Genomic DNA, 57671 nt, shown 5'->3' on the forward strand with positions numbered 1-57671 from the left:
CTGGTCCACCGACAGGATCTGCAGCCCGGGCTGGGCCAGCTCGGCGCGCATGAGCAGCGCCATCAGCCCGCCGATCAGGAAGAACGCGAACGACGTGACCATGTAGAGGATCGCGATGTCCTTGGGGTCCGTCGTCCGGAGCATCCGTCCGATCAGCGACCCGCGCTTCGACTCCCGCGCCGGGTACGGCGTGGTCGAGATCGGCTTGGGGGCGACGGCGGTCACGAGGGCCTCCTGCTCACGGTGTGTCTCCTCCACCCCGGCGGCCGTGGGCCGCACGTGCGCGGACAGCAGGGATCGTAACCGCCGTCCGGCCCCCCGGCTCGCCGGGTGACGTCATCAACGACGAGCAGTCGTAGGAGGGCTCCCGGCCCCCGTGCACCCCCCGTGCCGACCCGCCCGTCAGACGGGGCGCTCGGCTCGCGTGCGGTCCTGCCGGTGGACCGGCGCCACGTCGTCGGTGCGGTCGCGGTCGGGGGCCGTGCCGCGCGAGGTCTCGGGTCGCTCCCCGGTGCGGATGATCGGTAACCGCTCCACCGCGCCGGCCGCGCCGGCCAGGGCGCCGTCCACGGTGCGCAGCACTCCGGCACCCCGGCCACCGAGGGCCTCGCCGAGCTGCTGGAGCCGATCGCGGGCGCGGTCGAGGACCGTCAGCGGCAGCGCGGAGAGGACCTGGCCCGGCGGGCGCCGCGACACCACGGGGTGCGGCCGCGTCGGCGAGGTCAGGCGCAGCAGGCCCCACTGCAGGCCGAGGAGCTGCAGGCGACGCACCGAGAGCTCCTGCTGCAGGCGCGGCAGGAGCTCGTCCTCCTCGGAGCGCACGTCCTCGTCGAGGGCGGCGAAGGCCCGCTCCATGAGGTCGGCGTGCTCGGGGTCGGACGGGCTCGACCGGTCGAGCCGGGCGACGAGCTCGTCGACCTCCTGGTGCTCGGACTCGATGTGCAGGCTCAGCGGGTCGCCCTCCGCCAGCACCCTGCGCGCGGCGGGGAAGAGCACGGCCTCCTCCGCGAAGGCGTGGGTGAAGACGAGGCGAGCGAGGGCGCGCAGCGTCACCTCGTGCTCCACGCCCCCGGTGGCGAGGGTCTGCCGGGCGCGGTCCATCAGCCGGTCCAGGCGTTCGTGGTCGCGCCGCTGGAGGGTCAGGATGCTCAGCGGCCCGCCCATCCGGGCGTCGTCCTGGTGCGCGATCGAGGTCGTCACGAGGCCTCCTCGGGACTCGGCGGGGCCGGCGCGCAGGCGCCCTCGACAGGGCACGCCGCGGCGCGGCGGGCGCGGGCGGCTCGGTGGCTCGGCTCGGCCTGCGCGGACGTCGGATCGGGCATTACCCGATGCCGCCCGGTCACGAACGGACGGGGACCGGGGACGACGAAGGCCCGTCGCCAGCGGCGACGGGCCCGTCGGTGTGTGCGTCGTGGGTGGAGCTGAGGGGACTCGAACCCCTGACCCTCACACTGCCAGTGTGATGCGCTACCAGCTGCGCCACAGCCCCAACACGACGCAACGTTACACGCCGGTGGCCCGCGGCCGACGAGGGGGGTGCGGCGATCATCCCTCCAGGTAGGCGTCGAGGGCCGCTGCGCCGCGGAGCATGGCGCGTCCGCGGGCCGTGAGGCGCGCGTGCCAGTCGGTCAGCGTCGCGGCGAGGGGCTCGACGCCGCCGGCGGAGCGGACCCGGTCGAGCACCGGGGCGATCCGTTCGAGCAGGTGGCCGCCGCGCCGGAGCTGCGCGACGAGCCGCGCGTCGCGCACGTCGGCCGCACCGAAGACCCGGTAGCCCGTGCGCGGGTCGCGGCGCGGGCGGACGAGCCCGGCGCGCTCCCACTTGCGCAGCGTGGCCGGGCGCACCCCGAGCCGGTGCGCCAGGGGGCCGACGAACACGTCGCCGCGCTCCGGCGGGACCGGGTCGAGGTCGCGGAGCGCGGCCTCGACGGACGTCAGGGTCCGCCGGTCGTCGAGGAGCCGGGCGTGGCCCTCGTCGACGAGCCGCAGCGCGTCCGCGGTGGCCCCGCGGTGGACCGCCTGCAGGATCGCGGCGGCTGCGGCGTGCCCGTGGCCGGGCACGAGCGCGAGGAAGGCGTCCAGCGCGCGGGCGTGGCGCGCCGTGTAGCTGCGGTAGCCCTGCGGCCCGCGCTCGGCCGCCGGGAGGATCCCCGCCGCCTCGTAGTTGCGGACCGCCTGGGTGGACAGACCGTGCGCGCGCGCCAGATCCACCGGCCGGAGCCGACCGCCTTGTTGAAGGTTTGGTCCCACGATCCTGCCGATTTCCGCTCTGAAGTCTCACCCGGAGGTTCAACGATAGCGTCGAGGGGCGTGACCACCACCCTCGACGACCTCCTCCACCCCGTCGACGCCGCCGCGCTCGTCGACCTCCTCCCGGCCCGCCCGCGGCTGCTCGCCCTGGGTGAGCCCACCCACGGCGAGGACACGCTCCTCCACGTGCGCAACCACCTCTTCCGGCAGCTCGTGGAACAGCAGGGCTACCGCACGATCGCGATCGAGAGCGACTGCCTGCGCGGCCTCCTCGTCGACGACCACGTCACCACCGGCAGGGGCACGCTCGACGATGTCATGGCGCACGGCTTCAGCCACGGGTTCGGCGCCTCCCCGGCGAACCGGCAGCTCGTGGCGTGGATGCGGGCGCACAACGAGGGCCGGCCCGCCGACGAGCAGGTGCGCTTCGCGGGCGTCGACGGCCCCCTGGAGATCACCGGTGCGGCGAGCCCGCGGGAGGCTCTCACGGCCCTGGACGAGCACCTCGCGGCCGTGGTCGACGCCGACCTGCTCCCCGTCACCGCGGAGACGCTCGACCACCTGCTCGGGGCCGACGAGCGGTGGACCGACCCCGCCGCGATGCGGGACCCGTCGCGGTCGGTGGGCCGCACGCCCGAGGCCGACCGGCTGCGCCTCGTCGCCGACGACCTCGTGGCGCTGCTGGACGAGCAGACGCCGGCGTCGATCGCGGCCACGTCGCGGGACGCGTGGCACCGCGCGCGCCTGCACGGACGCACCGCCGCCGGCCTCCTGCTCTACCACCACGCGATGGCCGGCACCTCACCCGGCCGCATGGCGCGGATGCTCGGCCTGCGGGACCGGATGATGGCCGCGAACCTGCTCGCGCTCGCCGAGCGGGGCCCGGTGCTGACGTTCGCCCACAACGCCCACCTGCAGCGGGAGCAGAGCTCGATGCGCCTGGGCGAGCACCCGGTCGCGTGGTGGAGCGCCGGCGCGCTCGTGGCCGCCCACCTCGGCGGGGACTACGCCTTTCTCGCCACCGCTCTCGGCACGATCCGTCACCGGGGCGTCGACGACCCGCCGCCGGACACCGTCGAGGGGCTCCTCGCCGCCCTGCCGCCGGACCACGGCCAGGACCACCGCTTCCTCGAGGCCCGCCTCCTCGAGGCCCGCCTCGTCGACGCCCGCCGGCTGGCCCCACGTGTCGGGGACGTGACGCCGCGGGTGTCCCCGTGGTTCGGCTACGCCCCGCTGGACCCGGCCCACCTGGAGAGCATCGACGGGCTCGTGTTCGTCCGGGACGCGGTGGCGGGCTCGACCTAGAAGCGCTCCCGGTGCTGCTCCTGCTCCAGCACCGCCTCCAGGTCCGAGAGCCGGTCCATGGTCGCCACCGCCCGCGCCGTGCGCTGGTTGGCGCGCAGCAGGTCCTGGTGGCGGTGCACGAACTGCCAATAGCCGGCGGTGAACGGGCAGGCCTTCTCCCCCACGCGCACCTTCGGGTCGAAGGCGCAGCCGCCGCAGTGGTCGGACATCCGGTTGATGTACGCCCCGCCCGACGCGTAGGGCTTGGTGGCGAGCTTGCCGCCGTCGGCGTGCTGGCTCATCCCGACGACGTTGGGCGGCATCACCCAGGCGAAGCCGTCGACGAACGACGTCGTGAACCACTCCGACAGCGCTCCGGGCCGGTACTCGCGCTGCAGGGCGTGGTTGCCGAGCACCATGAGCCGCGGGATGTGGTGCACCCAGCCGCGGTCGCGGACGCCGTCGAGCGCGTCGGACAGGCAGGCCGCGGTGACGGCGTCGCCGTCGAGCTCGGTCCACCAGTCCGGCAGCCCCTGCCGGTGGCCCATCTCGTTGCGGCGTGTGTAGCCCACCCCGAAGTGCCAGTACAGGTGCCAGATGTACTCGCGCCAGCCGAGGATCTGGCGCACGAAGCCCTCGACCGAGTTCAGGCGGGCCTCGCCGTCGCGGTGGGCCTGCTCGGCGGCGTGCACGGCCTCGAGCGGGTGCAGCACGCCCAGGTTCTGGGGCACCGAGAGCAGCGAGTGCGCCATCCACGGGTCGCCGGCGAGGATCGCGTCCTCGTGGGGTCCGAACTCCTCGAGGCGGTGGTCGACGAAGTGCCGCAGCGCGGTGCGCGCCTCGTCGGCGGTGACGGCGAACAGCCGGGGTCCGTCGCGCCCGACGGTCGGCAGGTCCATCCCGTCGAGGTCGCGCCGCACGCCGTCGTCGACGTCGTCCTCGGTCGGCCACCACGGCTCGGTCACCCCGAGGGTCCGCGCGTTCTTCGGCGGGGGCTCCCGGTTGTCGTGGTCGAGGTTCCACTTCCCGCCGACCGGGCTCTCGCCCTCCATCAGCACGTCGAAGCGCCGGCGCTGGTTGCGGTAGAAGTTCTCCATCGTGAACGAGGTGTCGTCCCCGGCCCACGCCTCGAACTCCGCGCGCGGGCGCGCGAACGTCGTCGTCGGCAGGACCGCGGCCACCAGGCCCTCGGTCTGCAGCTGCTCGACGAACGCCACCGCCGTGTGCGAGGTCGGCTGGTGCACGACCACCGGGCGCCCGACCTTCTCCAGCGCCTCGCGGTAGGTCGCCGTGCGGTGGTAGATGGACCGGTCACCGAGCTCCGCGTCGAGGTGGCGCATCCCCGAGAGCAGCAGGTGCAGCTTCTGGCGGTGGTAACGGCGGCGCCGCAGCACCGCCGACGACTCCACGAGCACGACCTCGCGCTCCGCGTGCTGCGGGAGGCCGTGCACGGCGGGGCCGAGCTGGTCGCCGAACAACCACAGCGGCGCGTCGGCGGGGGCGCCGGACTCCTCGAGGGCGGCGTCCACGCCCGGCCCGTGGGTCTCCAGCACGCCCTCGGGCACGGCCCCGACAGCGGCGCGGCGCGTCATGCGCGGCGGGTGCCCGCGTCCCCGGGAGGTGAACCCCCTGTCGGCGTGCTCCCCCTATCGGCGTGCTCCCCCTAACGGCGTGCTCCTCCGGACGTCTCGGGCATGCGCACCCAGACGAGCAGCGCCGCGACGGCGATCGCGGCCGAGAGCCCGAACGCGGCGCCGAACGAGGCCCCCTGCGCCAGGGCCCCCGCGGCGATCGGGCCGACGATGGCCCCGACGTCGGCGGCCATCTGGAACCCCGAGAGCGCCGGCCCGCCGGAGCGCCGCGAGCCGACGAGGTCGGCGACGGCCGCGCCCTGGGCGGGCTGCAGCAGCCCGGCGCCCGCGCCGGCGATCGCCGAGGCCCCGAGCAGGACGGCGAGGCCCGCCGCGCCGGGGAGCGTCGCGAGGCCCAGCGAGCCCGTGCCCAGTGCGACGAGCCCGAGTCCCGCGACGATCACGGGGCGGCGCCCCCGGCGGTCGGACAGGCCGCTGGTCGCGAGAAGGACGAGGCCGTCGCCGACCGCGAAGACGGTGAGCGCGATGCCCGCCCACAGCGGCTCGCGGCCCAGGGCGACGGCCACGAACAGCGGGACGAGCGCGATGCGCACGCCCTGCACGGCCCAACCGGTGGCGAGCGAGGAGACCAGCGAGGCCCGGTAGACGGGCAGGCGCAGCGCGGCGCCGAGGGTCAGCGGGGTCTCCTCCTGACCGTCGCGGCGCACCCCGACGTTGCGGGAGCGGGCGAGCAGCGCGCCGACCACGATCGTCGCGAGCACGAGGGCGATCGCGTAGACCACGAACGGGGCGCGCAGGTCGACCGCCACGAGCGCGCCGCCGAAGGCGGGGCCGGTGACCCCGCCGAGCAGGAACGCGCCGGTGAACAGCCCGCTCGCCTGCCCGCGGCGGCCCTCGGGGGCCAGGCGGAACATCAGCGAGAACGCCGAGACCGTGAACATCGTCGACCCGATGCCGCCGAGGCCGCGGAAGACCAGCAGCTGGGTGTAGCTCGTGGCCAGCGCGCACGCCCCGGTGGACGCGGCGACGACCAGCAGGCCCGCGAGGTACATCGTGCGCTCGCCGGTGCGGGCGACCAGCCGCCCCGAGACCGGCGCGAACAGCAACCGCATCACCGGCAGGGCGCTCACCACGGCCGACGCCGCGGTCACCCCCACCCCGAAGCTGCTGGCGAACACCGGGAGGGCGGGCGCGACGATGCCGTAGCCGGCGGCGACGAGGAAGCTCCCCGCCAGCAGCGCCCAGACCTCCCACGGCAGGGCCGCCTGCGGGGGGTCGTCCGGACGATCGCCGGGCACGCGGTCCCGCTGCGGTGCGGCACCCATCAGGGGTCGGGGCTCCTCATGGTGGGGGGCGACGGCGCCCCCAGTCTCCCCCTCCCCCTCGCCGGCCGCGCGCGGCCCACGTCACCTCGGGGCCCGTCAGGGCGCGGCGAGGGTGGCCGCGCCGGGGGCCGCGCTGGTCGTGGTGGTCGGAGCCGTGGTGGGGCCTGTGGGGCTCGTCGGCCCGGTGGTGGGTCCGGTCGTCGGACCCGTGGTCGGGGCCGTCGTCCCGGTCGTCGGCGGGACGGTCGGCGGCACGGGGACCGTGGACGAGACGGTCGGGGCCACGGACGGCGGGAGCGGCACGTCGGGGGACGAGGGGACCGTGGTGACGTCGGTGATGGCGCTGCGGGTCGTCGTCTCCCGGACCGCGCGGTCGGTCCCCTCGTCGTCCTCGGGGTAGCCGGTCGACGCACTCCCCGTGGGACCGGGCCCGGGCCCGGACGCCGCGGGCGGGACCGCGGGCCGGTCCGGCGTGGTGAGGCCGGAGACGCCCACGTCGTGCCGGCCCGGCCCCTCGGCGGCCAGGAGCACGATCCCCGACGCCGTGGCCAGCGCCAGCGCCGCACCGCCCAGCACCGCCATCTGCACGCCGCGCCGGGCCCGTCGACGCGGGCGCGCCGGGTCCGGGGCGACCGCGGTGGCACCCGCTGCGGCCGCCGGCGCCACGGTCGCCGGCACGGGGACCGCGTCGGGGACGGGAGCGGGGACGGCGCGGCGCACGATCCCGGTCTCGTCCTCGTCGACGCGGCGCAGGATCTCGGTGGTGCGGGCCAGCGTCTCGGCCGCCTCGCGGGCGGTGGTGCGCCCGCCGCTCATGTCCGCGAGCGCCCGCTCCAGAGCCGGCGCCGCGGGGGCGGTCGGGTCGAGGACCAGTGCGAGGGCGTCGCCGAGGTCGGCGACGTCGGCGTCGGGGTGGGCCGGGGGCACCGCCGGCGTGTCCGTCCCGACCGGGTCGGCCGGTGGGGTCGGGCGCAGCGCCGCGGTGAAGCCGGTGAGCCACGCGAACGGCGCGCCCGGCGTCCCGCCGACCACGATGCTGGCCGGTCCGATGCGCCCGTGCACCACGCCCCGTCCGTGGGCGTGCGCCAGGGCCGAGGCGCACTGCGCCCCGATGTCGGCCACGACCAGCGGGGACCAGGCGCCACGGTCGCCCTCCGGGTCCAGACCGCGACCGGCGACGCTCTGGAGCACCAGCGTGCTCTCGGTGTCCTCGGCGAGCCCGTCGACGTCGAACACCTCGACGAGGTGGGCGTGGTGCAGCCCCGCCAGGCGTCGGACCTGCTCGGTGCGCACGACGAGGTCCTCACCGCGCACGGGCGGCAGCGTGACCATCGCGACCTCGCGGCCGAGCACGGCGTCCAGGCCGCGGGTGGCGTCGTCCACGGCGCCCGCGCCGGGCACCTGCTGGGGGCCGGCGTCGTCCACCCCGGCGGGACGCTCCTCGTGCGGGCCCGAGCAGGACGCGTCCCCGTCCCCCGAAGCCGTGGTCATGCCCGCACCTCCCCACCTCGGGCGCTCAGCCGGACGGGTGAGCGCGATGACCACGGTAGCGCGCGGCGTCACGCTGAGTCGACCGGCCCATCGGCCAGAGCCGTCCGGCCGAAAGGACGAGGGGTTCGGAACGAAGGAAGGGCCGGAGAGCGTCGCTCTCCGGCCCTTCGGTGTGGTGACCTCGGTGGAGGTGCCGGGAATCGAACCCGGGTCCTCCGATCAGCAATCAGGACTTCTCCGTGCGCAGTCCGCCTCGTCTCTGCTCGGATCCACCGGTCCTGCGGACGGGCCGGTGTGACGATCCCAGTCGCTGTGCGATGTCCCGACGGGCCCCGCGACCGGGCCCGGCGGTGAGTCACCTAGTCGATGCCGGCGACCGGGTCGGTGACGAACCCGGGCCGACAGACCTCACCTCTGGCTGTCAGGCAGCCAGAGCGAAGTCGCGCTGACTAGAGTCGGCGCTTATTGCGTTGCGACGCATGGTTAACGAGATCATCGTCGCCTTCCTCGGCACGCTTCTCCTGATGAACCACTCGGAGTCGAAACCAGTCACCCCCTCGGGCCCGCACCGTGCGGGCGGCCACCGATCATAACGCGCCGCCGCGCCCGGTTCATCCCCGCCGCACGGCTCCGTCCGGGCTCGGACCGTCCCGGCCCACGAGCCGCGCCGGCGCGTCGTGCAGCACCGAGCGCAGGAACCCGGCACCCAGGCGGTCGTCCGCCGCGGCCCACGAGGCGATGGCGGCCAGCTGCTCGTGGTAGCCGTACGGGATGTTCGGGAAGTCGGTGCCGAGCAGCACGCGGTCGGCAACGGCGACGAGCCGCGCCGGCCAGTCGGGCGGCACGGGGGCGAACGCCTCGGTGAAGGGCGTGCCGACCATCGTCGTGTCGAGGTGCACGTTCTCGAAACGCTCGAGCAGGCCCAGCGCGGCGTCGTACTCGGGCAGTCCGGCGTGCGCGAGGACGGCGGTCAGGCGCGGGTGGCGGGCGAGCACCTCGGCGAAGACGTCCATGCCCGTGTACGCGCCCGGGATCGGTCCGTCGCCGCAGTGCACGATCACGGGCACGCCCGCCTCGGCGACCAGCCCCCAGGCGCGGTCCAGCAGCGGGTCGCGCGGGTCGTACGCGCCCACCTGCACGTGCGCCTTCACCACTCGGGCACCGGCGTCCAGGGCGTCACCGAGGTAGGTCGTCACCGACTCCTCGGGATAGAGCGTGGCGGTCGGGACGGCCTCGGGCACCTCCGCGGCCCACTCCAGGGCCCACGACGTCAGCCACGCCGCCATGTCCGGCTTGTGCGGGTAGACCAGCGGCGCGAACATGCGCACCCCGAACCCGCGCAGCAGGTCGAGCCGCGTCTGCTCGGGCTCGCGGTAGTGGATCGGCCATGCCCGCCCGTAGTGCTCCTCGGCGTCGTCGAAGTACGCCCACACCTTCTGCAGCATCCGGTCGGGCAGGAAGTGCACGTGGAGGTCGACCAGCCCGTCGACACCCGTCGCGGCCACCCACGTCGGGACGTCGGCGTCGTCGACAGGAGGGCTCACCAGCGGGTCGCGAGCAGGGCTCACCACCCCTTGATCCGCCGCCCCACGATCCGCTCCGCCTCGCGCTTGGCGTCACGCTCGGCCATGGCCTCGCGCTTGTCGTGCTTCGCCCTGCCGCGCACCAGCGCGAGCTCGACCTTGCAGAGCCCGCCGGAGAAGTAGAGCGACAGCGGCACCAGGGTCAGGCCGCTCTCGCGCGTCTTGCCCACGAGGCGGGCGATCTCGCTGCGGTGCAGCAGGAGCTTGCGGGCGCGGCGGGGCTCGTGGTTGGTCCAGGAGCCGAAGTCGTACTCCTGGATGTGCAGGCCGCGCAGCCAGATCTCGCCGTCGGTGACGGTCGCGTACGCGTCGTTCAGCGAGACGTGCCCGGCGCGCAGGCTCTTGACCTCCGTGCCCTGCAGCGCGATGCCGGCCTCGTAGACGTCGAGGACGGTGTAGTCGTGCCGCGCCTTGCGGTTGGTCGCGACGACCTTGCGCCGCTCCTCGGGACGGTTGCTGCTGGCCTTGGCGGGTGCCGTCCTGGTCTTCGCCACAGTTCCCCTCCCCGGATGCTCAGGTGCGCACGTACCACCGCAGCGTCACGTACCCCGTCAGCGTGGCGATCACCGCACCGACGATCACCAACACCGGTCCAACGTATCCGAGCACGTCGCTCATCCCGATCGGCGGGATCGTGTTCGCCAGCAGCCGCCCGGACAGCAGCCGGTCGACGAAGAAGACCTTCCCGAGGACGAGCCCGCCGGTCGCCAGCAGGGCTCCGACCACGCCGGTGACCACCGCCTCGATGAGGAACGGCACCTGCGTGTACCAGCGGCTGGCGCCGACGAGACGCATGATCCCGACCTCGGTCCGCCGGGTGAACGCCGAGAGCTGGATGGTGTTCGAGATCAGCAGCAGCGCCGCGAGCGCCTGCACGATCGCCAGCCCGAACGTCGCGTTGCGCACGTTGCCGAGGAACGCGAACAGGTCCGCGACGGTGTTGCGCTGGTCGACGACGTTGCGCACGCCGGGCCGCCCGGTGAACTGCTCGACGATCTCGGTGCCGCGCAACGGGTCGGCCATCGTCACGCGCAGGGTCGCGGGCAGGCTCTGCGGGCGCACGAGCTGCAGGATCGACTGGCCCGCGTAGATGCGCTGGAAGCGCTCGAACGCCGCGGCGCGGCTCTCGTACTCGACGCCGGCGACCAACGGATTCGCCTCGAGCTCCGCGCGCAGGCCCGTGCACACCGGGCTCGAGCAGTCGGGGTCGGCGGCGCTGGTCGGCTCGTCGAGGGCGACCTGCACCGCGACGAGCGAGTAGTAGAGGTCCTCGGTCCGGTCGATCGTGCGCACGGCGAGCAGGCCCGCACCGAGCAGGCCGAGCGAGATCGCGGTGGTGATGACCATGGCGATCGACATCGTGAGGTTGCGCCGCAGACCGACGAGCGCCTCGCGCCACACGAAGAGCACTGAAGATCCTCCAAGCCGACCGCCGTCTCGGTCCCTATCGGCGTGCTCCATTGTTCTGTCACGCCCGACCCCGCCTTCGGCGGAGGCTTACCGCCCGACCCCGTAGACGCCGCGGCTGTCGTCACGCGCGAGCCTGCCCGACGACAGCTCGACCACCCGCCGCCGCATGGTGTCGACGATCTGGCGGTCGTGGGTGGCCATGACCACCGTGGTGCCGGTGCGGTTGATCCGCTCGAGCAGCGTCATGATCCCGGTGGAGGTCTCGGGGTCGAGGTTGCCGGTGGGCTCGTCGGCCAGCAGCACCAGCGGGCGGTTGACGAACGCGCGGGCGATGGCGACGCGCTGGGCCTCGCCGCCGGAGAGCTCCGAGGGCATGCGGTCGGCCTTGCCCGCGAGGCTGACGAGGTCGAGGACCTCGGGCACCACCGTGCGGATCGTGTGCCGCGGCCTGCCGATCACCTCGAGGGCGAACGCCACGTTCTCGGCCACCGTCTTGTTGGGCAGCAGCCGGAAGTCCTGGAACACCACGCCCATGCGCTGGCGCAGCCGGGGCACCCGGCGGCTCGCGAGGCGGCCGACGTTCCAGTTGGCCACCCACACGCTGCCCCGGCTGGGCACGTCCTCGCGCAGCAGCAGGCGCAGCAGCGTCGACTTGCCCGAGCCCGACGGGCCGATGAGGAAGACGAACTCGCCCCGGTCGATCTCCACGCTGACGTCGTCGAGGGCCGGCCTCGTGGAGGTCGGGTAGACCTTCGAGACGTTCTCCAGCCGGATCACGGCCCGGGATGCTACTGGGCCGTACCCCGGGTGCCCGTCAGGCCGTCAGGCGGCGGTCCCGGACTGCTTGCGCCAGCGGATCCCCGCGTCGAGGAAGTCGTCGATGAAGCCGTCGAGCACCTGCGAGGTCTGCGAGGTCTCCTGGTTGGTCCGCAGGTCCTTGACCATCTGGTAGGGGTGCAGGACGTAGGACCGCATCTGGTTGCCCCAGCTCGAGCCGGAGTCCTTGAGCGAGTCCAGCAGCGCCTGCTCCTCCTGCCGGCGGCGCTCCAGCAGCTTGGCCTGCAGCACGCTCAGGGCCGTGGCCTTGTTCTGCAGCTGGCTGCGCTCGTTCTGGCAGGAGACGACGATGCCGGTCGGGAGGTGGGTCAGCCGCACCGCCGAGTCGGTGGTGTTGACGCCCTGCCCACCGGGGCCGCTCGAGCGGTAGACGTCGACGCGCAGGTCCTTCTCGTCGATCTCGACGTGGTCGCTCGACTCGACCACCGGGGCCACCTCGACGCCGGCGAAGCTCGTCTGGCGCCGGCCCTGGTTGTCGAACGGCGAGATGCGCACGAGCCGGTGGGTGCCCTGCTCGACCGAGAGCGTCCCGTACGCGTACGGCGCGGAGACCTTGAACGTGGCCGACTTGATGCCGGCCTCCTCGGCGTAGGAGGTGTCGTAGACCTCGGTGGGGTAGCCGTGCCGCTCGGCCCAGCGCAGGTACATGCGCATGAGCATCTCGGCGAAGTCGGCCGCGTCGACGCCGCCGGCCTCGGCCCGCACGGTGACCAGCGCGTCGCGCTCGTCGTACTCGCCGGAGAGCAGCGTGCGCACCTCGAACGCGTCGACGTCGGCCTTGAGCGAGGCCCGCTCGCCGTCGGCCTCGCCACGCAGCTCCGCGGCCTCGGCGCCCTCGGACTCGTCGGCCATCTCGTAGAGCGTGCCCAGGTCGTCGAGGCGAGAGCGCAGCGACTCCGCGCGGCGCAGGTCGGCCTGCTTGTGCGTGAAGGCGCTGGTCAGCTTCTGCGCGGTCTCGACGTCGTCCCACAGGTCGGGGGCGGCGACCTGCTGCTCGAGCTCGGCCACCTCGCGCCGCAGACCCTCGAGGTCCATCGCCGCCTCGACGCTGTCCAGGGAGGCGGCGAGGTCCTTCAACTCGGTCGCGGTCGCGTCGTCCACTCCCCCAGCGTAATCGCTCGGCACGCCGCGACCTCCAACGCGGCGGTGCGGCCGGCGGTGCGACGTGACCGGCCGGCGGCTCGCGAGAGGCACCTTCGGGCAGGCCCGCGAGCCTCCTGATCATGCGGAACGTACCCCTCGCCCGGCGCGCCTCGGCGAGAGACGCGACCTGGTCGCGCCAGCACGCGGCGGCGTTCGCCCGCCCGCCCTCGAGCGGGAGGACGTCACCGTGCTGTGACTGCCGGGGAGCCGTTCCGGCTCGTTGCGGGACCGGTCGACGACCCGCCGCCGTTCTAGTCGCCGGCCCGGGCCCCCACCACGAACTCTTCGCGCTCGGCGGCCGACCCCTCGCGCAGCGCGAGGACGGCGGCCAGCGTGATGAGGCAGACCAGGACCATGTAGACCGAGACCGACAGCGAGGTCCCGGTCGCGCCGATGAGCGCCTGGGCGATCAGCGGCGCGAAGCCGCCGCCGAGCACCGCGCCCAGGGCGTACGCGAACGAGGCGCCGCTGTAGCGCACCGGCGCGGGGAAGAGCTCGGCGTAGGCCGCGGCCTGCGGACCGTAGGTCAGGCCGAGACCGACGCCCAGCACGGCCACCGCGAGCAGCATGAGCGGCAGCGACGCCGTGTCCAGCAGCAGGAAGAACGGGAACGACCACACGAGCAGCCCGACCGTGCCCACGAGGTACACCCGGCGCCGGCCCACCCGGTCCGACCAGGCGCCGCTCGTCATGATCGCGACGCCCCACACCACCGCACCGACGATGCCCACGGCGAGCATCGTCGCGCTGGAGACACCGAGGCTGCGGGTGCCGTACGAGGTGACGAAGGCGATCAGCAGGTAGCCGATCATGTTGTTGGCGACGAAGAGCCCGATCGCCACGAGGACCGCGCGGGGATGGTCGCGCAGCACGACGACCAGCGGCGCGGTGCGGCGTGCCCGCTGCTCGCGCAGCCGCGCGAAGACCGGGCTCTCGGACACCCGCGCCCGCACGAAGAACCCGACGGCGATGAGCACGATCGACAGCAGGAACGGCACCCGCCAGCCCCAGGCCAGGAACTGCTCCTGCGTGGTCGACGTGGAGACCACGAGGAACACCAGGTTGGCCAGGACGAGGCCGATCGGCACCCCGACCTGGGGATACGTGCCGAAGAAGCCGCGTCGCCCCTCCGGGGCGTGTTCCACGGCCATCAGCGCGGCCCCGCCCCACTCCCCGCCCGCGGAGAGCCCCTGCAGCAGCCGCAGGGCCACCAGCAGGATCGGTGCGGCTACACCGATGCTCTCGTAGGTGGGCAGCAGGCCGACGCCGACGGTCGAGACGCCCATGAGCAGCAGCGTGGCGACCAGCATCCCCTTGCGCCCGAAGCGGTCGCCGAGGTGTCCCGCCACGATCCCGCCCAGCGGGCGCGCCACGAAGCTCACCCCGATCGTCGCGAACGACACGAGCAGGGCGGAGCTGGCGTCGAGCGCGGTGAAGAACAGCTGGCTGAACACCAGCCCCGCCGCGCCGGCGTAGATGAAGAAGTCGTACCACTCGATGGTCGTGCCCACGAGGCTGGCGAGCGCGACCCGGCGGACGTCGCCCGGCGACGGTTCGGTTTCCTCGTCGCGGGACCTGCTGGCCGGGCTCTGCGTCATCGCGGGCTCCCTCGTCGGTGGCGCGGGGACGGTAGCCAGCCGGACCGACACCGCGGAAGACCCCACCGACGTGCCCCGGGGCTCAGCCCCCCGCCACCGGCTCGTAGCGGCTGAAGCGCCGGGTGAAGCTCGCGGTCCCCGAGGTGAGCGACCGCAGGTCCACCGCGTAGCGCAGCAGCGCCTGCTCGGGGACCTCGGCGCGCACGAGGGTGCTGCCGGGGCCCGCGGGCTCGGTGCCCACGACCCGGCCGTGCCGGGACGCGAGGTCGCCGAGCACCGTCCCGAGCTGGCTGTCGTCGACGGTCACCTCGACCTCGTAGAGCCGCTCCATGACGATCGTGCCCGCCGCCGCGACCGCCTCCTTCACCGCCAGCGACCCGGCGGTCTGGAAGGCCTGGTCGGAGGAGTCGACGCTGTGGGCCTTGCCGTCGACCAGCGTCACGCGCACGTCCACCACCGGCCGCCCGGGCGTGACGCCCGCCTCGAGCTGCGCGCGTACGCCCTTCTCGACGCCGGGGATGTAGGCCCGCGGGATCACCCCGCCCACGATCCTGTCCACGAACTCGACGCCCGACCCCCGCGGCAGCGGCTCGATCTCGATGCGGCACACCGCGAACTGCCCGTGCCCGCCGGACTGCTTGACGTGCCGGCCCAGGCCGGACGCCGGCCCGGCGACGGTCTCGCGTTCGGGCACGGCCACATCGGTCACCTCGACGGTGGCCCCGGCCGCCCGCAGGCGCGCCAGCACGACGTCGGCGTGCGCCTCGCCCGTGCACCACAGCACGATCTGGTGGGTGTCCTCGTTGCGCTCGACGCGCAGCGTGGTCTCGGTGGCGGCGAGGCGCGCGAGCCCGCGGGCCATCGCGTCCTGGGCCGACCGGTCCGCCGCCGTCACCGCGACGGGCAGCAGCGCCTCGGGCAGCTCCCAGCCGTCGAGACCGACGAGGTCCTCGGCGCCGCACAGCGTGTCACCCGTGGCGACGGCGCCGAGCCGGGTGAGCGCGCAGACGTCGCCCGCGACGCACCACGGCACCTCCCGCAGCGTCGCGCCGAGCGGGGCGTAGACCCGGTTCACGCGCACGGTCTCCCGGGCGCCGTGGCCCGCGTCGGCGGCGCCCGTGGGGTCCTCGCCGTCGCGCGGCGCCGGGACGCGCAGCGGGTCGGCGCAGACGTTCAGCGTCGTGTCCGGCGTCAGGCGGCCCGAGAACACGCGCACGAGCGAGACCCGGCTGCCCTGGGCGTCGGTGCCGGTGTGCACGACCTCGGCGACCAGCGGGCCGTCCGGGTCCGGGGCGACCGGGTCGTGCCCGGCGCCGTCGGGGGCGTGCGCGGGCAGCGGCGGGTGGGCGGTCGGCGGCGGGACGGCGTCCACGACGAGGTCGAGCAGGGTCTCGAGGCCCGCGCCCGCGGGTGCGCAGACGCCGGCCACGGGCACGAGGGAGCGCCGCGCCACCGCGGTGGCCAGGTCGGTGCGCAGGGCGGCGAGCGACACGGGCTCCCCGGAGATCCAGCTCTCGAGCAGCGCTTCGTCCTCGCTCTGCTCGATGAGGGTCTCGACGAGCTCGCGGCGCAGGTCGTCCTCGTCCTCCGCCGTGTCCTCCGCCGTCGGGTCGGGGCCCTCGGGGTCGAGCAGGGGACGGACGGCGGTCACCGTGCCGTCCGCGGCCCGCTCGGTGCGCGTCACCGGGACGAGGACCTCCCCCGATCCGGCCGCCACCTCCCGGCACGTCGCGAGCGCCGCGGCCTCGTCGGCCCGCTGGTGGTCGAGGCGCGAGAGCACGAGCACCGCGGGCAGCCCGGCGCGGCGGCACTCGGCGAGCAGCGCCGAGGTCGGGGCGGCGGCGCCGTCGGCGGCGTCGGCCGTGCCGACGACGAAGAGCACGGCGTCGGCGGCACGCAGGCCCGCGCGCACCTCTCCCAGGAAGTCGGGGCAGCCCGGGGTGTCGACGAGGTTGATCTTCATGTTGCGGTGGGTGAGCGAGGCCACCGCCGGCGCGACCGAGCGCTGCTGACGCCGGGCGTCCGGGTCGTGGTCGGTGACGGTCGTCCCGGCGGTCACCGAGCCGGCCCGCGGGATCGCGCCGGCGCACGCCAGCAGCTCCTCGACCAGCGTCGTCTTGCCCGCCGCCATCGGGCCGACGATCGCGACCGAGCGCAGGGCGGCCGGGTCGTCGGGCGCCAGCCCGTCCCCGGTCCGCCCGCCCCGTGCTCTCCGTGTGCTGTCGCCTGCCTTCGTGCCACCCATGACGACCACCTCGCCGCGCGTCGAATCCGCCGTCGGCGGCCGGGCCACGGGAGATCCAGCGGCCCGTCATCGCGCCGACACCCTCAGTCCACATGAGTGACCGAGATCACGACAAGGGGGTGGTCCGGGTCCGATCTACTCGATCGTGAGGGCGGCGAGGCGCTCGCGGTGCTCGTCGGCGGTGCCGAACAGCGGCGCCCGGCGCCGGGCGCGCTTGTAGAAGAAGTGGGCCTCGTGCTCCCAGGTGAAGCCGATGCCGCCGAAGAACTGGATCATCGCCCCGGTGGCGGCCCACGCGGCGTCGGCGGCCTTGGCCTTGGCCACCGAGACCGCGATGTCCGTGGCCGGGTCGCCCGCGTCGGCCGAGTCCACCGCGTGCGCGGCGAAGAGCACGGCGTGCTCGGCCATGGTCACGCCGACGTGCAGGTCGGCCATCGTGTGCTTGATCGCCTGGAACGACCCGACCGGCACGCCGAACTGCTTGCGGTCCCGGTCGTAGTCGACGGTGCGCGTGAGGGCCTCGCGCGCGAGGCCGACGAGGTCGGCCGCGGTGAGCACCGCGCCGCGGGCGAGCACCGCCGACACCGCGTCGGCCCCGGCGAGGCCGCCACCGGCGAGGGCCTCGGCCGGGGTGTCGGTGAGCTCGACCGCCGCGACGCGGGCCGTGCCGTCGTACGTGCGCTGGTCGCGCACCGCGAGGCCCTGCGCACCGGCCTCCACCAGGTAGAGCCCGGGCGCGCCCGACGGGTCGGTGGCCGCGACGACCATCAGCCCGGCGACGTTCGCATAGTCGACCGGCGACGCCGTGCCGGAGAGACGGACCGCGTCGGAGGCGCCCGCGGCGTCCACCGTGATGCCCCTGCCGTCCCACGACCCGGCCTCGCCGCGCAGCGCCACCGTGCCGACGGTCTCGCCCGCGGCCAGCGCGGGCAGCCGGCGGGCCTGCTGCTCGTCCGAGCCGGCGAGGCGCACCGCTTCGGCGGCGAGGACGGTCGCGGTCCAGGGCCCGGGCGCCACGCCGGCGCCGAGCTCGCGGGCCACGACCTGCGCGTCGAGCAGCCCGAGGCCCAGGCCGTCGTGCTCCTCGGGGACGAGGACGGCCAGGGCGCCCTGCTCGGCGAGGCCCTTCCACAGCGTCAGCGGGTGCCCGTCACCGTCGGGATCCTCGACCACGCCGCGCACGGCGTCGAGGTCGAAGCGGTCGGCGAGGAACTCCCGGACCGTGGTGGCGAACGCCTGCTGGTCGTCGGTGAGCGCGAAGAACACGCCGACGCTCCTATCGGGGCAGGCCGAGCACGCGCTCGGCGACGATGTTGCGCTGGACCTGGGACGAGCCGCCCCAGATGGTGACCGACCGCGACCACATGGCCTGGTGCTGGAACGGCGCGAGGTCGACGTCGGGACGCGGGGCGGCGAGCGAGGACTCCGGGCCGAGCACGTCGTCGAAGGCCTCCCAGAGGTCCTGGAACGTCTCCGACCACTGCAGCTTGGTCATCGACGACTCGGCGCCGAGGTCACGGCCCTGCTCGACCTGCGTGAGGATGTGCATCGCGTGGTAGCGCAGGCACTCCAGCTCGACGAGGCAGTGCGCGAGCTTCTGGCGGGCCACCGGGTCGTCCGACCGGCCGAAGCGCCGGGCGTGGGAGACGATCTCGTCGTACTGGCGGCGGAACTCGGTGTACTGCCCGACGCCCGAGGCACCCCGCTCGAAGGAGAGCAGCAGCATCGCGGTGCGCCAGCCCTCGCCGATCTCGCCGAGGCAGTCGCTCGCCTCGACCCGCGCGTCGGTGAAGAACACCTCGCCGAACTCGCTCGCGCCGCTCATCTGCTTGAGCGGGCGGGCCTCCACGCCGGGCTGGTCCATGTCGATGAGCAGCATCGACAGGCCCTTGTGGCGCTCCGAGCCCGGCTCCGTGCGCACGATGGTGAAGATCTTGTCGCCGTGCATGGCGTTCGTGGTCCAGATCTTCTGGCCGTTGACCACGAACTCGTCGCCGTCGCGCACCCCGCGGGTCGACACCGCCGCCAGGTCGGACCCGGCGCCGGGCTCGGAGAAGCCCTGGCACCAGATGACCTCGTTGCGCAGCATCGGGCCGATGATCTCGGCCTTCTGCTCCGGCGTGCCGATCGCCATGATCGTCGGCGCGAGGAAGGTGAGGCCGAGGACGTTGACGGTCTGTGGCGCGCGGGCGCGCACCGTCTCCTCGTCGTAGATCGCCTTCATGCCCGGCGTGCCGCCGCGCCCGCCGTACTCGGTCGGCCACTGGATGCCGGAGAAGCCGGCAGCGGTCTTGCGGGCCTCCCACTCGCGCCGGAGGCGGAACGACTCGTCCGGGTCGAGGGACTCCCAGAAGCCCGGCACGGTCCACTCGGCCGGGATGTTCTCGGCGAGCCAGGTGCGCAGCTCCGTGCGGAACTGCTCCTCCTCGGCGGTGTAGCTCAGGTCCACGGCGCCACCCTGGCAGAAGCCCCGGGTCGTCGCAGGACCGGGCCTACCGACCGGTAGGGGGAGCCTCGCAGCCGATCACCCCGCGGTCGGCCTTGAGGGCGAGGACCCGGCGCGCGCTCTCCTCCAGGCGCCCGGCGAAGTCCGGGTCGTCGGCGGCCTCGGCAGCCAGCGCCGCGACCATCGGCGACACGTCGCCCGGCCGGACGGTGAGGACCTGGTCGCCTCCGGCCTGGACGAAGCGCACGGCCCGCTCGCCGACCGGGACGTCGGCCAGGGCGGCGGCGGCGCCGACGTCGTCGGTGGTCACCACGCCGGTGAAGCCCAGGCGTCCGCGCAGCAGGTCGGTGACGACGGCCCGGGAGAACAGGGCCCGGCGGTCGGGGTCGATCTTCTCGTAGACCGCCGAGGACATCATCACCACGGGGGCGCCGGCCTCGATGCCCGCGCGGAACGACGCGAGCCCCGGATCGTCGACCCCGGTGACGTCGTCGGCGGCGTCGGCGAAGTCGGTGTTCTCCCGCACGCGCCCGAGCCCCGGGAAGTGCTTGAGCGTGGTGGCCACCCCGCCGGCCTCCATGCCCTCCACGAAGGCGGCCACGGCACGCCCGACACGCTGCGGGTCGGTGCCGAAGCCCCGGTCCAGGGCCCCGACCGGCTCGTTGTCCTCCCCGAGCGCGGGGTCGACGACGTCGGCGACGGGGGCGAGGTCGAGCGTCACGCCCGCGCCCGCCATCTCCCGCGCCCAGTCCTGCGCGTCGGCGCGCAGCCCCGCGACGTCGCGGCCCTGGGTCGCCGCCGCCGGGATGCGGGAGAACCCGTCGCCGGCGAGGTCCTGCACGCGCCCGCCCTCCTGGTCCACCGCCACGATGACGGGGATCTCGGCGGCCTCCTGCACCTCGCGCACGGTGGCGGCGACCTGGGTGGCCGACGCCTCCCCGCCCGCGGCGTCGGTGAGGATCACCCCACCCGCACCCTGGGCCAGGGCCGCGCGCCCGCCCTCGGTCAGGCCGTCGGCGGGCACCCCGGCCATGACGAGCTGGGCGGCCCGACCGCGGGTGTCCAGGCGGCCCAGCACCGCGTCGACGCACGCCACGGCCGGGTCGACGGGGGCCGCCGCGGTCGGCGACGTCGGCGCCGAGCGGGCGCCGGGCGCCCCGGACGGGCCCGGGGCGGGGGGCGGCGCGGCGGGCTCCGCGCCGCAGGCGGCGGGCGCCAGGGCCAGCACGGCCGCGGCCAGGGCGACCAGGACGCGGGAGGGGGCGCCGGACGTGGCGGCGCGGGCACCGGGCATGGTGCCGGGATTGTGCCGTACGGGCACGGGGCACCTGGTGGCGACCGGCCCCCGGTGGCCAGCAGACGGGGAGGGACGGGCGCCGCATGACCACCACACGCCGGACCCGGACGCTGCACGGGGCCCGGATGTCGTACGTGGAGGCGTGCCCGGACGCCGTGCGCGGCACGGACGATCCGGAGGTCGTCGTTCTCGTGCACGGCGTCGCGGGCAGCGCCGAGACGTGGACCCCGGTCCTGCAGGCGTTCGAGCGCTCCGGCTGCGATCGGCTGTTGCTCGCGCCCGAGCTGCTCGGACACGGGGAGTCCGCCGGCGTCGGCGGCGACCACTCCCTCGGCGCCTACGCCAACGGGCTGCGCGACCTGCTCGCGGTGCTCGGTCACCGCCGGGTCACGCTCGTCGGGCACTCGCTCGGCGGCGGCGTGGCCATGCAGTTCGCCTACCAGTTCCCGGAGATGTGCTCGCGGCTGGTGCTGGTCTCCTCCGGCGGCCTGGGTCGCGGCGTGAGCCCGCTGTTGCGCCTGGCCTCGCTGCCCGGCGCGGAGTGGGTGCTGCCGGTGCTCGCGTCCTCGGGCCTGCTCGGGCTCGGGGTGCGGGCGCTGCGCACGGCCGCGGCGCTGCCGGGCCTGGCCGCCGAGGCGGTGTCGCTGCGCGAGACCGCCCGCCACGCCGCCTCGCTCACGGAGCGGGCGCACCTCGACGCCTTCGTCGACACGGTCCGGGCCGTGATCGGGCCGGGCGGGCAGCGGGTCAGCGGCACCGACCGGCTCTACCTCACCGAGGGCCTGCCGACGATGGTCGTGTGGGGCGCGCGCGACCCGGTGATCCCGGTCGGGCACGCCCGGAGGGCGGCCACGCTCATCCCCCACGCGCGCCTCGAGCTGTTCGGGCGTGCCGGGCACTTCCCGCACTGCGACGAGCCGGAGCGCTTCGCGGCGCTGCTCACCGACTTCTGCGACGCCACCGCGCCCGCCGACCTCGACGTCACGAGCATCGGGCCGCGCGTCGCCTCCCGCGGCGCCTGAGGTCCCGCTACCGGGGGTGCCGGCACTGGTAGGCCAACGCCGGGGGCAGGTTGCGCCACACCGTCGGCGTCACCCGCACCTCGGAGAACGCCTCCTCGAGCACCGCGCGGAACCGTCGCTGGGTGGGTAGCACCCGCACGTGGCTGTAGGCGAACGTCGTGAACGGCGCGCCGGGCGCCAGGACCCGGGTGACCTGCTCGATGATGCCGCGCTGCGCGTTCTCCGGGAACAGCGTCCACGGCAGGCCGCTGACCACGGCGTCCACCCGGTCGACCCCGGCGTCGGCGAGCAGCTTCTGCAGGTCGGCCGCGTCGCCCTGCACGACCTCCAGCCACGGGCGCGTGCCGCGCAGGTGCTCGACCATGCCCGGGTCGATCTCGACGGCGAGGTGGCGCCCGCCCAGGGGCAGCCGGCGGCGCACGGCCCCGCTGACCACACCCGTCCCGGGTCCGAGCTCGACCACGACGGGACGCCCGTCGGCGGGGACCACGGAGGCCAGCAGGTCGGACAGGGCCCGCCCGCTGGGGGCCACCGCGCCGATGACGGCCGGGGAGCGCACGGCCGAGGAGAGGAACGTGACGAGGTCGCGAACGGGGCTCACAGCGGACACAGTGGCAGCTCCGCATCCGGATCGCCCACCCGAGGGGCGGTCAGCGCGGGTCGACCACGCGCATGAGGATGAAGGTCACGAGCAGCAGGATGAGGATCGACAGGTCGAGGCTGACGTTGCCGATGCGTACCGCCGGGATGATGCGGCGCAGGAGCTTGACCGGCGGGTCGGTCACCATGAACAGCACCTCGAGCCCGGCCGCGGTCGCCCCCGCCGGACGCCAGTCGCGGGCGAAGCTGCGCACGATCTCGACGACGAGCCGCCCCACGATGAAGAGCCACAACAGGAAGAGGGCGTAGTAGACGAGCAGCAGGGCGAGCTCCATGGGTCCAGAGTGCCTGACGCGGCGCTCCACCGGTCACGCCGGTCTCCTCGGCGGGTGGGTCCGCGCCCGGTGGGAGGGCAGCACCGGCTACCGTCGTCGACCGGCCCGTTCCGGACGCGGACTGGAGGTGACGTGGTCGTCCTGGTGCCCGTCGACGAGCGGCTGACCGGTCCGGCCGCCCCGGGTCTCGCCGAGATCCGCACGACGGGGGTCGAGTCGCTGGTCGAGGCCGTGCTGCGCTCGGAGTCGGATGCGGGGACGGACCCGGGGTGGCCCGACGCGCCGTGCCGCGCGGGGACCGACGAGGTCGTCCGCCCGCGCACGTTCCTCGCCGTCGACCCCGAGGACCGCCAGGTCGTCGGCACCTGCGGGTTCCGCGGCCCGGTCCGCGCGGGCCGGGTGGAGATCGCGTTCTGGACGTTCCCGCCGTTCGAGGGCCGGGGCTGGGCCACGGCGATGACGCGGGCGCTGGTGAACCGGGCGTTCGCCGACCCGACGGTGCTGACCGTCGTCGCCCACACCCTCGCCGAGCGCACCCCGGCGGGCAGCGTGCTGACCGCCAACGGGCTGGTTCGCGTGCAGGCCCGGCGGCGCGACGAGTCCGGGCCCGGCGGCGCGGTGCGCGGGAAGGTGTGGCGCTGGGAGGCCCACCGGCCGACCCGCGCGGACGTGCCCGCCGCCGCCTCGTCCATCCGGCGCTGACGCGCCCGTGATCCTGCACCTCTGCACCCGCGACGAGCTCGCCGCGGCGCGGGCCGAGGGGGCCCGCCGGCCGCCGTCGCTCGACGAGGTCGGGTTCGTGCACTGCTCGGAACCCGGCACCGTGCACCTGCCCGCCTCGCGCCTCTACGCGGGCCGCACCGACGTCGTCGTGCTGGTCGTCGACCCGGCCCGGCTCGCCGCCCACGGCGTGACCGTGCGCTGGGAGCCCGGCGTCGGCCCGCAGGGCGGCGAGGATCCCCGCGGCCCCTGGTTCCCCCACGCGTACGGCCCGCTGGTGCTCGACGCCGTCGTCGCCGTGCACGACCTCGTCCCCGAGCCGGACGGCAGCTTCCGCCCGCCGCCGGCCATCGCGTCGCCCTAGCGGCCCGGGCTGACGCTCCGGGCGGATACGACGACGGCCCCCGACCGTGTGGTCGGGGGCCGTCGCCGTCGCGTAGCGGGGACAGGATTCGAACCTGTGACCTCTGGGTTATGAGCCCAGCGAGCTACCGAGCTGCTCCACCCCGCGTCGTTGCCCGTTGGCCCCGGGCCGGGGGTTCCCGGCGTCCGGGATCACTCCCGGCGCCGGTGTCGTAGCGGGGACAGGATTCGAACCTGTGACCTCTGGGTTATGAGCCCAGCGAGCTACCGAGCTGCTCCACCCCGCGCTGCGTTGTGCCTCCTACGGTACACGCCGCCTCCGGACGATCCGGGGGCGGGGGTGGGTCGCTCGCCCACCCCCGCGGCCCGGCCGGTCAGCCGCCGGCGGTCGCCGCCGGCGCCGCGCCCGTCGCGTTGCGGAACCGCTGGATCGCGGCGTCGAGGGCGGCCTCGGCGTCCCCGATGCCCCGGAAGTCCCGCGCCGCCTGGGCCTGCGCCAGCCGGTCGAGGGCGTCGTTCATCGCCGTGACGGCCTCCGAGAGCTCCGGGCTCAGCGTCTGGCCCGGGGCGCCGCTGGGCAGCGGGCCGCTGCCCGTGTTGGCGCCGGGCGCGGGCTGCGCCGGCTGGGCCTGCGTGCCGCCCAGGCCCGGCACCGTCAGGCCCGGGGGCAGCGGGACGCCCTCGAACGCGGCCTGCAGCGCGCCCTGCAGCGTCGGCGCGTAGCCGATGTCGCCGTTGTTGAACCGGGCGATGACGCCGAACAGCTGCGGGAACGAGGTCTGGGCGTTGCGCTCGACATAGATCGGCTCCACGTAGAGCAGCCCGCCCGCGACCGGGAGGGTCAGCAGGTTGCCGTACTGCACCTGCACCGGTGCGCCGGACTGGCGCAGCGGGAACAGGCCCTGGTTGACCGAGTTGCTGGTCAGCAGCTCGGCCTGGACCTGCTGGGGACCCTGCGGACCCCGCTGGTCACCGGTGAGCTGGGCCGGGAGCTCGAGCACGGTCATCTGGCCGTAGGTCTCCGGCTCCGAGCTCACCGACAGGTAGGCCGAGAGGTTCGGGCGGGACAGGGCCAGCAGCGTGCTGGTCATCTGGAACTGGGTGTCCGGCGGCGCGCCGGGCCGGGGGTCACCGCCGAGCAGGTAGTACGGCGGGATCGAGGCGTTGGCCTCGCGCGTCGGGTCCTCCGGGATGGTCCAGAAGTTCTGGGTGGAGAAGAAGTCCCTCGGGTTCTCGACGTGGTAGCGCGTCAGGAGCTCGCGCTGCACCTTGAAGATGTCCTCGGGGTAGCGGAAGTGCGCCCGCAGGCTCGGCGAGATCTCCGACGCTGGCCGGACGACGTCCGGGAAGACGCCCATCCAGGCGCGCAGCACGGGGTCCTGCTCGTCGACCTGGTAGAGCCGCACCTCGCCGCTGTAGGCGTCGACGGTGGCCTTCACCGAGTTGCGCATGTAGCCCGCCGAGCCGGCCGGGGTCGCCGGGCGCAGCGAGTCGGCGGTCGCCTGCCCGAGGTCGACCTGCTGGGCGTAGGGGTAGCGCGGCAGCGTGGTGTAGCCGTCGACGATCCACTGCAGGCGCCCGTCGACGACCGCCGGGTAGGGGTCGACGTCGGTGCGCAGCCACGGCGCGACCTTCTCGACCCGCTCCAGCGGGGTGCGGTTGTACATGATCCGCGACTCGCTGCCGATCGAGCCGTTGAACAGGATGTTCCGCTCGCCGTAGGCCGCGGCGAAGATCATTCGTTGGGCCCAGTTGCCGAGCGGCACGCCGCCGGGGCCGGTGTAGGTGAACGCGGGGCGGCCCGGGCCGTCGAACTCGCCGGGCGCGGAGCCCGGGTTGGCGCCGACGATCGCGTAGTCGTCGGCGCCGCCGACGAACTCGCCGTAGTAGATGCGCGCCCCGTCGGGGCTCAGGCCGAAGGGGCCGGGGTTGCTCGAGTCGCTGACCTCGAACTGCGGCAGCCCGCCCTGGCTCGCCTCGGCGTTGCTCGGGGTGTTCACCCGGTCCGCCGGCGCCGAGACGATGCCCTGGCCGTGCGTGTAGACGAGGTGACGGTTGATCCAGTCCTGCTGGTTCCCGATCAGGGCGTCGGGGTTGATCTCGCGGGCCGCGAGCACGAAGTCCTGGCGCTGCCCGTTCACGGTGTACCGGTCGATGTCGAGCTGCGGGGCGAACGCGTAGAAGTTCGTCAGCTGCTGCTGGACCGCGAACGTCCGGTTCAGGCGCGACGGGTCCTGGATGCGGATGTTGTCCAGCGTCGCCTGGCTGTTGGCGACGTCCTGCGGGGGCACCGTGGCGCTCCCCGCGGCCGAGGCGACCTGCGGGGCGTAGGGCACGACCCCGACGTTGTTCAGCGCGAAGGCGTTGCGCGTCGCGGTGATGTTCCGCGAGATGGACTCGGCCTCCCGGTCGATCGCGTTGGGGCGCACCGAGAACTGCTCGAGCACCGCGGGCCAGGCCGCGCCGACCAGCACGCTCGAGAGCACCAGCAGGGCCAGCGCGATCGCGGGGATCTGCAGGTTGCGCAGCACGACGGCGGAGAAGAACGCCGCGGCGCAGATCAGCGCGATGATGAGCAGGATGAGCTTGGCCGGCATCGCGGCGTTGAGGTCGGTGTAGGTGGCGCCGAAGAAGTTGGCGCCGCCCTCGGCGGCCTTGCGGTCGCTGAACAGCAGCTCGTAGCGGTCGAAGAAGTACGCCACGGCCTTGAACAGCACGAAGGTCCCGGCGAGCACCGCCAGGTGGGCCCGCGCCGCGGGGGCGACCGAGCCGTTGCGCCCGGCGAGCCGGATGCCGCCGAAGAGGTAGTGGGCGACGAGCGCGGCGATGAAGCTGACCGCGATCGCCACGAACAGCCAGCTCAGCAGCCACCGGTAGAAGGGCAGCTGGAAGACGTAGAAGGCGATGTCGTTGCCGAAGACCGGGTCCTGGATCCCGAACGGCGTCGAGTTCAGGAACAGCTGCACGGTCTGCCAGTCGGCCTGCGCGGACAGGCCGGCGATGAGCGCGACCACCGCGGGGATGCCGATCGCGAACCAGCGGGGCCGCGCCAGCACGACGGTGCGGTAGCGGGCCACCGGGTCGTCCGCGCCGGTGCCGGCCACGGGCACGAACACCGGACGCACCCGGTAGGCGATGACGAGGTTGAGCGCCAGCAGGCCGCCCATCAGCACCGCGGCGACGGCGAACTGCAGCACGCGGGTCCACAGGATCGTCGTGAACACGCCGCGGAAGCCGACCTCGCCGAACCACGCCCAGTCGACGTAGACGTCGACCAGACGGGCCCCACCGAGCAGCACGACGAGCGCCACCGCGCCGGCGATCAGCAGCGTCTTGGTCCGTCGCGACAGCTGGGGGGTCGCCGTCGGGGGCCGGTTGGCCACGGGGTCACACTCCTGGAGAACGAGGTCGTGCGCCGGCGCGTCCGGTCGCGCGGTGCGGACGCCACTCTACGAACACGGTGTGGGATCGCCGTGGCCCGGATGTCCGGATCCGCTCGTGCCCTGCTCGGAGGCTCGGTCGGCGCGGGTCCGGGCGGTGTCCCCGCGCTCACCAGCGACGTCGACGCTCCCGCCGGACGCTCAGCAGGGAACCGGCGGGCGTCCCTCGCGGACGGCCTCGAGCGCGGCGATCCCCTCCGAGAGCGTCCCCACGCGGGCGAGCTCCAGGCCCTCGGGCGCCGCGCCCACGGCCTCCGCGCAGTTCCCCGCGGGTACGAGGAACACGGTCGCGCCGTCCTCGCGCGCCGCGTCCATCTTGAAGCGGATCCCGCCGATGTCGCCGACGCGCCCGAGGGCGTCGATCGTCCCGGTGCCCGCGACCACGCGCCCGCCGGTCAGGTCGCCGGGGGTGAGCTTGTCGACGATCGCCGAGGCGAAGACCAGCCCGGCGGACGGCCCGCCGATGTCGCCCAGGCTGATCCGCACGTCGACCGGCGAGTCGACGACGTTGGTGGGCGTGATGCCGAGGAAGCCGCGCGGGTCGCCGTCGGGACGGGCCGCGGCCACCACGCGCACGTCGGTGCGCGGACCCGGCGCACCGAGCGGGCCGCGCTGGATCGTCACGGTGACGGTCTGCCCCGGCCGCGTCGGGGCCAGCGCGTCGACGACCTCCTGCGGTGTCGAGACCGGGCGCCCGTCGACGGCGACGATCCGGTCGCCGGGCGCGAGCAGGCCGGCCGACGGTGACCCGTCGAGCACCGAGCCGACCTGGACCGCGGTCGGGTAGCCGAGGTAGCGCAGCGCCGCGGCCTCGGCGTCGGTCTCGGACTGGACGAACTGGCGGGTGTTCTCCTGGTCGACCTGCTCGCTGGAGCGCCCCGGCGGGTAGACCGCCTCGCGCGGGAGCACTTGCTCCTGGCCCGAGGCCCACATCGCCATCGCCCCGAACAGCGTGACCTGTGTCGTCACCGCGACCGTCGTCATCCGCAGCTGCCCGGCGGGCGGGTAGACGGGCACCGGTCCCGTCACCTCGACGACGGTGCGGCCGTCCGCGCCGGCGCCGAGGACGTCGAACGTCGGCCCGTCGCCGAGGCCCACGAACGGGACGCGCACGGTCGCGCCGAGCAGGCCCAGCACCCCGGCCAGGACGAGTCCGAGCGCCAGGGTCGCTCGCAGCCGGGTCACGGCCGGACAGGGTAGTGATCCGGTGGTCGTGGGCGAGCGCGGGCCGGTTCCTGAGCGGCCCCTGTGCGTTCGCCGTGGGCGTGCGTCCCGGCGCCCGCCGGGCCCCCGATCAGCCCTGCGTCCGCGTACCGTCGACACCATGAGTGACCTGCCCTTCGGTTTCGGGCCGTCCGACCCCGACGACGAGTCCCGCCGCTCCGGTCCCGGCGGATCCGGCTCCGGTCCGGGGGGTCCCGGCGGGCCCATGGGCTTCGGCCTGCCCGGCATGGGTGGTCTCCCCGGGGGCCAGGGCGGCGCGGGCGGGTTCGACATGGGCCAGCTCGGGCAGATGCTCACCCAGCTCGGGCAGATGCTCAGCCAGTCGTCCGGGCCCGGCTCCGACGGGCCGGTGAACTACAAGCTGGCCACGCAGATGGCGCACCAACAGCTCGGCGCGGAGGGCACGCAGGCCCCGACCGAGGAGCAGCGGCGCGCGGCCGAGGAGTCGGTGCGCCTCGCCGAGCTGTGGCTCGAGGACGCGACGACGCTGCCGTCGGGCACCTCGCAGGTCGCCGTGTGGTCGCCGGCGCAGTGGATCGACACGACGATGCCCACCTGGCAGCGCCTGTGCGACCCGGTGGCCCGCCGCGTCGCCGGCGCGTGGGTCGAGGGCCTGCCCGAGGAGGCCCGCCAGATGGCCGGGCCGATGCTGGGCATGATCTCTCAGGTCGGCGGCATGGCGTTCGGCTCCCAGCTCGGCGCCGGGCTCGCGCAGCTGGCCAAGGAGGTGCTCACCTCCTCCGACGTCGGGCTCCCGCTCGGCCCGGAGGGCACGGCGGCGCTCCTGCCCGGAGCCATCGCGACGTTCACCGAGGGCCTCGACCGCCCCGCCGGCGAGGTGCTCGTGTTCCTCGCCGCCCGCGAGGCCGCACACCAGCGGCTGTTCGGGCACGTGCCGTGGCTGCGCCAGCGCCTGCTCGCCACCGTCGAGGAGTTCGCGCACGGCATCTCCATCGACACCTCGCGCATGGAGGAGCTCGCCCGCGAGGTCGACCCCACCAACCCCGCGTCGCTGCAGGAGCTCATGAGCTCCGGGATGTTCGAGCCGCAGACCACCGAGTCGCAGAAGGCCGCGCTGCGGCGCCTGGAGACCCTGCTCGCCCTGGTCGAGGGCTGGGTCGACGTCGTGGTCGCCGACGCGGTGGGCGACCGCCTGCCCGGCGCGGGCGCGCTCGGCGAGACGCTGCGCCGGCGCCGCGCCTCCGGCGGCCCCGCCGAGCAGACCTTCGCCACGCTCGTCGGGCTGGAGCTGCGTCCGCGCCGGCTGCGCGACGCCGCGGCCCTGTGGCGGCGGCTCACCGACGAGCGCGGCATCGCCGGGCGCGACGCCGTGTGGTCCCACCCGGACCTCATGCCCACCGCCGACGACCTCGACGACCCGACCTCCTTCGTCGGCGGGCGCGGTCGCGTCGAGGCCGGCGAGACGTCCGGCGAGGCGCAGAGCTTCACCGACCTCGACGACCCGCTCGCCCGCCTCGAGGCCGAGATGCAGGCCGAGGAGGAGGCGAAGGGGTCCGCCGACGACTCCGGCGACTCCGGCGACTCCGGCGACTCCGGCGACTCCGACGACTCCGGGGAGAGCGGCGAGGGCGGGCAGGGCGGCGAGGGCAGGGGCCCGTCGTCGTCGTAGGTCAGGCGTCCTCGGTGTCGTCGGTGCCCTCGTCGGTGCCGGTGATCTCCGGGCCGGCGCCCGCGGAGAGCCCCTCGAGGTAGCCGATGGCGCGCTCGCTGCGCGGGTAGGCCGCCTCGGCCGCCCGGAACGCGGGCCCGTGACCGGGCTCGCGCAGGTGCACCAGCTCGTGCACCAGCACGTGGTCGAGCACCCAGCCCGGCACGTCGCGGAGGCGCTCGCTGACGCGGATCGTGGCCTCGGCCGGCGTGCAGGACGCCCAGCGGGTGCGCATCGGCCGCGTCCAGCGCACCGACGCCGGGCGGGGCCACGGGCCGTCCGGGGCGATCGGGTCGAGGTGGGCGCGGGCGAGCGCGTCGGCCCGCGCGGCGAGGTCGGCGTCGCCCGCGCGACGGCCGGGCCGGCGGCGGGCGTCGCTGCGCTCGAGGCGGCGCAGTGCCTCGTCGACCCACCGCCGCTCCTCGGTGCGCGACATCGAGGCCGGGATGCTGACCACGACGGTCGCGCCCTCCCGCCGCCACGACACCGTGCGCGTGCGGCGGGCGCTGCGGCGCACCTCCACCTCGGGACGGGGCTCGCTCACATCGCGAGGGTAGAGAGCGGATCCGGAGGGGCTCCCGCTGCGTCCAAGACGGTGTGCTCCCAGCTCCCGTGATCCTCCCCGACCGGCCGCCGGCTCCCGTGCCGGCGGCGCGACCTCCCCTGCCCGCCCGACCGCGGCTGCGGCACCCGGCGCTGCACCGCGCGCCCGACGTCCTGCAGTTCGGCGTCGACCCGCCCGATGCGCTCGTCCTCGACGGCCTGACCCCGCCGCTGGCGCGGATGATCGACGCCCTCGACGGCTCCCGCCCCGTGGCCCGGGTGCTCGCCGACGCCGTCGCCACGGGGGCCTCACCCACCGCGGCGCGGGGCCTGCTCGACTGCCTGCACACCGCGGGCCTGCTCGCCGCGCCGGACGCGCCCGACGGGAGCCGCGCCCCGTCCCGGCGGCGGGTCGTGGTGCACGGCGGCGGACGGGTCGCGGTGGCGGTCGCGTGCCTGCTGGCCGCGGCCGGCGTGGGCCGGGTGCTCGTCGAGGCCGAGGGCACGGTCGTGCGTGGTGACACCGGCACCGGGCTGCTCCCCGACGACGTCGGACGGCCCGCCCGGATCGCCGCCGCGGAGGCCGTCGCCCGCACCGCGGGCCGCATCCCGCCCGACCACCGCCCGGGCGCCCGGCGCGCCGCCGCGGCGCGCGCCGATCTCGTCGTCCTCGCCGACGCCGCGCGTCCCGACCCGGTGACCGCCCAGCGGCTCGTCCTCGACGGGCGCCGCCACCTGCCGGTCGCGGCCGACGGCGGCGCCGGGACGGTCGGTCCCCTCGTCGTCCCCGGTCGCACGCCGTGCCTGCGCTGCGAGGACCTCGTGCGCGCCGAGGAGGATCCGGCATGGCCGCGCGTCGCCGCGGAGCTCGGCCGGCGACGGGACCCCGCCCCGGTGGCGCTGGCCGCGGCGACCGCCGCCCTCGCCGCCGCCGAGGTCCTCGCCCTGCTCGACGACGCCGGCCCGGCGTCGTGGGGCGCGACGCTCCGGCTCGGCGCGGACGGCACGCGCCACGACCGGGCGGTGCGCCGCCATCCCGCCTGCGGCTGCGACGTGATGGCCCGCCGGCCCGGCCCCGCGCCGCGGTCGATGGCGGCTCCGGAGGCCCCGAGAGAGGCGGAGGTCGCGCGACCTGGCCGCGCCGTCCGCGCGCGAGCGGGGGACAATGGAGATCGTGCCCGATGACATCCCCCGTCGGTCGGTCCAGCGATCGGCGCGGCTGGCCTCGCTGCCACTGGGCTTCGCGTCCCGGACGGCCGCGGGCTGGGGCCGGCGCCTCGCCGGGGGCGACCAGGGACAGATCTCCGCCGACGTCGCCCGCCGTGGTGCCGAGCAGCTCTTCGCGGTGCTCGGCGAGCTCAAGGGCGGGGCCATGAAGTTCGGCCAGGCCCTGTCCGTGTTCGAGGCCGCCGTCCCGCCCGAGCTCGCCGAGCCCTACCGCGAGGCGCTGACCAAGCTGCAGACCGCGGCGCCCCCGATGCCCGTCGCGCGCACCCACCGGGTGCTCGCCGAGCAGTTCGGGCGCGGGTGGCGCGAGCGCTTCCGCGAGTTCGACGACACCCCCGCGGCCTCGGCCAGCATCGGCCAGGTGCACCGCGCGGTGTGGCACGACGGGCGCGAGGTGGCCGTCAAGGTGCAGTACCCGGGCGCGGAGGAGGCCGTCATGGCCGACCTGCGCCAGCTGCAGCGCTTCAGCCGCATGGTGCAGCCGCTCGTGCCCGGCATGGAGATCAAGCCGCTGCTCGCCGAGCTGCACGACCGCATGGCCGAGGAGCTCGACTACCGCGACGAGGCCGACGCCCAGCGCACGTTCGCCGCGGCGTACGACGGCGACGAGCACATCACGATCCCGCGGGTCGTCGCGTCGGCGCCCAAGGCCATGGTCTCGGAGTGGGTGACGGGCACACCGCTGTCGGCGATCATCCGCGCGGGCGAGCCCGAGGAGCGCGACCGCGTCGGGATGCTGCTGGCGCGCTTCCACTTCTCCTCGCCGGCCCGGGTCGGGCTGCTGCACGCCGACCCGCACCCGGGCAACTTCCAGCTCCTGTCCGACGGGCGGCTCTGCGTGATCGACTTCGGGGCCGTCGCCCGGCTGCCCGACGGGCTGCCCTACGAGCTCGGGCACATGTTGCGCCTGGCCGTCGAGGACCGCGCCGACGAGCTGCTCGAGCTGCTGCGCGAGCTGAACTTCGTGCTGCCCGGGGTCGAGATGTCCCCGGACGAGGCGATGACCTACCTCGGGCCGCTGACCGACCCGCTGCGCACCGAGAAGTTCCACTTCACGCGCGCCTGGATCCGCGGGCAGGCCGAGCGCCTGGGCGACCTGCGACGCCCCGAGTTCAACACCGGCCGCGGGCTCAACCTGCCGCCGCAGTACCTGCTGGTGCACCGCGTGACGCTCGCGTCGGTGGCGGTGCTCTGCCAGCTCGATGCGGAGATCCCGCTGCGCTCGGTCTTCGAGCAGTGGCAGCCCGGCTTCCGCGCCTGACCCGACCCGGGGCTCCCGTGGTGGAGCGAGGGACGCCCTGGCTGCGTGACACGCAGCCAGGGGCTCCCTCGCTCCGACCTCGACGGTCGGGTCAGGCGACCCCGGCGGCCGCCCGGGCGGCGGCGAGCTCGGCGTCGCGGGCCAGGTCGGCCTTCGACGGCCGGCCCCGGGGACGCTTGCGGGCGATCACGGCACCCCGGTCGAAGATCTCTCCGCCCCAGACGCCGCAGTACTCCCGCCGTTCCAGCGCGCCCGCGAGGCAGGCGCGCCGGACGGGGCAGTCACCGCAGAGCACCTTGGCCCGCTCCAGGTCGGCGGGCGTGTCGGAGAACCAGAGGTCCTCGGCGGCCTGCCGGCACGGCAGGTCGGCGGTGGTGAGCGCGTCGAAGAGGTCGAGGTCGGGGATCCCGGATCCCGTCTCGGGGGCGGACGGGGGAACGGCGAGTCCGGCGGGGGACACGGTGCTACCTCCGGTTGGCGGGTCGGCGGGGGCCGGGAGCCGCGACAGGAGCGTCGTCACCTCGGGCGACGAAGGCCGCGGTCCCTGAGCGGGTCCGCGGCCTCGTGGGGTCGGGTGGGTTCCCGGGTGTCAGGGACCCCACCGACGGGGCGCGGACGTCCGCTGCGGGTCGGTCGGGAGCAGATCGCGCTGGCGCAGGCGGGAGCTCAACGGCTCCGACACCTGCTGCTCGCACACGACGACGCCGCGCAGCGGCATCGCGACGGTGTGGGAGCGCCAGCCCGCGACGTGGCTCCCGGTGCCCGCGAAGGTGACGATGCTCATCTCGACGGGCCCCCTTCCTGGTGCCACGTGGCGGTGTGCCGCCCGACCGGCAGCCTCGTGCGCCGGTGTGCGATCGACCGTAGGGGGAGGCCGCGCGTCGCGGCAACGCATTTTCCGAGAAGTTCCCGACCGGTTCGCCGAGCGCGGACGGCGGGTGCCGTCGGCCTACGACGCGTGCTCGCGCAGGAGGGTGAGCACCTCGGTGCCGTAGCGCTCGAGCTTCGAGGACCCGATGCCCGGGATGGCGACGAGCCCCGACGGGTCGTGGGGCCGCTGCTCGGCCAGCGCCATCAGCGTCGCGTCGGTGAACACGACGTACGCGGGCACCGAACGCGCCTTCGCCTCCGCCGAGCGCCAGGCCTTGAGGGCCTCGAGCAGCTCCTCGTCGACGTCGGAGGGGTGGGTGCTGCAGCGCCCGAGCTTCGCCGACGCCGGGTCGGGCAGCGGCTTGCCGCACAGCCGGCACACCGGCTTGCCCCGTGACCCGCCGTCCCCGCGGCCCGTGGGCACGCGCGCGGCCGGGTGCTCGTCGGGCACGAGGCCGTAGAGGAAGCGGCTGCGCCGCCGTGACCGCCGCCCGCCGGCGTTGCGCGACAGCGCCCACGACAGCCGCAGGTGCACGCGGGCGCGGGTGACGCCGACGTAGAACAGCCGCCGCTCCTCCTCGATCGCGGCGTCGTCGCCCTCGGCGTGCTGGATGGGCAGCGTGCCGTCGGTGAGCCCGACGAGGAACACGGCGTCCCACTCGAGGCCCTTGGCCGCGTGCAGCGACGCGAGCGTGACGCCCTGCACGGTCGGCGGGTGCTGGGCCTGCGCGCGGGTGGTGAGCTCCGCGAGGAAGGCGCCCAGGTCGGCGTCCGGCACGGTCGCGACGAGCTCCTCGGCCAGCTCGGCGAGCGCGCGCAGCGACTCCCAGCGCTGCCGTGCCGCGCCCTGGCCCGCGGCGCCCGCCGGGGGTTCGTCGGTGAGCCCCTGCTCGCCGAGGACCGCGCGGACCAGCGACACCATGCCCGCGCCGGTGGCGTCCTCGGGTGCCCGCGCGGCCGCGGTGCGCAGGGCGGCGACGGCCGTGCGGACCTCGGTGCGGCCGAAGAAGCGCTCGCCGCCGCGGACCTGGTAGGCGATGCCGGCGTCACCGAGGGCCTGCTCGTAGACCTCGGACTGCGCGTTGACCCGGTAGAGCACCGCGATCTCGGCGGGCGGCACGCCGTCGTCGATCAGCTCGCGGACCGCGACCGCCATGGCGGCGGCCTCGGCGGGCTCGTCGTCGTGCTCGGCGAAGTCCGGCGCCGGCCCGGGCGGGCGCTGGCCCTCGAGGCGCAGCCGCGACCCGGCGGCGCAGCCGCGGGCGGCGCCGATCACCGTGTTGGCCGCGGCCACGACCTGCGGGGTCGAGCGGTAGTCGCGCACGAGGCGCACGACGGTGGCCTCGGGGAACACGCGGGGGAAGTCCAGCAGGTAGGACGGGCTGGCCCCGGCGAACGAGTAGATCGTCTGGTTGGCGTCGCCCACCACGGTGAGGTCGTCGCGCCCGCCGAGCCAGGCGCGCAGCAGGCGGTGCTGCGCGGGGGTGACGTCCTGGAACTCGTCGACGACGAAGCAGCGGTAGCGCTCGTGGAACTCGTGGGCGACCTCGGGGTGCTCCTCGAGGGCTGCGGCGGTGTGCAGCAGGAGGTCGTCGAAGTCGAGCACCTCGGCGCGGTTCTTCAGCGACTCGTAGGTCGCGTACACCGCCGCCACCTGCTCGACGGGCGCGGGGACGTCGCGCCCGGCCCTCCCGGCGGCTCCTGCGTAGTCGTCGGCCGGGACGAGCGAGGCCTTGGCCCACTCGATCTCCGAGGCGAGGTCGCGCAGCGACTCGCGCGTGGTGGGCGCCCCGGCCCGCTGGGCGGCCTGCCCGACGAGGCGCAGCTTGCCGTCGAGGACCTCCCAGGGCGCCCCGCCGACCACGCGCGGCCAGAAGTAGCGCAGCTGGCGCAGGGCCGCGGCGTGGAACGTGCGGGCCTGCACCGGCGGGCGCCCGGGCCCGTCGACGCCGAGCGCGCGCAGGCGGGTGCGCATCTCCCCCGCGGCCCGCGCGGTGAACGTGACCGCGAGTACCTGGCCGGAGCCGACGTGGCCGGCCCCGACGAGGTGGGCGATGCGGCGGGTGATCGTGCGCGTCTTGCCCGTGCCGGCGCCGGCGAGCACGCACACCGGCCCCCGCGGCGCCAGCACCGCCGCGCGCTGCTCGGGATCCAGCCCCGCCACCGCGTCCGACCCCGCACCCCCACCCGCACCGTCGCCCCTGCCCACCCCGCCATGCTCTCAATCCGGACCGACGTCCGGGGCCGGGACGGGCCCGGCGCCGAAATGTCCATGACCACTGTCGGACCCCTCTGTCACGGTGTCGGGGTGCCACCTGCCATCGAGGCCGAGGGTCTCGTCAAGCGCTTCGGCGCCACCACCGCGCTCGCGGGCGCGAGCCTGTCCGCCGCCGAGGGCACCGTGCTCGGCGTGCTGGGTCCCAACGGGGCCGGCAAGACCACCGCCACGCGGGTGCTCGCGACGCTGCTCACCCCGGACGAGGGACGGGCCCTCGTGGGCGGCCACGACGTCCTGGTCGAGCCGCACCGGGTGCGCAGCCTGATCGGCCTGACGGGCCAGTACGCCGGGGTCGACGAGGCGCTCACCGGCACGGAGAACCTCGTGCTCATCGCCCGCCTGCTCGGGCAGCGCCGCGGGGCCGCCCGCGCCCGGGCGGCCGAGCTCCTCGAGCAGTTCGGGCTCACCGACGCGGGCGGTCGCGCGGCACGCACCTACTCGGGCGGGATGCGCCGCCGGCTCGACCTCGCGGCGTCGCTGGTCGGCCGCCCGCGCATCCTGTTCCTCGACGAGCCCACCACGGGGCTCGACCCGGCGAGCCGCAACGAGCTGTGGGGCATGGTCCGCACGCTCACCGACGACGGGGTCACGGTGCTGCTCACCACGCAGTACCTCGAGGAGGCCGACCAGCTGGCCGACGACATCGTCGTCATCGACCGCGGTGCGGTGGTGGCCACGGGCACGCCGGACGACCTCAAGGCGCGCGCCGGCGCCGCGGTGCTGCAGATGCGCCCCACCGCGCCCGAGCAGGTGCCGATCGTGGCGCGCGTGGCCGGCGAGGTCGCGGGCGCGGCGCCGACGGTGGAGCAGGGCACGGTGTCGGTGCCCGCCGGCGACGAGGCGCTCATGCCGGCCGTGGTCCGCCGGCTCGACGACGTCGGGGTGCGGCTGGCCGAGCTGACCCTGCGCCGCGCGACGCTCGACGAGGTCTTCCTCGCGCTCACGGGCCACCGCGCGGTCACCCAGGACGACGCCAAGGAGGCGGTGTGAGCACCATCCGGGATCTGCCGGACACGGCGGCGCCGACGGTGCGCGCGGGCGACCCGCCGCGGCGCGTCACGCCCGCGCAGTGGGCCGGCCAGTCCGTCACGATGGCCTGGCGCAGCATCGTCCAGATCAAGCACAACCCCTCCGAGCTGCTCGACCTGTCGATCCAGCCGATCATGTTCGTGCTGCTGTTCACGTTCGTGTTCGGCGGGGCGATCAGCGGCTCCGCGGACGACTACCTGCAGTTCGCGCTGGGCGGGCTCATCGCGCAGAACGCGCTGTTCCTCACCATCTACACGGCCACCGGCCTGGCCACCGACCTGCAGAAGGGCACCTTCGACCGGTTCCGGAGCCTGCCGATCGCCCGGTCCGCGCCGCTGACGGGGCGCATCCTCGGTGACGTGCTGCGCCAGCTCTGGTCGCTGGTCGTGCTGCTCGCGATCGGGGTGGTCCTCGGGTTCCGCATCACCACGAGCCCGCTGGCCGTGGTCGCCGCCTTCGGCCTGCTCGTCGCGTTCAGCGTGGCGTTCTCCTGGACGTCGGTGCTGCTCGGCGTGCTCGCGCGCGACCCCGAGAAGGTTCAGATCTACGGGTTCACCGTGCTCTTCCCGCTGACCTTCGCCAGCAACGCGTTCGCCCCGACCCGGACGATGCCGGGGTGGCTGCAGGCGTGGGTGTCGATCAACCCCGTGTCGCGGATGGCCGACGCGCTGCGCGGGCTGCTCGTCGGCGGGCCGGTCGCGGCCAACGCGGTCGCGACGCTGCTGTGGGGCGTCGCCTTCGCGGCGGTGTTCGGCCCGCTCGCGGTGTGGGCGTTGCGCACGCGGGTGTGAGCCCCTACCGGGTCCGGCGCCGGTACTGGCCGGGCGTCTCCCCCGCCAGGCGGGCGAACTGCCGGGTGAAGGCCGGCTGGTCGTGGAAGCCGCACGCCGCCGCGATCTCGGCCAGCGGCACGCTCGTGCCCGTGAGCAGGGCCCGCGCGTGGTCGATCCGGGTGCGCAGCACGAACTGTGTCGGCGCGAGCCCGAACACCCGGCGCATGCGCCGCTCGAGGGTGGAGGTGGAGCAGCCGGCCGCAGCCGCCATCTCCTCCACCCGCGGCGGCCGGTCCGGCCGGGACGCGGCCAGCTCGACGGCCCGGGCGAGCGCGGGCAGGCCCGGGTCGGAGTCCTCCGGGCTGCGGAGATCCTCCGACACGCTGACCACGCCGACCACCGCGTCCGGGCCGTGCACCGGGATCTTCGTCGTGACGTACCAGCCGGCGGTGCCGCGGCCGCGGCGGATCAGCTCGAGCTCGTGGCGCAGGGGGCGCCCCGTGGCCAGCACCGCGGCGTCCTGCTCCTCGTACCGCTCGGCCAGGGCGGGGGCGAACAGGTCGCTCGCCCGGCGACCCACGACGGCCGCCCGGGTCCGCTCGTTCGTGCGGCGGACGAACGCCTCGTTGACGTCGGTGTAGCGGCCCTGTGCGTCCTTCGCGCAGAACATCACCCCGGTGAGCTCGCCGAACAGCTCGAGCAGGGCCTCGGTCGAGGGCGGGGCTGACGGCGGGGCGGGCGGCGGGGCGGGCGGTGGGGCGGGCGGTGGGGGCACCCGCCGAGCATGCCCCTGCCGCGCCGGGCCCGAGCGGTGGCCGTGGTGCCGATCCCGCGGCCGGAGCGCCGAATCCGGACAAGACCCCGCCGGGTGGTCGGGGCCACCATGGACCCATGACCGAGCAGCTCGCGCCCGTCCCCGGGAGCACCGGCGGCATCCCCGACGACCTCGTCGAGCGGGCGGTCGCCCGCGCCGACCAGTGGGCGCGCGCCGGGGCCGCCGCGACGGGCGACGACCCGGGGCCGTCGGCGCAGCTCGCGGCGCTGATGCACGACCCGGACGGCGTCGACTTCACCCTGCGCTTCGTCGACCGTGTCGCCCGTCCCGAGGACCACGGCGTCGCCGCTCGCGAGCTCGCTCGTCTCACCGGCCCCGGCGCGCCCCTGCCGTCGTTCGTCGGCGGGGCGGACCGGGCGCTGCTGCGGGCCGGCGCGGTGCTCGCGCCCCGGGCACCGCACGTGGTGGTGCCGCTCGCACGGCGTCGGCTGCGGCAGCTGGTCGGGCACCTCATCGTGGACGCAGGCGGCCGCGGGCTCACGCGGCGGCTGCAGGAGGCCCGCGACGAGGGCTTCCGGCTCAACCTCAACCTGCTCGGCGAGGCGGTGCTGGGCGAGGACGAGGCCGATCGGCGGCTCGCGCGCACGATGGACCTGCTGCGCCGCGACGACGTCGACTACGTGTCGGTGAAGGCGTCGTCGGTGGCGAGCCAGCTCGTGCCGTGGGACCTCGAGGGCAGCCGTGACCGGCTCGTCGAGCGCCTCACCCCGCTGTACCGGCTGGCGCGGGAGACGGGGTCGTTCGTGAACCTCGACATGGAGGAGTACAAGGACCTCGACCTCACGGTCGCCCTGTTCACCACGCTGCTGGCGCGGCCGGAGTTCCACGACCTCCCGGCGGGGATCGTGCTGCAGGCCTACCTCCCCGACTCGGTGGGAGCGCTGGAGGAGCTCGCGGCGTTCGCCCGCGAGCGGGTCGCCGCGGGCGGGGCGCCGATCAAGGTGCGGCTGGTGAAGGGTGCCAACCTGTCGATGGAGCAGGTCGACGCCGAGCTGCACGACTGGCCGCAGGCCCCGTACCCCACCAAGGCCGAGGTCGACGCGAACTACGTGCGGCTGCTCGACCGCGCGATCGGCGGTGACCTCACCGACGCCCTGCGCCTCGGGGTCGCGAGCCACCACCTGCACCACGTCGCCCTGGCCGTCGAGCTCGCCGCCGACCGCGGGGCCGAGCGTCAGCTCGACGTCGAGATGCTGCAGGGCATGGCGCCGGCGCAGGCCCGGGTGGTGGCGCGCGACGTCCGGGAGCAGCTCGTGCTCTACACCCCGGTGGTGCACGCCGGCGACTTCGACGCCGCCGTCTCCTACCTCGTGCGCCGCCTCGAGGAGAACGCGTCGCCGGAGAACTACCTCTACGCGCTGTTCTCGGACGCCGGCCCGGCGTCGTACGAGGAGCGGTTCCGCGCGTCGGTACGCGACCGCGACGCGGTGCCGGCCACGCCTCGTCGGACGCAGGACCGCGCGACGGAGACGCCGACGATCCCGGGGACCTTCCGCAACGAGCCCGACACCGACCCCTCGCTCGCCGCCAACCGCGACTGGGCCCGGCGGGCGATCGGCGCGCCGGTGCCGCGGGTCCGCGAGCCGGAGCTCACCGACCCCGACGCCGTGGACCACGTCGTCGACCGGGCCGCCGCGTCCCCCTGGAGCGAGCGCTCGCCCGGCGAGCGGGCGGCCGTGCTCCGCGACGCCGCCCGGGCCCTCGTCGCGGCTCGCGGTGAGCTGCTCTCGGTCATGGTCGGCGAGGCGGGCAAGACGATCGCCGAGGCCGACCCGGAGATCTCCGAGGCCGTCGACTTCGCGGCCTACTACGCCGACCGGGCCGCCGAGCTCGAGGGCGCGCCCTTCACACCCGACCGCGTCGTGGTCGTCACCCCTCCTTGGAACTTCCCGATCGCCATCCCGCTCGGCGGGTGCGTGGCCGCGCTGGCCGCCGGGGCGTCCGTGGTCATCAAGCCGGCGCCGCAGGTGCGGGCGTGCGCCGAGGTCGGCGTCGCCGCCCTGCACCGCGGCGGCGTCCCGGCCGACGCCCTGCAGCTCGTGCACACCGACGAGGGGGACGCGGGGCGCCGGTTGATCACGCATCCGTCGGTGGACCACGTCGTGCTCACCGGCGCGTCGCAGACCGCGGAGCTCTTCCGGTCGTGGCGCCCCGACCTGCGCCTCGTCGCCGAGACCAGCGGCAAGAACGCGCTGGTGATCACCCCGAGCGCCGACCCCGACCTCGCCGTCGCCGACCTCGTCCGCTCCGCCTTCGGCCACGCCGGGCAGAAGTGTTCGGCCGCGTCGCTGGCGATCCTCGTCGGCTCGGTGGCCTCGACGCGCACGCCCGCCGGCCAGCGGTTCCACCGCCAGCTCGTCGACGCCGTCCGCACCCTGCGCGTCGGCCGGGGCACCGACCCGTCGACGACGATGGGCCCGCTCATCGGCCCGCCCGACGAGAAGCTGGAGCGGGCCCTGACCCGCCTGGACCCGGGCGAGCGGTGGCTCGTCGAACCCCGTCGCCTCGAGGACACGCTCTGGACACCGGGGGTGAAGGAGCCCGTGGCCGCGGGCTCCTGGTTCCACCGCACCGAGTGTTTCGGCCCGGTGCTGGGGCTGATGCACGCGGCGACGCTCGACGAGGCGCTCGAGCTCCAGAACGCCACCGGCTACGGGCTCACCGGCGGGCTGCACGCACTCGACCCCGACGAGATCGCCCACTGGACCGCGCGGGTCGAGGTCGGCAACGCCTACGTCAACCGCCACATCACCGGCGCGATCGTCCAGCGGCAGTCGTTCGGGGGCTGGAAGGGCTCGGTCGTGGGACCGGGCGCCAAACCGGGCGGACCGAACTACGTCGCCCAGTTCGGCACGTGGCACGACGGTCCGCTCGAGGCGCTGGCGTCGGCACCACTGTCCACGCCGGTCGCGGACCTGCTGGCGACGGCGGCCCGGGAGTCGGGGCCGGACGACCTGACGTGGCTGCGCGCCGCGGCCGGGTCGGACGCCGCGGCGTGGCGCGACGAGTTCGCCGTCGAGCACGACCCGACCGGCCTGCGGGCGGAGGCCAACGTGTTCCGGTACCGGCCGCTGCCGTCGCTGCGGGTCGTCGCGGCGCCCGACGTCGCACCGCGCGACGTGCTGCGGGTGCGGCTGGCGGCGGCGTGCGCGGGGGTGCCGGTGACCGTGGTGGGCCCCGACGTCGACCCGGGCCCGGCGGAACGGCTGCGGGTCGTGGGCACGGCGCCCGACGCGCTGCGCCGCGCGGCCGCGTCGGTCGGCGCGTCGCTGGTCGACACGCCGGTCGTGGCCGACGGGCGGCGGGAGATGCTCACGGTGCTGCGCGAACAGGCGGTCAGCCGCACGCGCCATCGCTTCGGTCACGTCGAGGACGCGGGCGGCGCCGTCCCGGACTAGATCGTCGGCACGACGCGTTGTACGGGACATGGCGCAGATGACGATGTACACGACCAGCTGGTGCGGTTTCTGCCGTCGGCTCAAGATGCAGCTCGACCGCGAGGGCATCGGGTACGACGAGGTCGACATCGAGCGCACTCCCGACGCCGCGCAGATCGTGATGCAGGTCAACGGCGGCAACCGGACCGTGCCGACCGTCGTCTACCCCGACGGCACCGCCGCCACCAACCCCACCTTCGGCGAGGTCAAGTCGACCCTGGCCCGCGTCGAGGCCGCCTCCTGACGCACCCCGTGTGACGGGACGAACGCGCTGTTCGCTGCTTCTAGGCGTACGAACAGCGCGTTCGCTGCGTCCGGGGGGCGCGAACGGGACCGGGGTGCGGGCGGTTCAGCCCGCGGCGGCCCAGGCCTCGAGCATCGCGCGGGCGATGGACACCCCGCCGGGCAGGATGAGCTCGCGGCCCGAGCCCGCCTCGAACGCCGTCCCGCCGACGCCCCGTGCGCTCTGCCGTCGCCCGTCGCGGTGCGACCACTCCCCCGCGGCGAGGGCCTTCTGCAGCTCCGCGCGGGTCACCCAGCGCGCGCTCTCGATCTCGCCCTCCTGCAGCTTCAGCGGCTGGTCGGGGTCGGCGACGGCCGCGAACCCGATCATCAGCGAGCGCGGGAACGGCCACGGCTGGGACCCGAGGTACGAGATCGTGTGCACGTCGACACCGACCTCCTCGGCGCACTCGCGCGCCACGCACGCCTCGAGCGACTCCCCCGCCTCGACGAAGCCGGCCAGCACCGAGTAGCGGCCCGCCGGCCAGATCGGCTGACGCGCGAGCAGCACGCGGGCATCGTCACCCACCGCGCCGTCGTGCACCAGGCAGATCATCGACGGGTCGGTGCGCGGGTACTCCTCGTGTGCGTTGGCGGTGCACAGCCGTGCCCACCCGGATTTGACCGCGTAGGTCGCCGACCCGTCGCGGGCGCAGAAGCGGCTGCGGTCGTGCCAGTTCAGCAGCGCCACCGCGGTGGTCAGCAGCCCGGCGCCGCGGGCGTCGAGGTCGGCGCCCGACGAGCGCAGGTCGGTCCAGTTCTCGTGGTCCGGCCCGCCGCCGCTGCGCGCCCACTGCTCCTCGGTGAGGAACCCCGAACCGGCGTCGTTGCTCTCCGCCTCGGTCGGGTCGGGCACGCGCAGCGCCCAGTACGCGGTGCCGTCCTCCTGCCCGAGCAGCACCGCGCCGTCGGGGACCGCGTCGCCGATCGCCGGGGTCGCGGCGAGGGTCAGCGCGAGCGTCCCGTCGTCGCCCCGCTCGACGGGCGTGCGCCCGTGCGGGTCGACCAGCACCACCCGAGCGTCCGGCCACAGCGCGTGCACGTGGTCGGGGTCGACGCGCAGCTGCTCGCGCCGGTCGACCGTCGAGCGGGAGAGCGCCGGGTCCGCGTCGAGGTGGAACGCGGCGCGCAGGTCGGGGCCGGCCGTCCCGGTCACGGGGTCTCCACCCCGCCGAGCGCCCGCAACCCGTACCCGGCCCGGGCGGCGTCGGCGACGACCACGCCGGTGAACGCGGTGGGGGCGAAGAACTCGGCAGCGGCCGCGGCGACCTCGTCGGCGGTGACCGCCTCGATCCGCGCCGGGTGCTCGCGCACCCACGACGACGAGAGCCCGTGCGCGGCCAGCGCGGCGACGGTCGAGGCGTAGCCGGCCTGGGTGGTCATCGAGATCAGCAGCGAGCCGACGAGGTAGCGCCGCGCCGACTCGACCTCGTCCGCGGTCGGCGGCACCACCGCGAGCCGGCCCAGCTCGTAGCGCGTCTCGAGCAGCGCCGGCGCGGTCACCTCCGAGGCCACGTCGGTCTCGACCACCAGCACCGCGCCGTGCGGGTCCAGCTCCAGGCTCGACGACGCGTGGTAGGTGTAGCCCTTGTCCTCGCGCAGGTTCTCCACCAGCCGGGACGAGAAGTAGCCACCCAGCGCCAGGTTCGCCAGCTGCAGCGCGGCGTACCGCGGGTCGGTGCGCCCGACGGCCGGGGCCGACAGCCGCAGTTGCGACTGGACCGCGCCCGGCCGGTCGACGAGCAGCAGGTCGCGGGCCGTGAGTGCGGGCAGGGCCGGCAGCTCCGCGGCCCGCCCACCGGTCCACCCGGCGAGGGCCCGCTCGACCCGCGACACCGCGTCGGCCGGGTCGAGGTCGCCGACGAGCACGAGCACCGAGCCACCCGGCTGCAACGCCGACGCCTGCAGGGCGCGGACCGCGTCGGCGGTGACGCGCGTGACCTCCTCGGGCCGCGGCATCTCCCGCGTGACGGGATGGGCGCCGTAGCGGCGCTCCTGCAGCGCTCGACGGGCGATCACCGACGGCTGCGCAAAGGCCAGCTCGATCCGCTCGACGAGCCGCGCGCGCTCGCGGGCCAGCTCGTCGTCCGGGTGCGTGGCCGAGAGCAGCAGGTCGGCGAGGACGGCGAGCAGCGTGTCCGTCCCGTCGGCCAGCGCGTGGCCGGAGACGGTGAGGCGCTCGGGGTCGACCGAGAACCCGAGCTCCCCGCCCACGCCCGCGAGCTCGTCGTCCACGGCGACCCGGCCGCGGCTCGCGGTGCCCGAGAGGATCGTCGTCGCGAGGACCTCGGCCACCGCGGCGTGGTCGGACTCCTCGCGCCCGCTGGTGTCGGCGAACGGGACGCGCAGGCGTAGCTCGACCATCGGCACCTCGGCCCGACGCACCGCGATCACGCGCAGGCCGGAGTCGAGGACGGTGTCGACCTCCTCGGGCGCGGGCACCGAGCGCTGCGGACCGAGCGGGGGCAGCGGGCGCGGGCCGGCGGGGGTGCTGCCGATCTCGTCGGCGCCGCGTCGTGTCGAGGTGCTCGTCACGCGGCACCCCCGGGCGTCACGGTGAGGACGGCGCGGGCGTCGGGACGCAGCCGTCCGGCGGCGTCCGCGACGGCGGCCGGCTCGACCGCGGCGAGCAGGCCGGGCAGCTCGTCGGCGAGCTCCGCGCGGCCCTGGACGAGCTCGGCGGCGCCGAGGGCGAGCATGCGGCTCATCAGCCGGTCGTGCTCCCGGTGCAGCGAGGACGCCCAGCGCGCGGTGACCCGGCGCAGCTCCTCGGCGTCGGGGCCGTCGGTGGCCAGGCGCGTGAGCTCGTCGTCGACGGCCGCGGTGATCCGCTGCGGGTCGACGTCCCCGGGGTGCACCGCCGTGATCGTGAACGTGTCCGGGTCGCGGGCGTCCAGCGGCGCGCCCATCAGCCCGCAGGAGGCCGAGACGTCGGTGACCAGCTCGTCGCCGTAGACCAGGCGCTGGGTCAGCCGCGCGGCCTCGCCGTCGGTGAGCAGGCTCGCGAGCACCGCGTGGGCGAGGTAGCCGTGCAGGTCGGCACCGGGGTCGGGCAGGCGGTAGCCGAGGGCGAGCGCGGGCAGCGGGGCGTGCGCGTCGGTGACGGCGTCACGACGCTCCCCGTCGGGTGCGGGCTCGGCGAAGCTCGGGCGCGACGGCACCGGGCGCGCGGGGATGTCGCCGAAGTGCTTCTCCACCAGCGCCGCGGTCTCGTCGGGGTCGAGGTCGCCGACGACGGTCAGCACCGCGTTGCCCGGCGCGTAGTAGGCGTCGAAGAAGGCGGCGGCGTCGTCGAGGTCGGCCTGCTCGAGGTCGGTGAAGTCGCCGTAGCCGTTGTGGGCGTTCGGGTAGGTGTCGTAGAGCACCGGAGGCAGCAGGATCCAGGGGAAGCCGCCGTAGGGGCGGTTGAGGACGTTGAGCCGGATCTCCTCCTTGACCACGTCCACCTGGTTGCGCAGGTTCTCCGCGGTCAGTTTCGGCGCGCGCAGACGGTCGGCCTCGAGGAACAGCGCGCGCTCCAGCGCCGCGGACGGCAGGACCTCGAAGTAGTTCGTGTAGTCCTGATGCGTCGAGCCGTTGAACACGCCGCCCGAGGACTGCACGTGGCGGAAGTGCGCGAGTTTCTCCAGGCTCTCCGAGCCCTGGAACATGAGGTGCTCGAAGAGGTGGGCGAAGCCGGTCCTCCCCTCGGGCTCGGAGCGGAAGCCGACGTCGACGTGGACGGCGACACCCACCACCGGGGCGGCCGGGTCGGGCACCAGGAGCACGCGCAGCCCGTTGTCGAGCTCGCGGCGGTGCAGCCCCTTCTCAGTGCCGTGGGGGGCGGTCACGCTGGAGGTCACACGGCGAGACCCTATCCGCGGTGCGGTCCGGCGGCCGGACGGCGCGTGCCGCCCCCGCCGGCGCCCCGCGCGCGGGTGCTGCGCGAGGAGCCGGTGCGCTGGGCCGGGACGCGGCGTCCGGCGTCGAGTCCGGCCGGTCGGCCGGCGCGGGTGGAGCGTGCGGGGCGCGCCGCCGGACGGTGGGCGGTGCGTCGGGGGCCGTCGTCGCGCGTGCGCCGGGTCGTGGTCGTCGGGCGCGTCGGGCGGGCCGGGGCCGCCGCGCGGGCCGCGCGTCGCCGGCGCTCGTGCACCACGGCGACGAGCAGGCCGGCCATCCCGAGGCCCGCGACGCCGGTGAGCAGGATCGCCAGCCGGCCGGTCAGCGGGGAGGTCCCCGCCCCCTCGGTGACGAGGGCCGCCGACGAGCCCGTGCCGAGCACCCGCGCCGGGGCGTCGGCGGGCTCGCCGCCCACGAACGCCATCCGCACGGTCATGCGCGCGCCCAGCGGGCTCCCGCAACCGTCAAGGGGCATGAGCCGGCGTCCGGCCGGGCCGTCGACGGCGACGGTGTCGCGGGGGTCCGCGCCGACGCACGAGCTGGTGGCCACGACCGTGGCGGGACCGACGAGCTCGACGGGTGCCGGCGGCGCGGCCGCCGCCCCCGCGCCGGTCTCGCGGCCGCCCTCGGCGTGCGCCCCGAGGGAACCTGCGAGGATCAGCCAGAGCGCCACGGCGGCGCCGAGGGCCAGCGCGAGCAGCAGCGCGAGCACCGGCCGCCCGCGCCCTGTCCGCGCGACGGGCACCGGGGCGCGACGCCCGCCGCGCACCAGGTGGGAACGATCCAGAGCCGACCCCGCCGCTGCCCTCGTGGATGACACGGGCAGGATTCAAACACCCGCGACGCCCCCACGATCGAGGTATCCGCACTGCTCACGATCCGGCGTCTGCTAGGGCGATCCGGGGACGTCGCGACGCTCCGCGCCCCGCGGGCACCCCGCTCGGCGGTGCCGGTCGGTCACCCCCTCGGCGGTCGTTGCGACGGGCGGGTGACCGGCCGGCCACCACCCGACACGCCGGCCGGGGCGTCACACCTTTGGCTGACGCCTCGTGCGTGCTTGCCTGTGCTGGGGCACGGACAACCACGCACACGCCGTCAGGCAAATGCGTCCACCCCGGTCCGCTCCGCCGAGACCGCCCAGAGGCGGGCGGCGGCGTCGGGATCGACGGCGTAGGGCCGCACGCCCTGGGCGCCGGCCTCCTCGGCGGGCCCCGCGACCTCGCAGTCCTCGAGGTAGAGCCCGCCGCGGCCCGCGAGCTGCGGCGACGTCGCGGCCCACACCTCGGTCGCGGCGCCGGCTCCCGGTGTCTTGAAGCCCGCAGCGGCCTCCGGTGTCGGGTTGCCCTCGTCGTCGATCCAGCCGAGGGCGACCATCTCCTCGCGCGGCAGGTGGCGCTGCAGCGGCGTCAGGATCCCGCCGGGGTGCAGGGAGAACGCGCGGACGCCGTGCGGCGCGGCGAGCGTGTCCAGGTGCAGGGCGAAGAGGATGTTCGCGGTCTTCGACTGCCCGTAGGCCGCCCACTTGTCGTAGGGCTCCGCGCGCCAGTCGAGGTCGTCGAAACGCACCGGAGAGCGGTGGTGGCCGCGCGAGGACACCGAGACGACGCGGGCGTCGCGTCCCCGGGCGATCGCCGGCCACAGCCGGTTGACCAGCGCGAAGTGCCCGAGGTGGTTGGTGGCGAACTGCGCCTCCCAGCCCGGGCCCACGCGCGTCTCCGGCGTGGCCATGATGCCGGCGTTGTCGATCATCATGTCGATCGCGCGGTCGGAGGCGAGGAAACGGTCGGCGAAGGCGGCCACGCTGTCCAGGTCGCCGAGGTCGAGGGCGTCGACCTCCGTGCGCTCGAGGCCGTCGAGGGCGTCCTTCGCCTGGTCCGGGCGTCGGGCGGGGACGACGACGTGCGCGCCGGCCGAGGTCAGGGCGCGCGTCGCCTCCAGCCCGAGGCCCGAGTAGCCGCCCGTGACGACGGCGAGCCGGCCGGCGAGGTCGAGGCCGTCGAGGACCTCGGCGGCGGTGGTGGTGTCCTTGCCGAAGCCGGAACCGAGGGGGCGCTGCTGTTCGATCACGGTGTCGACGCTAGGTCTTCGAGCGCGCTCGAACGCAAACCCGCCGGGGCGCCGACGGGTCAGCGGCGTGCGAGCAGGGTGGGCACCTCGCGGATCTCCGCCCGGCGCAGCCAGGCCACGACAGCGAGCAGGAGGCCGAGGATCGCCGGCGTGTACCAGTAGCCCTCGGACAGGAAGAACAGCTGCGCCCCGGTGGCCCCCACCATGAGCGCGACGAGGCACGCCGCAGCGAGGCCCGCCAGGCGCGGCACCAGCAGGCCGATGCCTCCGGCGATCTCGAGCAGGCCGACGACGATCCGCAGCCACTGGCCGGTGCCCAGGTCCTCGAAGATCTGGACGGCGTAGGCCTCGCCGATCAGCTTCGGCGCCCCGGACGCGACGACGAACATCAGCGCCAGGAGCACCTGCAGCGTCCAGAGCGCGATCGTCGCGGGTCGTGAGCGCGTGGTGCGGACGGGCGCGGACGTCGTGGTCATCGTGTCTCCTCGGGACCGGGGTGCGGTGGGGAGAGCCTGGCGCACCCATGGTGCTGCGTCAATACTTTCTAGTATTGAAACAGGAGCAGAATCCGGCGTGCTGCGCTCCGGTGGAGGCCTCTGCCAGGGTGCCGACGTGATCCGCCTCCGCCGCCCCTCGTCCACCGCGCCCCCGGCCGCGCTCGCCGGGGCGCTGATGACGACGGGCGTCCTGCACGGTGTGGCCCCGCGGCCGTTCGACACGATCGTCCCGCCGTGGCTGCCGGGCTCGGCGCGGTTCTGGACGTACGCGAGCGGCGTCGCCGAGCTCGCCGTCGGCGCCGCCGTCGCCGCGCCGCGCACCCGGCGGGCGGGCGCGCTGGTCGCCGCGGCGCTTTTCGTCGCGGTGTTCCCGGCGAACGTGCAGATGGCGTGGGACTGGCGCCACCGGCCGTGGCCCTACCGGGCGATCGCCTACGGGCGCCTGCCACTGCAGTGGCCGATGATCGTCCACGCGCTGCGGGTGAGCCGCGAGGCCCGCTGACGCCGGCCCCGCGGCCCGCCCCCCAACCGTCCCCCCGCCCCTGGTCGGCGTCAGCCGGCCACGCCCATGCGTGCCGCCGCGAGCACGCCGCCGGGGTCGACACGGCGGCGCACGGCCCCGATGCGCTCGATCTCCGCCGGGCCCCACGCGAGCTCCGGTCGTGCGGCGACGGCGTACGGGTTCACCCAGTTCAGACCGGTGCGCGACGCGGCCCACGGCGCCAGGGAGTCGATGAGCCCGCGACCCAGGGCCGGGACGACCTCCTCCAGCCCGGGCATCATCGGTCCGACGACGCCGATCAGGAAGCGCACGTCCCGGGGCGCGAGGCCCTGGGTCTCGCGCTCGAGGGCACCCGCCAGGTGGCGCACCTCGACGAGGAAGAGCGGGATGTCGCGGTCCGGGCCGGCAGCGGTGAGCACGGCCTCGAGGCAGGCCTCGTCGACCTCGGCGAGGAAGCAGCCGTCGGCCCAGAACGGCATCGGGTCCGGCGGGTCGAGGTGCACGGTGTCGATCGCGGCGTAGGACATCTCGTCGATCATGTCCATCATCGGCGGCCCCACCGCGCGCATCGGGGCGAGCAGCTCGCAGCCCTCCTCGGCCGACCCGAGGTACGCCACCCTCAGGTGCGCCAGCGTCCGGCCGCGCAGGGGCGGCGGGACGGCCTCGATGTCGGGTGCGCGCAGGATCGCGACCGAGGTGGTCATTTCCTCCGGCAGCGTCGGCGCCCACTCGCGCCACGCGCGCAGCACCGCGGGGATGTCGGGCGCCTCCCAGAAGGCGCTGCCGCCGTACATGCGCGGCCCCTCGATGAGCTCGAACTCGAGCTCGGTGACGATGCCGACCGCGTCCTTGCTGCCCAGCACCACGTCGAACAGCTCGGGGTCCGCCTCGCGGGAGACGTCGCGGACCGCGCCGTCCCCGGTGACGACGGTGAGGCGCCGCACGCGGTCGCTCGCGAAGCCGTAGCGCCGGACGAACGGTCCGACACCGCCGCCAACGGTGTAGCCGGCGATGCCGACGTCGGACGAGGAGCCGTTGAGCCCGGCGAGCCCGAGCGGCGCGGCCGCCTCGACGAGCCGGGCCCACTTCACGCCCGCGCCGACGGTGGCGCTCCGGGACACGGGGTCGATCTCCAGCCGGTCCAGCCGACGCGTCGTGATCGCGAGGGTGCCCCGCTGGGAGAGGTCGCCGTGTCCCGTGGCCAGCACGCCGACCGGGATGTCGTGCGCGGCCGCCCACCGCACCGCGGCGGCCACGTCGTCGGCCGACGTCGCCCCGACGACGGCGACGGGGGCGTGCTCGAGCGCGAGGTTGTAGCCCGCCAGCTCGGCGACCAGCTCGACGTCGCCGGCTCCGAGCACCGGCCCGGCGACCGCCCGGCGCAGCTCCGCCAGGACGCTCACCTCCACCCGGCCGGTCGTCGTGGCGGCGCTCTCGCCCAGCTCGGTCATCGCACGCTCCGTGTCCTCGACGTCATCGCCCAGAAGTGGGGACAACAGTGGCGACCCACGGTAGGGAGTCACTGTACGTGCAACAAGCCCGAGTCCCGTGGTCCGTTCGGTACGGAGAGTGAGATCAGGAGGCGCAGCCTGGTCACCGCGGGTTGCCGCGCGGACGGATCGTGGCGTTCGGCAGGGCGGGCGCCGGCAGGCGCGCCGCGGCGCCGCGCCGCCCGTCGCGCGCGACGTAGCCCTCGACCTCGCCGAAGCGCTCGCTGCCGGCCTCCCACGCCTCCCGGAACGCGACGATCTCCTCGTGGCTGCGGCCGACGAAGTTCCAGAACATGACGATCTGCTCCCCGAACGGTGGGCCGCCGAGCAGGACGAGACGCGCGCGGCCGTCCGCCGCCGTGATCTCCAGCCTGCGGGGACCGGGGTCGACGACGCCCAGCTCGCCGGGCCCGAGCGGCTGCCCCTGCAGTGCCACGCGACCGCCGTCGACGAGCAGGCCGTGCTCGAAGGCCGGATCGACGTCCAGCGCGAGGCGGGCGCCGGCGTCGACGAGCAGCTCCGCCCCGAGCAGCGGGGTCGTGGTGACGACGGGCGAGGAGGCGCCGGCGAGGTCGCCGAGGAACACCCGCACCGTCGCCCCTTCCAGCGTCACCGGCGCCGGCACGTGGTGGGCGAAGTCGCGCGGGGCGTCGCGGGCGTGCTCGGGCAGCGCGACCCACAGCTGCACCCCGTGGAGCACGGTGGTGCCGGGCGTGCTGACCTCGGAGTGGGCGATGCCGTGCCCGGCGGTCATGAGGTTGAGCTCGCCCGGGCGCACGATCGCGTGCACGCCCAGGCTGTCGCGGTGCTCGACCTCGCCGGTGAACAGCCAGCTCACCGTGGCCAGACCCGTGTGCGGGTGGGGCGGGACGTCCATGCCGCCGGAGGCCGAGGTGTCGTCGGGGCCGTAGTGGTCGACGAAGCACCACGCGCCGACCAGCGAGCGCTGCCGCTGGGGCAGCGTGCGCCGCACGGACATCGCCCGCGGGCCGCCGAGCGGCACCGCGCGCGGGGTGAGGACCTCGACCTGCGGCGCCGCACCCCCGGGCGCGCAGTGGACCTCGGGCGGCGCGATCTCGGTGTTGCTCACGCCCCGATCCTCCTCCGGTTCACCGCGGCTCGGGGTCGACGTCGGGCGGCGGCCCGTGGTCGGCGTCGGGGTCGGGGCCGGCCCCGGGAGGCGCCGCCGGGTCGCCCTCGGGAACACGCTGCTCCTCGGGGACCGTGGCGACGAGTGCGCGCAGGCCCGCGGCGTCGAGCAGATCGGCCGGGGCCACGGTGTGGTCGTGGCGCACGTAGTGCAGCGCCGCGCGCACCCGCTCGACGGGGATCCCCGACAGCGACGACCACGCCAGCCGGTAGGCCGCGAGCTGCACGGCCAGCGCCGGCAGGGCCTCGTCGCGCGGCAACGCGCCCGTCTTCCAGTCGACGACCGTCGCGCCGCCGTCGGCGTCCGCGAACACCGCGTCGATGCGCCCGCGCACCAACGTGCCCGCGACCTCGGTCTCGAACGGCACCTCGACCGCCACGGGCGTGCGCGTGGCCCAGCGGCTGGCGGTGAACCGCTCGCGCAGTTCCGCGACGTCGGCGGCGCCCGCCGGGTCGGCGGCGTCGGCGGCGTCGGCGTCGGCGGCGCCGGGGAGCTCGTCGAACTCCAGCAGCTCGGTGGCCGAGAACCAGCGCTCCAGCCACGCGTGGAACTCCGTGCCCCGCCGCGCGCGCGGGTCCGGTGGCCGCGGTACGGGTCGGCGCAGCCGGCGGGCCAGCGCGTCGGGATCGGCGGCGAGGTCGACCAGCTGGCTGACCGAGAGCTGCGGCGGGAGCAGCACCCGTGCGTGGCGGTCCCGCGCCGCGGCCCGCTCGGCGAGCAGGACCTCGATGTCGGCGGCCCAGCCGTCGGGGTCCTCGGCCTGCCCGTCACCGGGTGCCTCCGCGCGGCGCCGGCGGGCGGCCCGGACCAGGGCGGCGCCCTCGTCGACGGCGGCACGGCGGTGGCCCAGCGGGTCGACGGGCCACCCGGCCTCGTGCACCGCGGCCGCCAGGGGGTTGGTGTCGCCCTCGGCCGGCGGCTCGGCCCAGGTGTCGACGACCCCGCATCGCCCATCGCCCGCCGCGGCGAGCTCCCCGACCTCGGCCAGCAGATCGGACGGCCCGCGCGGGGTGTCGCCGGTCTCGCCCCACCAGTGCCCGGAGACGAGCAGGGCACGCTCGGCGCGGGTCAGCGCGACGTAGAACAGGCGCCGCTCCTCGACGAGGCGGCGGTCGTCGAACGCCCGCTCGTGGACGTCCAGGCGCTCCTGGACCTCCTTGCGGTCGGCGGCGCCGTCGAGCTCGAGCTCGGGGAGGTCGGGGCGGTCGCCGCGCAGGTGCACGGGCAGCGACGCGACCGAGGTCAGCCAGGACCCGGAGCGCTTCGAGGCCGGGAACACCTTGTCGACGACGTGGGGCAGCGCGACGAGCTCCCACTCGAGGCCCTTCGCGGCGTGCACGGTGAGCACCTGCACCCGCGTGCCGCCGGTGGCCGGATCGGCCACATCCACCTCGCCGGGCGTCAGGCCGTCCTCGGCCTCCTCGGCGGCGTCGAGATACGCCAGCAGCGCGGTGACCGTCGCCGCGCCGCCCGACGACGCGGCCCCGGCAGCGAAGTCGGCCACGACCTCGGCGAACGCGTCGAGGTGCGCCCGCCCGACCGGTCCGGGACGCGCGGCGGTCTCGACGTCGAGCAGCAGCACCCGCTCGACGTCGGCGACCAGGTCGACGAGCGGCGCAGTGACGCGACGGCGCAGCATCGCGAGCTCGCGGGCGAGGTGCGTGAGGCGCTCGAAGCCCGCAGACGAGTAGCGCGCCGCCGGGCCCGGGTCGTCGAGCGCGTCGACCAGCCCGGCCCGCTCGGCGTGCTCGCCGGGCAGCGCGGCGGCGACCGGGTCGGGGACGGCGTCGCTGACGGTCGCGGGGTGGTCGGCCGGTGCCGCCAGCTCGCGCGCCCGCCGCCAGAGCGCGGCGAGGTCGGCGCCGCCGATGCGCCAGCGCGCGCCGGTGAGCAGCCGGACCGCGGCCCCGCCCGCCAGTGGGTCGACCACGAGGCGCAGCGCCGAGACGACGTCGCGGACCTCGGGCTCGTCGAGCAGCCCGCCCAGGCCCACGACCTCCACGGGCAGGTCGCGGGCGCGCAGGGCGGCGGCGAGCGCGCTCATGTCCGCGCGCCGGCGCACCAGCACCGCCGTGGTCGGGGGTTCCTCGCCCGCGTCGGCGGCGGCGCGCCAGCGGTCGGCGATCGCGTCGGCGGTCCACGCCCGCTCGGCCTCGACGTCGGCGTGCAGCGCGACCCGCACGTCGCCCGCCGGCGCCCCGGGGCGGGGCCGGAGCTCGTCGACGGGCACCCCGGAGGCGCGCAGCGGCTGGGCGATCCCGTTGGCCAGCGCGAGCACCTCGGGCGGGTTGCGGAAACTCGTGAGCAGGCCGTACCGCGCGGCGGCGACGGGCTCGCCGTCGGCGTCGGTCCGCGGGAAGTCGGTGACGAAGCGCGGCAGGTTGGCCGCGCTGGCCCCCCGCCAGCCGTAGATCGACTGGAAGGGGTCTCCGACCGCGGTCACCGACGTCGCCTCGTCGCCGGCGAACAGCGACCGCAGCAGGATGCGCTGCGCGTGGCCGGTGTCCTGGTACTCGTCGAGCAGCACGGCCCGGTAGCCCTCGCGCTCGGCGGCTCCGACCTCCTCGTGCTGCTCGGCCAGGCGGGCCGCCGCGGCCATCTGATCGGCGAAGTCGAGGCAGCGCTCGGCCCGCTTGCGCGCGGCCAGCTCCTCGACCAGCGGCAGCAGCGCCGCCCGGAACCGCTGGGCGGCCACCTGGTTGGCCAGCGCCTGCGGCAGCGCCGCCCGCTGGCCCTTCGCCCGGGGAGCGTCCTCGACGGCGCGGGCGAAGCGTTCGGCGTGGACGCGCAGCGCCTCGGGGTCGGCGAGGTGCTCGCCGAGCTCGCCGGCGAGCGCCTGGACGAGCGCGGTGACGGTGGCGGGCACGCGGTCGGTGTCGAGGTCGGCCGCCCAGGTGGACACGATGCGGTGCGCGAGCTGCCAGGACGCGGTGGGCGAGAGCAACCGGGCGCCGGGATCGACCGGCAGGCGCAGGCCGTGCTCGGTGAGCAGGCGCCCCGCGTAGGCGTGGTAGGTCGAGATGGCGGGCTCGCCCGCGCGGGCTGCGAGCCGGCGGTCGCCGCTGGGGTCGAGCTCGTCGAGCAGCGGCGAGGCCGCGAGCACCCGCAGCCGGCGCCGCACCCGGTCGGCGAGCTGGCCCGCGGCCTTGCGCGTGAACGTCAGGCCGAGGACCTGCTCCGGGCGCACGAGGCCGTTGGCGACGAGCCACACCACCCGCGCCGCCATCGTCTCGGTCTTGCCCGAGCCCGCCCCGGCGGTGACCAGCGCCGGTTCGAACGGCGCGCCGATGACCTCGGCCTGCTCCTCGGTGGGGCGGCGCAGGCCGAGGCGCTCGGCGAGCTCGACGGGGTCGACCAGCTCGGCCCCCGGGGGTGCCACGAGCGTCACGGGACCTGCCTCCCCGACACGTGCACCGGGCAGGCGGTGCGCACCGGGCAGCGCGGGCACGCGTCGTTCTCGCGCCCGACGAAGGCCGGGCCCTCGGTGGCGCGGGCCGCGGCGGCGACGGCGTCGCGCCACTGGGCCAGGCCCTCGTCGTCGAGCGGGGCCTGGGCGCGCTCCTTGGCCGCGCCCCCCGCCCGCGAGAGGTAGACGAGGCGGGCGCCGCCCGGCGCGGTGCGCGCCGCCGTGCGGTCGGGCCCGGCGAGGGTCTCGGCGAAGGCCCCGAGGGCCGTGGCGAGCTGGTAGACCGCGAGCTGCGGGTGGGCCTCGGCGTCGGCCTTGGAGATCGGCGTCTTGCCGGTCTTCACGTCGATGATCACCGGGCGGCCGTGCGGGTCGATCTCGAGGCGGTCGACCCGGCCGCGCACCCGCACGCCCTCGGCCACCGCGACCTCCAGCTCGCGCTCCACCGCGGCCTCGGTGAGATGGGCGCGGGTCTGCTCACGCCACGCGAGGAACGACGCCAGCATCCGCCGGGTGTTGGCGAGCTCGCGCCGCGAGAACCACGGCGCGCCCGCGTCCACCGACGCCCACGCGACGTCGAGGGCCTCGGTGAGCTCGCGCTCGTCGGCTCCCTCGGCGGCACGCTGCACCAGGGCGTGCACGAGCGAACCGGTGACCGAGGCGAGCGAGTCGGAGTCGTCCCCGCCGTGGGTCTGCAGCGCCCAGCGCAGCGGGCAGGTCAGGATCGTCTCCACCGCGCTGGGGCTGACCGAGACCGGCGTCCCGGGCGGGCGCAGCGGCTCGCCGGTGGAGGGCGCGAGCAGGCCGTACCAGTCGGCGGGGTCGGCGCCCGGCACGCCGGCGTCGGCGAGGCGTGCGAGGCCGTCGGCGGCACGTCCGCGGCGCTCCGTGTCGGCGTCCGGGTCGGTGACGACGCGGCGCAGCTCGCCGACGAGCTCGGCCATCACGAGCGCGCGTCCGGGGCGGCTGCGGGGACGCTGCGCCGCGGCCGGGTCGTCCGGAGCGGCGGCCGGGCCGCCGTCGACGTCGTCGAGGAACCGCGAGGGCGTGACGTCCTCGGCCTCGACGGCGCTGACGTGCACCGCGTGTCGGGCCCGGGACAGGGCGACGGCGAACAGGCGCCGCTCCTCGGCGAGCAGGGGCGCCTGGCCGGACACCGCCGGGTCGTCGGGGACGCCGGCGAGGACGTCGACCAGCCGTTCGACACCGAGCAGCGTGCCCCGTCGCCGCAGGTCGGGCCAGCTGCCCTCCTGGACGTCGGGGATGACGACGACGTCCCACTCGCGGCCGCGGGAGGCGTGGGCGGTGAGGACGGCGACGGCCTCGCCGTCCGGGGCGCGCGGGGCGAGGGTGTCGGCGCGGATGCGCTGGTCGTCGGCCTGGGCCACGAACCCGGCGACGGTGCCGCCGGGCAGGTCCTCGACGAAGCGGGCGGCACGCTCGACCAGGGCCACGACGGCGTCGAGGTCGCGGTCGGCCTGCGCCCCGGCGACCCCGCCGCGCTCGCTGGCCGCGACCCACCGACGCTGCAGGCCGCTGCGCTCCCACACCGCCCACAGCACGTCGGGCACCGAGGCACCCGCGCGGATGGCGTGCGCCGCGGCGGCGAGCAGCTCGCCGACGCGAGCCAGCGGGTCGGCCTCGGAGGGGCTGAGCAGGGCCAGGGGGTTCTTCTCCTCGTGGACGTGGGCGAGCAGCGCCTCGACGATCAGCGCGTCGCTCGGGGTGTCGGCGGCGCCCCCGCCGGCCTCGTGGAGCCGCAGCAGCCCGCGGCGCAGGCGGCGCACGGCCAGCGGGTCGGCGCCGCCGAGCGGGGACGCGAGCAGCGTGAGCGCGGTGTCGGCGTCGAGACGCGCGGGGTCGGCGGCGCAGCGCAGCACGGTGAGCAGTGGGGCCACGGCGGGCAGCGCGGCGAGCGGGGTGTCGTCGGCGGGGACGGCCAGCGGCACGCCCGCCGCGAGCAGGGCCCGGCGCAGCGGCGGCAGCGAGCCCGCCACCGAGCGCACGAGCACGGCCATCCGCGACCAGGGCACGCCGTCCTGGAGGTGGGCACGGCGCAGGCGGTCGGCGACGGCCGCGGCCTGGCGGCCCGGGGTGGCGAAGACGTCGACGGTCACGGCGCCCTCGGGCCCGTCGTCGTGCCCCGGCGGGGCGGTGCGGGTGCGCCCCGGGCCGGCGCCGGGCAGGGCGGCGACGACGCGGGCGACGGCGTCGCGGAGAGCCGGGCGGCTGCGGTGGTCGGCGCGCAGCACCACGGTCGCGAGGCCACCG

The 57671-nt window shown here is 75.7% G+C and carries 47 protein-coding genes, 3 tRNA genes and 1 other RNA gene (2 of these 51 only partly in view); 12 read left to right on the plus strand and 39 right to left on the minus strand.

Going from position 1 to position 57671, the window contains the following annotated elements; all coding sequences use genetic code 11:
• The 4 genes from ctaD to C8D89_RS16270 form a co-directional block, all read right to left on the minus strand.
• On the minus strand, nucleotides 1–225 hold the 5' end (the start) of the coding sequence (ctaD, locus tag C8D89_RS16255) for an aa3-type cytochrome oxidase subunit I (RefSeq protein ID WP_116709331.1). The gene continues 1533 nt to the left of window position 1, outside the view; only the first 225 of its 1758 coding nucleotides appear in the window; it begins with the start codon at nucleotides 223–225; the stop codon falls past the left edge of the window.
• Between the two features lie 177 nt (nucleotides 226–402).
• Entirely contained in the window at nucleotides 403–1200 is a 798-nt protein-coding gene (locus tag C8D89_RS16260) for a hemerythrin domain-containing protein (RefSeq protein WP_207787261.1), read from the minus strand.
• Between the two features lie 216 nt (nucleotides 1201–1416).
• A tRNA-Ala gene (locus C8D89_RS16265) sits at nucleotides 1417–1489 on the minus strand.
• Between the two features lie 56 nt (nucleotides 1490–1545).
• Nucleotides 1546–2211: a TioE family transcriptional regulator gene (locus C8D89_RS16270; protein ID WP_243418156.1), complete on the minus strand. Its 666-nt coding sequence runs from the start codon at nucleotides 2209–2211 to the stop codon at nucleotides 1546–1548.
• A gap of 99 nt (nucleotides 2212–2310) precedes the next feature.
• Here C8D89_RS16270 and C8D89_RS16275 point away from each other — a divergent pair, with 99 nt between their 5' ends.
• Entirely contained in the window at nucleotides 2311–3555 is a 1245-nt protein-coding gene (locus C8D89_RS16275; RefSeq protein ID WP_116709183.1) for an erythromycin esterase family protein, read from the plus strand.
• Here the strand turns inward: C8D89_RS16275 and C8D89_RS16280 are convergent.
• From C8D89_RS16280 to C8D89_RS16345, 14 genes are all read right to left on the minus strand, one after another.
• Nucleotides 3552–5126: a cryptochrome/photolyase family protein gene (locus tag C8D89_RS16280; protein WP_116709184.1), complete on the minus strand. Its 1575-nt coding sequence runs from the start codon at nucleotides 5124–5126 to the stop codon at nucleotides 3552–3554. The two genes, C8D89_RS16275 and C8D89_RS16280, sit on opposite strands and share 4 nt — an antisense overlap.
• A 71-nt stretch (nucleotides 5127–5197) precedes the next feature.
• The gene (locus tag C8D89_RS16285) at nucleotides 5198–6451 is read right to left on the minus strand and encodes an MFS transporter (protein WP_116709185.1); all 1254 of its coding nucleotides are present in this window, start codon (nucleotides 6449–6451) and stop codon (nucleotides 5198–5200) included.
• A gap of 96 nt (nucleotides 6452–6547) precedes the next feature.
• Nucleotides 6548–7942, minus strand: a complete 1395-nt coding sequence (locus C8D89_RS16290) for a protein kinase family protein (protein ID WP_133251930.1) — start codon at nucleotides 7940–7942, stop codon at nucleotides 6548–6550.
• A 182-nt stretch (nucleotides 7943–8124) separates the two neighbouring features.
• Nucleotides 8125–8499: a transfer-messenger RNA gene (gene ssrA / locus C8D89_RS16295) on the minus strand.
• A 54-nt stretch (nucleotides 8500–8553) separates the two neighbouring features.
• Complete coding sequence (locus C8D89_RS16300) at nucleotides 8554–9510, minus strand: amidohydrolase family protein (protein ID WP_423717081.1); 957 nt, start codon at nucleotides 9508–9510, stop codon at nucleotides 8554–8556.
• The gene (gene smpB / locus C8D89_RS16305) at nucleotides 9507–10019 is read right to left on the minus strand and encodes an SsrA-binding protein SmpB (protein ID WP_116709188.1); all 513 of its coding nucleotides are present in this window, start codon (nucleotides 10017–10019) and stop codon (nucleotides 9507–9509) included. Before smpB ends, C8D89_RS16300 begins: the two co-directional genes overlap by 4 nt.
• Before the next feature lie 19 nt (nucleotides 10020–10038).
• Entirely contained in the window at nucleotides 10039–10935 is an 897-nt protein-coding gene (gene ftsX / locus C8D89_RS16310; protein WP_279323387.1) for a permease-like cell division protein FtsX, read from the minus strand.
• A gap of 87 nt (nucleotides 10936–11022) precedes the next feature.
• A complete protein-coding gene (ftsE, locus tag C8D89_RS16315) occupies nucleotides 11023–11712 on the minus strand; it encodes a cell division ATP-binding protein FtsE (RefSeq protein ID WP_116709190.1) in 690 nt (229 codons plus the stop codon).
• 45 nt (nucleotides 11713–11757) lie between these two features.
• On the minus strand, nucleotides 11758–12873 hold the full coding sequence (gene prfB, locus C8D89_RS16320) for a peptide chain release factor 2 (protein ID WP_116709191.1): 1116 nt from the start codon (nucleotides 12871–12873) through the stop codon (nucleotides 11758–11760).
• Nucleotides 12874–13166: 293 nt separating this feature from the next.
• Nucleotides 13167–14513 (minus strand): MFS transporter, encoded by a 1347-nt coding sequence (locus tag C8D89_RS16325; protein ID WP_116709192.1) that lies wholly within the window; start codon nucleotides 14511–14513, stop codon nucleotides 13167–13169.
• Between the two features lie 82 nt (nucleotides 14514–14595).
• The gene (locus tag C8D89_RS16330) at nucleotides 14596–16758 is read right to left on the minus strand and encodes an elongation factor G (protein ID WP_116709333.1); all 2163 of its coding nucleotides are present in this window, start codon (nucleotides 16756–16758) and stop codon (nucleotides 14596–14598) included.
• Between the two features lie 135 nt (nucleotides 16759–16893).
• Nucleotides 16894–18024, minus strand: coding sequence for an acyl-CoA dehydrogenase family protein (locus C8D89_RS16335; RefSeq protein ID WP_116709193.1), 1131 nt, complete (start codon nucleotides 18022–18024; stop codon nucleotides 16894–16896).
• Nucleotides 18025–18034: 10 nt separating this feature from the next.
• Nucleotides 18035–19207: an acyl-CoA dehydrogenase family protein gene (locus C8D89_RS16340; protein ID WP_116709194.1), complete on the minus strand. Its 1173-nt coding sequence runs from the start codon at nucleotides 19205–19207 to the stop codon at nucleotides 18035–18037.
• Nucleotides 19208–19250: 43 nt separating this feature from the next.
• Nucleotides 19251–20498, minus strand: a complete 1248-nt coding sequence (locus tag C8D89_RS16345; RefSeq protein ID WP_116709195.1) for a glycoside hydrolase family 3 N-terminal domain-containing protein — start codon at nucleotides 20496–20498, stop codon at nucleotides 19251–19253.
• 86 nt (nucleotides 20499–20584) lie between these two features.
• Here C8D89_RS16345 and C8D89_RS16350 point away from each other — a divergent pair, with 86 nt between their 5' ends.
• Nucleotides 20585–21523, plus strand: a complete 939-nt coding sequence (locus C8D89_RS16350) for an alpha/beta fold hydrolase (RefSeq protein ID WP_116709196.1) — start codon at nucleotides 20585–20587, stop codon at nucleotides 21521–21523.
• A gap of 7 nt (nucleotides 21524–21530) precedes the next feature.
• On the opposite strand, the gene C8D89_RS16355 is transcribed toward C8D89_RS16350, so the two are convergent.
• Nucleotides 21531–22124, minus strand: a complete 594-nt coding sequence (locus C8D89_RS16355; RefSeq protein ID WP_243418157.1) for a class I SAM-dependent methyltransferase — start codon at nucleotides 22122–22124, stop codon at nucleotides 21531–21533.
• Between the two features lie 49 nt (nucleotides 22125–22173).
• Nucleotides 22174–22458, minus strand: coding sequence for a YggT family protein (locus C8D89_RS16360; protein WP_116709197.1), 285 nt, complete (start codon nucleotides 22456–22458; stop codon nucleotides 22174–22176).
• Between the two features lie 132 nt (nucleotides 22459–22590).
• On the opposite strand from C8D89_RS16360, the gene C8D89_RS16365 reads away from it, so the two are divergent.
• The gene (locus C8D89_RS16365) at nucleotides 22591–23160 is read left to right on the plus strand and encodes a GNAT family N-acetyltransferase (RefSeq protein ID WP_165825746.1); all 570 of its coding nucleotides are present in this window, start codon (nucleotides 22591–22593) and stop codon (nucleotides 23158–23160) included.
• Nucleotides 23161–23167: 7 nt separating this feature from the next.
• Complete coding sequence (locus C8D89_RS16370) at nucleotides 23168–23542, plus strand: DUF952 domain-containing protein (RefSeq protein ID WP_116709199.1); 375 nt, start codon at nucleotides 23168–23170, stop codon at nucleotides 23540–23542.
• 73 nt (nucleotides 23543–23615) lie between these two features.
• Here C8D89_RS16370 and C8D89_RS16375 read toward each other — a convergent pair.
• The 4 genes from C8D89_RS16375 to C8D89_RS16390 form a co-directional block, all read right to left on the minus strand.
• A tRNA-Met gene (locus C8D89_RS16375) sits at nucleotides 23616–23689 on the minus strand.
• Nucleotides 23690–23754: 65 nt separating this feature from the next.
• A tRNA-Met gene (locus tag C8D89_RS16380) sits at nucleotides 23755–23828 on the minus strand.
• Between the two features lie 87 nt (nucleotides 23829–23915).
• Entirely contained in the window at nucleotides 23916–26924 is a 3009-nt protein-coding gene (locus C8D89_RS16385) for a UPF0182 family membrane protein (protein WP_116709200.1), read from the minus strand.
• Nucleotides 26925–27122: 198 nt separating this feature from the next.
• Entirely contained in the window at nucleotides 27123–28166 is a 1044-nt protein-coding gene (locus C8D89_RS16390; protein ID WP_243418158.1) for a YlbL family protein, read from the minus strand.
• A gap of 139 nt (nucleotides 28167–28305) precedes the next feature.
• On the opposite strand from C8D89_RS16390, the gene C8D89_RS16395 reads away from it, so the two are divergent.
• Nucleotides 28306–29835, plus strand: coding sequence for a zinc-dependent metalloprotease (locus C8D89_RS16395; protein WP_116709202.1), 1530 nt, complete (start codon nucleotides 28306–28308; stop codon nucleotides 29833–29835).
• Nucleotide 29836: 1 nt separating this feature from the next.
• On the opposite strand, the gene C8D89_RS16400 is transcribed toward C8D89_RS16395, so the two are convergent.
• Nucleotides 29837–30418, minus strand: a complete 582-nt coding sequence (locus C8D89_RS16400) for a M48 metallopeptidase family protein (RefSeq protein ID WP_116709203.1) — start codon at nucleotides 30416–30418, stop codon at nucleotides 29837–29839.
• A 68-nt stretch (nucleotides 30419–30486) separates the two neighbouring features.
• Between C8D89_RS16400 and C8D89_RS16405 the strand changes: the two genes are divergently transcribed.
• Nucleotides 30487–31602, plus strand: a complete 1116-nt coding sequence (locus tag C8D89_RS16405; RefSeq protein WP_116709204.1) for a ThiF family adenylyltransferase — start codon at nucleotides 30487–30489, stop codon at nucleotides 31600–31602.
• Complete coding sequence (locus C8D89_RS16410; protein ID WP_116709205.1) at nucleotides 31583–32905, plus strand: ABC1 kinase family protein; 1323 nt, start codon at nucleotides 31583–31585, stop codon at nucleotides 32903–32905. Before C8D89_RS16405 ends, C8D89_RS16410 begins: the two co-directional genes overlap by 20 nt.
• A gap of 91 nt (nucleotides 32906–32996) precedes the next feature.
• On the opposite strand, the gene C8D89_RS16415 is transcribed toward C8D89_RS16410, so the two are convergent.
• From C8D89_RS16415 to C8D89_RS16425, 3 genes are all read right to left on the minus strand, one after another.
• A complete protein-coding gene (locus tag C8D89_RS16415; protein WP_423717082.1) occupies nucleotides 32997–33365 on the minus strand; it encodes a WhiB family transcriptional regulator in 369 nt (122 codons plus the stop codon).
• A 129-nt stretch (nucleotides 33366–33494) separates the two neighbouring features.
• Complete coding sequence (locus C8D89_RS16420) at nucleotides 33495–33689, minus strand: hypothetical protein (protein ID WP_116709206.1); 195 nt, start codon at nucleotides 33687–33689, stop codon at nucleotides 33495–33497.
• A 165-nt stretch (nucleotides 33690–33854) separates the two neighbouring features.
• On the minus strand, nucleotides 33855–35984 hold the full coding sequence (locus tag C8D89_RS16425; RefSeq protein ID WP_243418160.1) for an ATP-dependent helicase: 2130 nt from the start codon (nucleotides 35982–35984) through the stop codon (nucleotides 33855–33857).
• Between the two features lie 99 nt (nucleotides 35985–36083).
• Here C8D89_RS16425 and C8D89_RS16430 point away from each other — a divergent pair, with 99 nt between their 5' ends.
• Nucleotides 36084–37043 carry an ATP-binding cassette domain-containing protein gene (locus tag C8D89_RS16430; RefSeq protein ID WP_116709208.1) on the plus strand — a complete coding sequence of 320 codons (960 nt, stop codon included), beginning with the start codon at nucleotides 36084–36086 and terminating at the stop codon, nucleotides 37041–37043.
• On the plus strand, nucleotides 37040–37873 hold the full coding sequence (locus C8D89_RS16435; protein ID WP_207787262.1) for an ABC transporter permease: 834 nt from the start codon (nucleotides 37040–37042) through the stop codon (nucleotides 37871–37873). The genes C8D89_RS16430 and C8D89_RS16435 overlap by 4 nt, the downstream gene beginning before the upstream one ends.
• 4 nt (nucleotides 37874–37877) lie before the next feature.
• Here C8D89_RS16435 and C8D89_RS16440 read toward each other — a convergent pair whose 3' ends face one another.
• Complete coding sequence (locus C8D89_RS16440; protein ID WP_243418161.1) at nucleotides 37878–38630, minus strand: AraC family transcriptional regulator; 753 nt, start codon at nucleotides 38628–38630, stop codon at nucleotides 37878–37880.
• A 116-nt stretch (nucleotides 38631–38746) separates the two neighbouring features.
• Here C8D89_RS16440 and C8D89_RS16445 point away from each other — a divergent pair, with 116 nt between their 5' ends.
• Both C8D89_RS16445 and C8D89_RS16450 read left to right on the plus strand, forming a co-directional pair.
• Complete coding sequence (locus C8D89_RS16445) at nucleotides 38747–42088, plus strand: proline dehydrogenase family protein (RefSeq protein WP_116709209.1); 3342 nt, start codon at nucleotides 38747–38749, stop codon at nucleotides 42086–42088.
• Nucleotides 42089–42125: 37 nt separating this feature from the next.
• Nucleotides 42126–42371, plus strand: coding sequence for a mycoredoxin (locus tag C8D89_RS16450; RefSeq protein WP_279323388.1), 246 nt, complete (start codon nucleotides 42126–42128; stop codon nucleotides 42369–42371).
• Nucleotides 42372–42476: 105 nt separating this feature from the next.
• Here C8D89_RS16450 and nudC read toward each other — a convergent pair whose 3' ends face one another.
• The 6 genes from nudC to C8D89_RS16480 form a co-directional block, all read right to left on the minus strand.
• Complete coding sequence (gene nudC, locus C8D89_RS16455; protein ID WP_243418162.1) at nucleotides 42477–43565, minus strand: NAD(+) diphosphatase; 1089 nt, start codon at nucleotides 43563–43565, stop codon at nucleotides 42477–42479.
• On the minus strand, nucleotides 43562–44944 hold the full coding sequence (locus C8D89_RS16460; RefSeq protein ID WP_116709211.1) for a M16 family metallopeptidase: 1383 nt from the start codon (nucleotides 44942–44944) through the stop codon (nucleotides 43562–43564). Before C8D89_RS16460 ends, nudC begins: the two co-directional genes overlap by 4 nt.
• Entirely contained in the window at nucleotides 44941–46251 is a 1311-nt protein-coding gene (locus C8D89_RS16465) for a M16 family metallopeptidase (RefSeq protein ID WP_423717083.1), read from the minus strand. Before C8D89_RS16465 ends, C8D89_RS16460 begins: the two co-directional genes overlap by 4 nt.
• A gap of 11 nt (nucleotides 46252–46262) precedes the next feature.
• Nucleotides 46263–47057, minus strand: coding sequence for a hypothetical protein (locus C8D89_RS16470; protein ID WP_116709212.1), 795 nt, complete (start codon nucleotides 47055–47057; stop codon nucleotides 46263–46265).
• Between the two features lie 326 nt (nucleotides 47058–47383).
• Nucleotides 47384–48355: an SDR family NAD(P)-dependent oxidoreductase gene (locus C8D89_RS16475; protein ID WP_116709213.1), complete on the minus strand. Its 972-nt coding sequence runs from the start codon at nucleotides 48353–48355 to the stop codon at nucleotides 47384–47386.
• A 59-nt stretch (nucleotides 48356–48414) separates the two neighbouring features.
• On the minus strand, nucleotides 48415–48831 hold the full coding sequence (locus C8D89_RS16480; RefSeq protein ID WP_116709214.1) for a DoxX family protein: 417 nt from the start codon (nucleotides 48829–48831) through the stop codon (nucleotides 48415–48417).
• A gap of 196 nt (nucleotides 48832–49027) precedes the next feature.
• On the opposite strand from C8D89_RS16480, the gene C8D89_RS16485 reads away from it, so the two are divergent.
• Entirely contained in the window at nucleotides 49028–49354 is a 327-nt protein-coding gene (locus C8D89_RS16485) for a DoxX family protein (RefSeq protein WP_116709340.1), read from the plus strand.
• A 50-nt stretch (nucleotides 49355–49404) separates the two neighbouring features.
• Here C8D89_RS16485 and C8D89_RS16490 read toward each other — a convergent pair whose 3' ends face one another.
• The 4 genes from C8D89_RS16490 to C8D89_RS16505 all read right to left on the minus strand — a co-directional run.
• Nucleotides 49405–50805 (minus strand): FAD-binding oxidoreductase, encoded by a 1401-nt coding sequence (locus C8D89_RS16490; protein WP_116709215.1) that lies wholly within the window; start codon nucleotides 50803–50805, stop codon nucleotides 49405–49407.
• 142 nt (nucleotides 50806–50947) lie between these two features.
• A complete protein-coding gene (locus C8D89_RS16495) occupies nucleotides 50948–51934 on the minus strand; it encodes a pirin family protein (protein WP_423717085.1) in 987 nt (328 codons plus the stop codon).
• Between the two features lie 19 nt (nucleotides 51935–51953).
• Nucleotides 51954–55382, minus strand: coding sequence for an ATP-dependent helicase (locus C8D89_RS16500; protein ID WP_279323389.1), 3429 nt, complete (start codon nucleotides 55380–55382; stop codon nucleotides 51954–51956).
• On the minus strand, nucleotides 55379–57671 hold the 3' portion of the coding sequence (locus tag C8D89_RS16505; RefSeq protein ID WP_243418163.1) for an ATP-dependent helicase. The gene runs 977 nt beyond the window's last position; 2293 of the gene's 3270 nt are visible here — the last part of the coding sequence; the start codon falls outside the window, past its right edge; it ends in the stop codon at nucleotides 55379–55381. The genes C8D89_RS16500 and C8D89_RS16505 overlap by 4 nt, the downstream gene beginning before the upstream one ends.

It is taken from the genome of Actinomycetospora cinnamomea, assembly GCF_003096675.1.
Taxonomy (GTDB): Bacteria; Actinomycetota; Actinomycetes; order Mycobacteriales; family Pseudonocardiaceae; genus Actinomycetospora; species Actinomycetospora cinnamomea.

Bases quoted from the DNA above. Each gene is read 5' to 3' on its own strand.
- C8D89_RS16280 (WP_116709184.1), bottom strand. From the start codon at position 5,126: ATGACGCGCCGCGCCGCTGTCGGGGCCGTGCCCGAGGGCGTGCTGGAG.
- C8D89_RS16285 (WP_116709185.1), bottom strand. From the start codon at position 6,451: ATGGGTGCCGCACCGCAGCGGGACCGCGTGCCCGGCGATCGTCCGGAC.
- C8D89_RS16290 (WP_133251930.1), bottom strand. From the start codon at position 7,942: ATGACCACGGCTTCGGGGGACGGGGACGCGTCCTGCTCGGGCCCGCAC.
- C8D89_RS16325 (WP_116709192.1), bottom strand. From the start codon at position 14,513: ATGACGCAGAGCCCGGCCAGCAGGTCCCGCGACGAGGAAACCGAACCG.
- C8D89_RS16330 (WP_116709333.1), bottom strand. From the start codon at position 16,758: ATGGGTGGCACGAAGGCAGGCGACAGCACACGGAGAGCACGGGGCGGG.
- C8D89_RS16345 (WP_116709195.1), bottom strand. From the start codon at position 20,498: ATGCCCGGTGCCCGCGCCGCCACGTCCGGCGCCCCCTCCCGCGTCCTG.
- C8D89_RS16350 (WP_116709196.1), top strand. From the start codon at position 20,585: ATGACCACCACACGCCGGACCCGGACGCTGCACGGGGCCCGGATGTCG.
- C8D89_RS16360 (WP_116709197.1), bottom strand. From the start codon at position 22,458: ATGGAGCTCGCCCTGCTGCTCGTCTACTACGCCCTCTTCCTGTTGTGG.
- C8D89_RS16395 (WP_116709202.1), top strand. From the start codon at position 28,306: ATGAGTGACCTGCCCTTCGGTTTCGGGCCGTCCGACCCCGACGACGAG.
- C8D89_RS16410 (WP_116709205.1), top strand. From the start codon at position 31,583: ATGGAGATCGTGCCCGATGACATCCCCCGTCGGTCGGTCCAGCGATCG.
- C8D89_RS16420 (WP_116709206.1), bottom strand. From the start codon at position 33,689: ATGAGCATCGTCACCTTCGCGGGCACCGGGAGCCACGTCGCGGGCTGG.
- C8D89_RS16445 (WP_116709209.1), top strand. From the start codon at position 38,747: ATGACCGAGCAGCTCGCGCCCGTCCCCGGGAGCACCGGCGGCATCCCC.
- C8D89_RS16450 (WP_279323388.1), top strand. From the start codon at position 42,126: ATGACGATGTACACGACCAGCTGGTGCGGTTTCTGCCGTCGGCTCAAG.
- C8D89_RS16480 (WP_116709214.1), bottom strand. From the start codon at position 48,831: ATGACCACGACGTCCGCGCCCGTCCGCACCACGCGCTCACGACCCGCG.
- C8D89_RS16485 (WP_116709340.1), top strand. From the start codon at position 49,028: ATGACGACGGGCGTCCTGCACGGTGTGGCCCCGCGGCCGTTCGACACG.
- C8D89_RS16490 (WP_116709215.1), bottom strand. From the start codon at position 50,805: ATGACCGAGCTGGGCGAGAGCGCCGCCACGACGACCGGCCGGGTGGAG.